We start from the raw sequence: 56757 nt of genomic DNA, 5'->3' as shown, positions 1-56757 counted from the left end.
ATTCCGGAAAGCCGCAGGCCCGTTGCGCAACTGGGCAGAAGGACCGAAGCATTGCTTGCTGCAGCCATTCCGCTTTTGGGGGTCGCTCCCGTCATTCAGCTGACGTTCCTCCTTGCGCCGGAAGGGTACCGGTTCCGGGGATTTTTGGACATTGCGACGGGGTTCCGTGCCGGACACAGTTTCCTTGCGCTCATGGCAGCTGCCCTCCTTCTGGCGGCAGTGCTCAGGTTCGGATTGAGCCGGTTTATCCAGGCCCTCCTCATCCTGGCGGCGTTCGGAGCCATCGCCTACGGCAGCCATTCCGCTACAATCGATGAAACTGCCGGGCTGATCGCCCATGGGGTCCATCTGACGGCACTTTCCGTCTGGGCGGGTATCCTGTTTCATGTTGCGGCAAAGCCCGATGCCATTCCAGACTGGCGCGGTTTCCTTAAATGGTTCACTCCAACTGCGGCGGGACTGATGGCCGTTATGATCGCAACAGGAGTTTTCCTTATGCTGCTCGTGATGAAAGCCGAAGATTATGCGAGCTCCTGGATCCTGCCTTATGGTCAGATGCTGCTGCTCAAGCATCTGAGCATCATTCCGCTCCTTGCAGCAGCAGCGATCAACGGGTTCATTGCAAAAAAGGACCATCCGCCTGCATGGTGGCTCAGGATGGAAAGCCTCATGCTCCTGTTCGTACTTTTCTTCACGTCTGTGATGAGCAAGCTGTCGCCGCCCCATGATATCGACTCGACGTTCCGGTCGGAAGGGGCAGCGCCTTTTGCGGAACGGTTATCGGGTCCGCCGGCTATGCCGATTGGTGCCCGCATGGATCCGTCTCCCGAAGGGGTTCTCTTCCTCGCGAATTCGATCCTGTTGCTGGCGCTGTTATTTATCGGGGGCAGGCGGGATCTGCCGAAGTGGCTCACCGCCTTATCGGGAATCGGCTTTATCGCTGCGGCTTATGCGGGCCTGATGCTGCTCACTTCCTTTTGACTCCATATACCCGGCGGACTATCGACCCTGCACGCGGCCGGCAAACAAACAGACCGCCCGCTCCCTTGATGGGGAACGGGCGGTCTATCTATTGATGCTATGATTGCCGGCCGGGTCATGCAGTGTGATTATTTTCCTTTTGCAAGCTTTTCCATCCTGCGGCGCTCTTCCTTCAGGGCTTTCAGGATTCCGATGGTCATAAGGATCATGACGAAGGAGAAGGGAAGCGCGGCGATGATGATTGTGTTCTGGATCGCCTGCAAGCCGCCTACATACAGCAGCAGGATGGCAATCGTAGACTGGGCGATGCCCCAGATCAGCTTCACGGTGTTCGGCGGCGTCAGCGAGCCGTTTGTCGACTGCATGCCGAGGACGAATGTCGCAGAGTCCGCGGAAGTGATGAAGAACGAAGCGATCAGAAGAATTGCGATAATCGACAGTACGATGGACATTGGCAGCTGGTCGAACATGTTAAAGAGGACCAGTTCCGTGGAGAAGCCGCTCAGGTCTGTGATGGAGTCATTGACGAATGCCGCCGTCGTGCCGAACGCGGCGAACCAGAATGACGCGAACACGGTTGGGATGATGATGACGCCAAGCAGGAATTCACGGACTGTACGCCCACGTGAGACGCGGGCGATGAACATCCCGACAAATGGTGCCCAGGAAATCCACCATGCCCAGTAGAAGATCGTCCAGCCGTCGACAAAGCTGCGGTTGTCATCCCCGAGCGGAGCGGTGCGGAAGCTCATCTGCAGCAGGTTCTGAAGGTACATGCCGAATGTCTCTGTAAAGAGATTCAGGATGAGCAGCGTCGGTCCGACGACAAGGATGATGATGAGCAGGAGAACAGCGAGCACCATGTTCGTATTGGACAGGTACTTGATTCCCTTGCTGAGTCCGGACCAGGCGGACGCGACGAACAGCACGGTCACCACCAAGATGATGATGAACTGCGACAGGAAGCCGATGTCGACTCCGAACAGATGGTTCAGGCCGGCGTTAATTTGGACAGCACCGAAGCCGAGGGAAGTCGCGACGCCGAATGCGGTCGCAAAGACGGCAAGTACGTCAACGACGGTTCCCCAGGGGCCGTTCATCTTATCACCGAAAATCGGCTTCAATGTTGAAGAAATTAACCCGGGTTCGTTTTTGCGGAACTGGAAAAAAGCGAGGGCCAGCGCGGTGATGCCATACATCGCCCATACAGGTGCGCCCCAGTGCAGATAGGAATAGGTAAGCCCTTCCTTTAGCGCAGCGTTGGTACCCGCTTCTTCTGTCGCAGGACTGATGACATAATGAGAGAGTGGCTCGGAAGCACCATAGAAGACGAGCCCGATGCCCATCCCGGCGGAAAACAGCATGGCAATCCATGTTGGCGTTGAAAAGTCCGGCCGGTCCGTGTCCTTGCCGAGCCGGATCCTGCCGTATGGGCTGACAGCTATGATGAGCGACAGCACGAGGAAGGCCGCCATCAGGAGCAGATAATACCATCCGAATGATGTGGAAACGAAGCTCTGGATGTTGCCGGTGAACGATTCATATTGCTTCGGCGCAATAACGCCGAAAACGACCGTCAGCGCAATCAGAGCCAATGTTATATAGAAGACTTTTGAGACTTTTTTCATGATTCCCCCTGTGAATTGGTTTGGCCTGACAATCAGCTTACCACCTTATCAAAGATTTTAACCGATAGCAAATCGGTTTTGTTTGAATATTTCCGCCACAGCATTGCTTTCTCAGTAAAAGACGGTGCCGTTTGGACCGGAAAGCAGGGACTTTCTGCATGGATTCCCTTTGATCGGTCTGATTGTCTGCGATTAAAGTTACCCAACTTAACCAGTTGATAAACAATTGCAAAATGGTTTCGGGAAAAATGATGATTCGGTCGGCCTTGTGGTTATGATATAGTCGAATCAGAATTCTGGAAAAAAGGGGGAAGTCATAATGAACCTGCTGCCGTTTATCAGTGTGCTGATCGGCGCCATTTTGTGGGGGACCACAGGAACTGCTCAGTCCTACCTTCCTGAGAACGTCCATCCGCTGACAGTCGGCGCACTCCGGCTTGCAGGCGGCGGACTGATCCTCCTGTTTTTCGCGGTTGCGATGCGCCGGTTGAACCTCGGGGAGTGGCCGTGGGGAGCTACGCTGGTCGCGGCTGTCGCGATGGCGCTGTTCCAGCCTTTTTTCTTCGGTTCCGTCCGCCTGACGGGCGTAGCGGTCGGCACGGTCACCGGTATCGGCAGCGCACCGGTCTTTGCCGGTCTCATTGAATGGATCATTCTGAAGCGCAGACCGTCCAGGAGATGGGCGATGGCCACGGTTCTCGCCGTTGCCGGATGCGCCCTGCTGCTATTGACGGGAGATCAAGTTACAGTCAACCCGATGGGGGTCCTGCTTGCGCTGGGAGCGGGCCTGACATTTGCCGCTTACTCCATGACAAGTAAGATCGTCCTGGAATTCGCGGATCCCTCCGCGGCGGTCGGCGTCGTGTTCACAATCAGCGCGCTGATCTTGTCTCCGTTTCTCTTCATTTATCCGCTGGATGGTCTCCGCTCCCAAGAAGGCATCTCGGTCATCGTCTATATCGCGGTTGCCGCGACTGCCGTGGCCTATGTGCTTTACTCAGCGGGACTGAAAGAGATCCCGGCGGCCACAGCCGTCACGCTGTCCCTCGCCGAGCCGCTCACGGCAGCCATTCTCGGCGTCGCCATAGTGGGCGAGGAGTTGAACTTTTTCGCATGGACGGGTGTCGGGTTCCTGCTGGGAGGACTGATCGTTCTGACCTTCGGTCGGCGCGGTTCCGATGAGGAGAAAACGCCGTACTTCCGGAAGATGATCCGGGCCAAGAAAGAATGATTCATTAAACGGGCAGCCGTCATGGACGGCTGCCCGTTTTCAGCGTTCTTCCCTTTTGTTGCCGCGGGGCTTCTGCTTTTTCGCGACGTCATTCTGTCCGATGACTCCCAGGTCATCAATGCTGATGTCATAGCCGTAGCCGTATTCCTCGCGATTTTTCGTGCTGCCGGGCTTGTTGTGCTCTTTTTTGTTTTTGCTCATGATGCACCTCCATTTTCAGAATGTCCGGGAACGGGGCGATTCATACAACGGTTGCGCCCGAAACGGAACGGCTCCGCTTTTATTCCTTAAGAAAATCTTCATCTTTCCCCTCCCAATTTCTTCAGTTTTCCGCGGTACAATGAAATCAACAAGAAAGGGGCGGCTCTGTATGGAACGGTTTCAGGTGCTGGTCGTCGACGATGACAAGGAAATCCGTGACGGCATTGAAATTTATTTGAAGAATGAAGGCTACAACGTGCTGAAAGCGGGCGACGGATCGGAAGCGCTCCGGCTGCTGGAGGACAACGAAGTGCATCTGATCATCCTCGACATCATGATGCCGGAAATGGACGGCATCCAAGCGACGTTCCGCATCCGGGATTCGCGGAATATCCCGATCATCATGCTGAGCGCGAAGTCCGAGGAGACCGACAAGATCCACGGGCTGTCGGTCGGGGCGGACGACTATGTCACGAAGCCGTTTCACCCGATGGAACTGATGGCGAGGGTAAAATCGCAGCTCCGCCGTTATGTCCGTCTTGGCACGTACGCCGACACGGGTGGAGAAATCCGCGTGGGCGGACTGACGCTGAACCCGGAGTCCAAAGAACTGCTGGTGGACGGTGAGCCGGCGAAGCTTACACCAATAGAGTTCCGCATCACCGAATTGCTCATGCAGAATGCGGGCCGTGTGTTTTCGATCAACGACATTTACGAGCGGGTGTGGAACGAACAGGCGTACAACGCCGACAACATCGTCGCTGTCCATATCCGGAAAATACGCGAGAAAATCGAGGCGGACCCGAAAAATCCGAGATACCTGAAGGTGGTGTGGGGCATTGGCTATAAAATCGAAAAGTGATATCTGGCTGTCCATGATTGCGCTGGCGATTGCGGCCGCAAGCCTCATCTACTGCTCGGGCTTTGTCGTGGACTTTTTCAACAGCAGGGGCGTGGATCCGGGGGAGACAATTGCGCGGCTGCGTGATGTGCTGAAAGGAAGTGCGCTCTGATGACTAAGAAAAAGTGGAAACAGGCCGTCTGGCTGATGCTTGCCGCATTCGGCCTGTTTTCCGTGATGGTGCTGATCGAAGCGGGACCGCGGATCATCGGGAAGTCATACACCGAGTCGGACGATTTCCGGAACAGTATGAGTTTCTTCTATGAACAGATCGGTCCTTATGTCCTGAATCCGGTCGAGCCGGAAGAGGCGAAGAAAAGCATCGGGGTCACGGAAGAGGAACTGGATGAACACCGGTACCGTTACGGAAACCTCGAAGATCAGCTGGCATCGATCAGGGACCAGTATGAAGGCCGGATCGGTGCGGAGAGCGACGAGGAAAAAGAAGTGCTTATTGCGGAACAGAACAAGAAACTTGAGGACATCCGGCAGAACTTCCTGGACGATGAACATGTCGCGGAAAAGGTCCGCGCCGAAAAGGGCCGGGTCATCGATGAGTATATGAAGACACTCAGGGAGAACCGGCCATCCTTCGAGAACCATGTGCGCCATGTCTATTACGAACTGACCGACACGGCTACGGGAAAGACGTATACAAACGGCAATATCCGGGAGAATGCTGCCTACAAACGGACTTTCAACGAGAAAGACGGCTACCTTCGGGCCTCGCAGATTGCGGGTGACCTGGACTACACGGGAGAGGCAAGCAGCCTGATTCCGGATGAAGTGAAAACCTTCGAGGGAACGGTGATTGTCCCGCAGTCCGTGCTGAACGAAGCGGCGGGCCGGGGGATCAGGGATGAGGTTTATCTGAATGATGATCAGCTCGCATGGGGGTATACCGTGTTCAAAGCTGAACAGCGGGCGTATATGGGCGTCTGGCTGGCCGGCATTCTGGCGCTTGGACTCCTGCTCACCGTGTTCAGGCTACAGCCTTCTGTTTGGACAGGGAACGCGCTGTCATCGAAGTTGGAGCGTTTCCCGATTGATATGGTGACGGTAGCGGCAGCAGTGGCATCGCTGATCGCCATCGCATTCGCGGAATACATGAAAGAAACCTTCATGAATTTTGTCCATCATACAGGGGGTTTCCTGTACTCGGAACTGTCCGTGAACGCCCTATTCTTTGTGCTTGCCCTTGGCGGAGCCGTGTTCCTGATCCTTCACGTGGTCCGGCGATTTGCAGACAGCGGACGGATCGGGCAGGATCTGGAGCGGGCTTACATCCGGAGGGCTGCCGATGATCTAAGAGCGTTCTTCCTGAACCGGAAACTCGGCACGCAGGTGCTGTTCCTGCTCATTGTGATTTTCCTCGCCGGCCTCGGGTTCGGGGGCGTCTTCCTGTCATTCATGATGGGATTCGGCGGTGGTGGAGTGGTGCTTGGAGCTATCTGGCTGTTTCTCTTCTTCACGGTCGCATTGCCGGTGATGTTCTTCATGATCCGGAGTACCGGTTATCTGAACCGGATCATTGATGCGACCGGACGGATGGCAGAGGGGCGTTTGACTGATGAAATTCCGGTAAAGGGAACCAGTGTGTTCGCAAGGCACGCATCAGACCTGAACCGCCTGCGGGAAGGCGTCCGGCTCTCGATGTCCGAACAGGCGCGCAGCGAGCGGCTCAAGACGGAACTGATCACCAATGTCAGCCACGACTTGCGCACGCCGCTGACGTCGATCATCACTTATACGGATCTGTTGAAGAACCCCGATCTGTCTGCCGGGGAGCGCGCGGAATACGTGGATGTCCTCGACCGCAAATCCCAGCGGCTGAAGACGCTGATCGATGATCTGTTTGACGTCTCCAAGATGGCGACCGGAAACGTCGAGCTGAACCGCCAGCGCGTCGACCTCGTGGAACTCGTGCGACAGGCGATTGCAGAGCACGGCGAGGAAATCGCTGCGTCACCGCTCGACTTCCGGGTAAGCATCGCTAATGGCCCGCTTCCGGCATCGGTCGACGGCCAGAAATGGTGGCGTGTGATCGACAACCTAATCCAGAACGCCCTCAAATATGCGATGCCGGGCACCCGGGTCTACGTCTCGCTGGACGAGATGGAAGGGGTGGCGCCGGAAGTTCGGTTTACTATTAAAAACGTCTCCCGGTACGAACTCGGCGACAACGCGGATGAACTGTTCGAACGATTTAAGCGCGGCGACGCCTCCCGCAATACCGAAGGGTCCGGCCTTGGCCTTGCCATCGCCCAGTCGATCGTCGATCTGCATGACGGAAGGATGTCAATCGAACTGGACGGTGATCTGTTCAAAGTGACCGTGGCGGTGCCAAGGGCTTAAGTGTTTGGGTTCCGAGAGCGGAATTGCAGAAATACTCGGCGAGAATTGCAACGAAAATTCGGGGATGCATTCCAATGAAAAGCGCTCCTGCAGATGGTTCTGCAGGAGCGCTTTTCTGATGCTCAAGTGGTGGGTATGTACGATCAGCCAATAAATTTCCTTAATAGCTTGTTGAATTTATCACGTTCTTCCCAGAAAAGACCATGGCCGCTGTAATGAAACGGAACAAGCTGTGAATGTTTGATTTGCTGATTGAGTTCATGAGCCTGTTCAAATGGAATCACTTTGTCGTGAACGCCATGGACGATCAGAGTAGGGACATGTATTTGGGGCAAATCTGAATAAAGTTTCTCATCTCTTAAGGTAATGATGATCGCTGCCGTCGACCAACCTGCTGCTTCCAGGCCCAATTGGAGAAACCATTCAGAGAAGGGTTCTGTAATGTATTGGAAGAAAAAGTTCTCTGTCACTTCCCGCATCATTTTGGGACGGTCATTTAACGCCTGGTCAAGGAATCTGGCTGCAGTTTCTGCAGAAAATCCTATAGGCGCAGCAGCGTCAATCAGCACAAGGTTGGATACACCGTAACCATGATGTCGGGACATGTATCGTATGGCAATGGCTCCACCTGTAGAGTGACCGACAAGAGTGAAATCATCTAATTGAAGTACATCAACTACTGCACGAACATCATCCGCCAACCGGTCAAAACTGTACCCGCTTATTGGCTTATCAGACTTTCCAAAACCTCTCCAGTCAATTCCGATACAGCGGTAACCCATATTCGGAAGGACATTAAATTGATATTCAAACTGTTTATGGCTCAAAGGCCAGCCATGTAAAAACACGATCGTCTTACTGCTCTCGGGATTGATATCTTCTACATATAATTTCACGCCTGGCTCTACGGTTACATAGTAACCCACAGCGATTCCCCCCTAAAATAGGCATTCCAAATAAGATATTCATTTAGGGGGATAAGGTGAATGCCTATTCCACAGCCTTATGGCGGCTATTCATTTCTTAAGGCGTCGGGTGGCAGGATTGTCGGGCAAGCGCATCAGAATCGGAGCATGCTAACCGTACTGTAGACTAGGCATTCCCCAAAATAATAGCGCTCCTGCAACTCGTTTATGCAGGAGCGCCTCTTTTATTTAGATATCCAGTTCTTCCGCCCGACGGATGACGACGAGTTTTTGGGGATAGCGCAGCCGGAAAAGTGCCAGCAGTTTAGGCTTGTCTTTGTGCTCAAAGGCATGGTTCCATTTGAACATCTTTCGGAAGATGGTCCATGTCGGACGGTAATGAGCGGTCTCGATGCCGGCTTTCTGGCGGGCGAATCGCTTGATAATGCGCATAATCCGTACCCGGTAGGGCGTGTCAAGGAACACAATCACCTCCGCTTCCCGGAAACAGGGCAGGATCCAGTCATGCGGGTGTGTGCCCTCCGTGATCCAGGCATCTCCGGAAACGATTGAATTAAGCAGTTTGTCGCGGTCTTCGGGGTTTCTCCGGACATCACCGCCCGCCCGGCGTTCCCAGGCCACATTATCTATTTCGTAGTAGGGGATTCCGAGTTTCTCTGATAGTTCCCTCGCCATTGTTGTCTTCCCGCTTCCCACTGCGCCGATGATATGGATTTTACATGCCATGGCTGTGCCTCCAGTCAATCAGTCATTCTCTGAATGAACAAAAAATCCTCTTGCCGGGGCAAGAGGATTACCCATAGATCATCACGGCTCCAATCATAAGAATCGCCAGGTCGGCGGCCATATGGATAATCCAGGACGGCAGGATAGTTCCGTTCGGACCATTCGCCAGCTGGAAAATCACCCCGCCTGCCCACAGTCCGGCTACGGCCAGCAGCAGGATCGGGAGGTCAAACCAGGGCAGGAAGATGGCAACGTGATAAACAGCAAACAGCAGTGGCGGGACGGTGAGGGCAAGCCCTGGACGTCTCCTGAACTGCGCCGGAAGCACGCCACGGAAAAAGAATTCCTCAACGAGCGAGTTGCCAAAGAGGATATAGAGTGCGATGAACGGATAAACCGCACCCGTCACGCCGACGCGTCCGGCCAGATCTTCGGTGAGTGCCTCCGCATCGATAAAACGGCTGAGCAGAAGATATGCGACGAAGATTACCGCCATCATACCGGCTCCCGCCCAAAGTGCAATCCGGATCCGACGCCGATCGGTCTCCCTGAAAGCCATAAACTGCCGGACTTCACCCCGGAAAACGAGGAGGGGAATGACTAGGAAGAGCAGGATCTTCGCCAGTGTTTTCCATACGTATGATACCGCGAGCCCTTGCTCGATCCAGAGCAATAACATAATTCCCGCCAGTGCAATGAACAGTCCCCGCTTCATTGGTCGGCCTCCTTCTATTCTGATAGACGGAAAAAGATCGGGCTAGTTGCGGAATGGGTTGACGGTCTGAAGAAGGGCGGGCAGGTCGGCGGAAAACTCCCTCAGGTAGACGATGAACATGAAGAAGAGCCAGACAAGTGCCGGCACAGCGAGGCTCTTGAGGGTGTCGGGCCATCCCGGAGCGGGCTTTTTGCGGAGCAGCCGGTCGGCAAGGAATCCGAGAAGAGCCGCCGCCACACCGTAGCCGAGTGCGACCAGACCGAACGCGACATGCAGCACGCCGGAAATCATGAGCTCGGCACCCGGCTTCCGGAATCCGTGCGAAAGTCGTGCCGCAAGAAAGTCCGCAAGCAAGGATGCCGGCACGCCGAACAATAGAATGACCGGAAAGCTGTACATCAGGTAGAGCGGGACGGACAGCGTCAAGGCATTCCAGAAGCCCCCGGGTGTTGTACCGCCGAACGGGTCCGGAACAATGATGCCGAGGAGGATGGCGAATACAGCGCCTGTCAGGGAGGCGGCGGTAATTTTCCTGCGGAGCGGTCCGCTTGTGGCCGTCATTCCGCTTCCTCGATGGTCAGGCCGTCGTCATCAAATACGGCATGTGCCCATTGCTTCCCATCTTCAAGCTCGACGGGCTTTGTCTGTCTGGCCCCAATTCCGGTCCCGTCCGTGCTGACAGACAGGGCGAAGGCGGTCGTTTCTTTCCACTCGCCCTGCTGGATATCGAACCAGATGACCTCACCGTCTTCAAATGGGCTGCCGTCCGCATTCACCACGCTTTCATCCTGCACCTTCTCGCCGTTTTCGTAGCGGATCAGCTGTACGTGGCGGTACTGGCCGCCTGTCTGCATTTCCACCGAGAGGCCGCTGCCGTGGTCTGCGGCGGTTTTTTCCGCTCCGCAGCCGGAGAGCAGCATCAAAATAAAAATGGAAGCCACAAGCATCAGGTTTCTCATCGATGTTCCCTCCCCTCGCCATAACGAATCGAGATTTCCATTAATAGGACGGACGGTCCCTTTGAGGGTTGCGGTTACCGGCACGTCTCCCGGGGTAAGAGAAATAGACCAGACCCCGGAAGGAAGGGTTGCTATGTTCAAGAAAAAATGGCTCGACATCCCGACCGGCTACCGGCGGCTGCTGTTTCTCAGCCTATTGGTCTTCCTCCTTGTCGGGGTTGGGATTATCGGGTTCATGCATTATGAGAGTCTGACATTCTTCGACTCACTTTGGATGACGATCATCTCAGTCATGACAATCGGTTATGGTGACATGTATCCGGTGACCGATGAGGGGCGGCGCTTTGCGTTGCTTATTGTGCCGTTCGGCGCGGGAGTCGTCACGTACGGGCTCGGGACCGCGGCATCCTATCTGATCGAAAAACAACTGTCGGAGAAAGTGTGGGATAAGCAGATGGACCATGAAATCGACAAGCTGGAAGATCACATCATCGTGTGCGGATTCGGCCGTGTCGCCCAGCAGGTGTATCGGGAACTGCATGGTATGAAAGAGGAAATGAAGGTCCTGTACATACATGATAATGAAGACGAACTCCTGGAAGTGGTCGACCAGGGGACGCTCCGGCTGATCGGTGATCCGACCGACCGGGACATTCTTGAAAAGGCACGGACGGACAAGGCGAGCGGCCTGATCGCCGCTCTGGATACGGATGCGGACAATGTATTCATCACTCTGACGGCAAAAGGAATGAACGAAAACATTGAAATCGCCGCGCGGGCCGAGAAGGAAGGTTCCGAGGAAGTGCTGAAACGGGCGGGCGCCACCCGGGTCATCAATCCATCAAGCATCGGTGGCAGGGAGCTTGCGCTTTCCGTCGTCAGCCCTTCCGGAATCGACTTTATCAATAACCTGATGAGAGCCGAGAAAAAGGAGTTTGTCGTAGGTGAAGTGGTCCTTGGAGAAAACTGTCCGCTTGCCGGCCAGTCTGTTGAGTCATCAAATCTCAGACGCGAATACGGGATTACGCTGCTTGCGATCGGCCGGGAAAAAGACGTTCTCAGCAATCCGGATCCCGATGAGCGAATGCGGGCCGGGGACAAGCTGATTGTCGCGGGCAACCAGGAAAGCATCGCCTCGCTTGATGGAAAAGTGAACGGGACAATAGACTGAAACACGATAGCTCTGTATTTATTAACCGGGTCCTTTTAGCCATTTTGGGCGTTACATGTTTAAAAGGCTGTTTGAAAAAGGAATAGTCTACCACTATTTCCCGTCTCCCGATGGTGGTTTGTTTAGTTTCCGTAAATTTGGAGTTCTTTTGCAGGGATTTAACTGGGAATCAAGAAGAGAATAATAACAAGTCAGGCGATTGCTGCAGTCAGGGGAGACTGGGTAACAATCCGATTGGCCGCCCGGCGCCTGCCGGGCATCCAATTGGGGCATCCGGCGTGTCGCCGGTCAGGACGGTAATCCGTCCGCAAATAAATCCATGAACTGACAGGCCAACAGCCGGGTCAGCCGGGGGAAGGAGCGGAAACCATGACTAGACACGAAAATTATCCGAATGCACGTGACTATGACCCGCAGCGCGGGGATCGAAATGAAGGCGAACTGCCGCTTGCCGATCCGTCCGAATCCAACTCGACGGATACGTTCCGTGAAAATGAAGAAGAGGACGTCGGCAAGGACGAGCCATCCGCATTCGAGGGAGATGAAGGCCTCGATAAAGGCTATAACGATACCGCTCCAAATGAACGGTATCCGGGAAAACAGTAAACCAAAACCGCTGACCCATCACGGGCAGCGGTTTTGTGTGTTTCATTTGAAAAATCCTGCGGTTGGGCGACAATGGATACAGTACCCTGAAGGAGGAATTCAGATGGCAACGATTGAACAGATGAAATTCGCACGCGGTTACACACTTGGTCAGCTGTCACAGTTGGAAGGGGCCGACTGGGACAAGCTTCATCCCGGCTTCAGCAACAACATCCGCTGGAACGCGGGCCATATCTTCGTTTCCCTTGAGAACTTTACGAAGATGATTGCCCCGGACTACGAGAGTGCCCACCCGGAATGGAATGGCCTCTTCAACACCGGTACCAGCCCGGACGGCTGGGGAGAAGGTGTTCCGTCCAATGAAGAGATTTTGTCTGCGCTTAAAGAGCAGACGGACCGCATTGCAGGGGTACTTGAGGGTCAGCTCGACGGCCAGCTCGGCCGCCCGCTCGAGATTGCCGGACATCATATGGATACCGGAGAAAAACTCCTGCAATTCACCGTCTGGCACGAAGGCGTCCACGGCGGCATCCTGAACGCCATGGTGCATCTGGCGAAGTCATAATCGGATAGTCGAAAAAGCCGCTTCCTGCAGGGAGCGGCTTTTGTATGTAGCGGGGTATTGAGACATTCGGAGGAGGAATCGGGACATTGGCATCGGGTATCGTGACACTCAAGCTGTGAATCGCGCCACTCGCCGGGGCAATCCCGCCACTCACTCTCCGCGTCCTCCGCCCCGCTTTTTCATCCACAAAATCACGAGCGCGCCGGCGATGCCGATTACGGCGATGATGATGACCATCATCCACCGGAAAGGAAGCGCGGGGAGGACGATGTTCAGGAAAAGGATGACGGCGATCAGCAAGATGACCGCCACCGGGATCAAAGAGGAATTCTGTTTGTTGTTCATTTACATGCACCTGCTTTCCGCGGCACGCCAAAGGCATCCGCGGCTTTTCTTATTCTGCGAGGCCGTTCTGGTATGCGTAGACCGCGGCCTGCGTGCGGTCGTCGACGCCAAGCTTGGAGAGGATGTTCGAGACATGCGTCTTGACGGTCTTGAGGGCGATAAAAAGCTCGTCTGAAATATCCTGGTTCGTCTTGCCTTTCGCAATGAGGAGCAAAATCTCCATTTCACGTGCCGTGAGCCCGTCATGCGGTGCACGCTCAGTGCCGCGCATGCGCTGCATCATCTTCGTCGTCACCTCGGGCTCGAGCACCGTCCGGCCGCCGAGCGTGTCACGGATCGCGTCGGCAATGCGTGATGCCTTCGAGGTCTTCAGGATGTAGCTGGACGCGCCGGCCTCGAGTGCCGGATAGACCTTGTCGTCATCGAGAAAACTCGTGACGACCATGATCTTCGCCTCGGGCCATTCTTTCATGATGGCGGCGGTCGCCTCGGCGCCGTTCATCTCCGGCATCACCATGTCCATCAGGATGATGTCCGGCCGAAGCCGGAGTGCAAGCTCGACCGCCTCGCGCCCGTTCGAGGCTTCACCGACCACTTCCATGTCTGGCTGGACCTGAAGATACGCGGATACGCCGATCCGCACCATTTCGTGATCATCCGCAAGCAATACCCGAATCATCTCGATTCCTCCGTTTCTTCCGGTTGGCCGTCCGCCTTCTCCTCTTTGTGGGGAAGAGGGGCGGTCTCCGCTTCTTTTTCCGGCTGGCCGTCTTCTTCGGGACGCGTCACCGGAAGTTTCACTTCAACAATCGTCCCCTGCGACGGCACCGAAACGATCTTGCACGTGCCGCCGATCTCGATGGCGCGCTCACGCACGTTTCGCAGGCCGTAGGAGCCGGTTTTGCCGTCCCCGTCACGGAATCCGACTCCATTATCCTGAACGCGGAAGATGGCCAGGCCGTCCCGTTCGACGAACAGCACGTCGAGCTCGGTCGCCTTCGCATGGCGAAGTGTGTTCGAGAGCGTTTCCTGGGCGATCCGGAACAGGTGGTCCTCTGCGCCCTTGGACAGCGGAACGTCCTCGATCCGACCCCGGATTGTGAAGTGGACCTTTTCATCCAATTCGTGCAGGAGGCTGCGTAGTCCTTCCGACAGGGTCTTGTCGTTGAGTGGTGCGGGGCGGAGGTGGAGCAGCAGCGCCCGCATCTCGACCTGGGCCTGCTGGACGGTTTTCTCGACCTGTCCGAGTGTCCGGGACGTCGCTCCTGTCTCTGCACGCTCCTTTTCTGCCATCGCGGATAACAGCATCGAAGCAGCGAAAAGCTGCTGGGAGACCGAGTCGTGGAGTTCGCGGGCAAGCCGCTGGCGTTCCTGGACGAGCCGCTCCTGGACCATCTGTTCCTGGTTTTCCGCACGTTTGTCGGAGATCTCTTTCAGCCGCTCCCGCTGGGTGGTGAGCAGGCCTTCCACTTCACCGACTGCGCGCTCGGTCGGTCGGGGGAGCTTGCGCTGCTTCTTGGCCGGCGCCGTCTCAAGCAGGCCGTATAGGCGCTGCTCGACCGCGCGGATGTTCGAGCGGACCAGGCCGGATGCCCAGAAAGCGATCAGCCAGCCGGCAGCAAGCGAACCGGCAGCGATCCAGATGGCGGCAGGCAGGCCGAACCGCTGTTCTTCAATGAGGAACAACCAATCTTTGTCCGGCATGCCAAGCAGAAGGTAGAGAATCCCCGCGGAAACAGCGAGGAAAAGGCCGGAAAGTGTGATGCCGCGTGTGAGTAAATGTCTCATTTCCGCATCACCTCCACGTCACCGAACCAGGTGGCCACTGTGATGATCAGCTCGGACGCCGGACGTTCCTCCGCGCCGTAGCCATCCTTCATGTGAAGCTGTTCGTTGAAAAGGCGGTTCTGGTGACGGCCGAACAGCCGGGAGTCGCCGAGAAGTGTCGTGTAATGCACGCGGACGGGAATTTCGTATGGCACATCGACCCGGACCTTGCCGATGCCCTGGCGGATGGAAATCAGAGAGGTTCCTTTAGGAAGCACGGTTTCCGTCACGTCGACATGGATGTCGCCGAAAACCCCCTGGATATGGACGTCTTCCCATTCGTAGGAGCTGAACGGGGTCGACTGTACGGAAAACAGCCGGTTTTTCAGGATGCCGTTCGGCGTTTCTGACCGTGCTTCCCGGAGCGGGCGGATGATTTCCTCTGCCGGCACGCCTTTCCAGAGGCTCATGAAAATGTAGACGAGCACGCCGAAGACAAGCAGCCGCAGGCTCCACAGGGACAGCACAGCGATTCCGAGAAAGAACACACCCGTCCAGAGAAGCCATTTATTGCGTTGGCGAAAACCGAAATAGGACAGCGCGCCGCCGATGATGACAAAGATGAAACTGCCGTCATGGAAAAAAGCCGCCTCGACAAACACGAGCAGCACAAACGCAATGAGGATAAAGCGGATCTGATCGGACGACACATGCATGGCGCGGACCTCCTTTCGGGCGGAATAAATACCAAACGGGAGCGGGCATCCGCCCGTCTCGCTAATCTAAGGCTAATGTTAAGGGAAGGGGGAGATCCCCCTTCCCATCTTACAGAATCTTGATGGCGATGTCCCCGTCAGACCGTTTCTTTATCGGCTTTGCCGGCGTTTTCCGCCTGCTCGATGATGGCAAGCGCATCCAGCCGGCGCTCCATCGTATCATGGCTGTGTTCTTTCTCGACCTTATCGCCGAGCTGCTCGACGTAAGCCTTCATTTCTGTGTAAGGAGCCATCCCGCTGCTTTCATCCTGGATCACCTGGTCCATTTTGCGGTGCGCACGCGTCACATTTTCCTTACCCATCAGCTGGAGCTGGCGCACTTTCATGTCCTTGATCTTGTGCTTCATCTCTTCATACTTGCGCTCGAGGCCGATCAGTTCGGCATCCGTTTCGGCAAGTGTGCGGTCAAGTTCGTCGACGCGGTTGCCGTAGGCGCGGATTTCGTCCCGGGCAAAGGCGACCAGGTCTTCAACGCCCGCTTTCTCGGCAATTTCCAGTTGGCTTTTGCGCTTTTCAAGCATGACAGCTGCTTCTTTCCGTTCTTTCTCAAGTTCTTCTTTCAGCTTCGCCTGGCGGTCCAGCAGCTTGCCTGTCGCTTCGGTCTGCTTTTCCGCCTGGCGGAGGTATTCATTCAGAAGGGAGACGGGGTTCTTTTCTTCCTTTTTGTCCAGCAGCTCATGAAGATCGGCCTGGACGCTGTACTTGATGCGGTTGAACAGTGTGTTCATAGCGTTTTCCTCCTTGTTGGGAACTTATTTCGTGATGTTCTTCCATTCGCGCTCGAAGTTGTCGAACGGGTCGCCGTCTTTTTCGAACAGGACCGCTTCACGGCCATTCCACTTCTGGTACACGTACCAGAGTGCCGCGATGGCGAGCAGGCCGACGAATGCCGGAATGTTGCCGACGGCGGTCAAGAGGCCGATGATGCCGACCGCTGCCCAGCAAAAGCGCGCGAAGCCGGACGTGCTCCTCTTGTAGTAGTGGTAGCCGGCATACATGATGGCGGCAGAGATGGCGAGACCGATGATCGCGCCGAGGTTGGCAAGGATGGTGATCCCTGCGACGATTCCGATGGTGATCAGCAGAAATTTCTTCAAGGTTTCCGCCTCCTTTCGTTGTTAACCTTATTGTAGTCAGGAACTCAGGTTTTCCGAACGGGCTGCATGTTGATTTCCGTCTAGGTCTTGAGGCTGATTTTCGCTCGGACCGGACACATCGAATGATATGGACGATGACAACGTTTTCATGATACGATTCTTTTAAGAATAGTCTTTCTATTGTGATAAAGGGGGAGAGAGAATGAGAGAAGTCGTAATCGTGGAAGGCGTGCGCACGGCAGTCGGCCGGCGCAAGGGCGCGCTTTCCGGGACCCGTCCGGATGAGCTGGCGGCGGTTGTGTTGGATGAAGTGGTGAAACGTGCGGGTGTCGGGAAGGAACAGGTGGAAGATGTGATCCTCGGCTGCGTGACGCAGTCAGGCGAACAGGGCGGCAACATCGCCAGGACCTCGGCTCTGATTGCCGGATTCCCGATCGAGGTGCCGGGTGTCACGATCGACCGCCAGTGCGGGTCGAGCCAGCAGGCGGTTCACTTTGGCTCCCAGGCGATTGCCGCGGGAGACATGGATATCGTCATTGCGGGCGGCGTCGAAAGCATGACGCGTGAGCCGATGTTCTCGAATGTCGGAGACGCCAGGCCGAGCGAAAAGCTGACGTCGCAGTACGAAATCATCAACCAGGGCCTGTCCGCGGAACGCATCGCGGAAAAGTGGGGAATGAGCCGTACTGAACTTGATGAATACAGCGCGAAAAGCCATGAGCGCGCGTTAGCGGCAATCGGAGAAGGCCGGTTCAAAGATGAGATTGTTTCCGTGGAGACAGCGGACGGCACTGTGTTCGACACGGATGAAGGTCCACGCGAGGGCTCGACACCAGATGTGCTCGGAGGGCTCAAGACCGTATTCAAGGAAGACGGCGTCATCACGGCGGGCAACGCCAGCCAGATGAGCGACGGCGCATCCGCGGTATTACTCATGTCCCGAGAAAAGGCTGACGAGCTCGGACTCAAGCCGAAGGCCAGGATCGTCGCGCGTTCCGTTGTCGGATCCGATCCGACACTGATGCTGACGGGACCGATCGCAGCGACGGAGAAAGTATTGAAGAAAGCAGGACTGGAGATCAGGGACATGGATACGTATGAGGTGAATGAAGCATTCGCTCCTGTTCCGCTTGCATGGCTCAAGGAAACCGGTGCAGATCCGGAAAAGCTGAACGTTGACGGCGGTGCCATCGCACTCGGCCACCCGCTCGGCGCCACGGGAACAAAACTGCTCGTCACACTCATGAACCGCCTGGAGCGCACTAACGGAAGATACGGACTGCTCGCCATCTGCGAGGGTATGGGCATGGCCAACGCCACGGTGATTGAGCGGTTGGATTAAGTCATCACTAATATTACCGAATGAGCATTCAGTCAGATTGGGGGAATTGAGATGGACATGAAGAACGTAAAGGCGATTGTCACCGGCGGGGCATCGGGCCTCGGCGGCGCGACTGCAAAACGGATCGTCGATGCAGGCGGCAAAGTCGCGATTTTTGATCTGAACGAAGAAAAAGGTGCCGCGTACGCGGCTGAACTGGGTAAGGGCAGCGCCTTCTTTTATCAGACGGATGTTGCCGACGGGGAAGGCGTCTCGGCAAACGTGGCGGCGGCAAAAGAAGCGATGGGCGGACTCAACACCGTTGTCAACTGCGCCGGCATCGGCACGCCGGGCAAGCTGATCGGCAGAAAAGGCGTCCATCCGCTGGAGCAGTTCGAGCAGGTGATCCGCGTCAACCTGACCGGCACGTTCAACGTGATCCGCCTCGCAGCGGACGCCATGACGGACAATGAACAGGGAGAGGACGGCGAACGAGGCGTCATCATCAATACCGCTTCCGTTGCAGCTTTTGAAGGGCAGATCGGCCAGGTCGCCTACAGCGCATCGAAGGGTGGCGTCGCGGGTATGACGCTCCCGATCGCCCGCGAACTTGCGGCATACGGCATCCGCGTCATCACGATTGCCCCCGGGCTGATCAATACGCCGATGTTCGACGGCCTGCCGGACAGCGCCCGCACGGCATTGGAGCAGACCGTTCCGTTCCCGAAACGTCTCGGCCAGCCGGAAGAATATGCTCAGCTTGTCGAATCCATCGTGACAAACCGCATGCTGAACGGCACCGTCATCCGCCTGGACGGCGCCATCCGGATGCAGCCGAAGTAAAGGGGAGCGGGATTGGTAGGAGCGGACGCGAAATTGGGTGTTGCGGTCACGAAATCTCGAGTTGCCGGCGCGAATCCGGTTGCCGGCGCGAATTGACGAGTTGCCGGCGCGAAACCGGCAGTTGCCGCCGTGAAATTCGGTGCTGCCGCCGCGAATCCAATCCGCCGCCCGAACCCGCCATACACAAAGAAGGGAGTGGTCGCCATGCCGCGTTACCGCTGGGAGACCGAAGAGCATGATCTGTTCCGGGAAACGCTCCGGAAATTTCTCGAAAAAGAAGCCGTGCCGCATTATGAACAATGGGAAGAGGACCGGCTGATTCCGAAATCGTTTTGGAAAAAGCTCGGGGAGATGGGGTTCCTCTGCCCGCAGGTGGAGGAAAAGTACGGCGGACTGGGACTTGATTTCAGTTTCGGTGTCGTGATTGAAGAGGAGATGGAGCGTGTCGGTGCCGGACTCACCGGTGTCGGGCTGCACAATGACATCGTCGTGCCATACATCGAATCGTACGCAACCGATGAGCAGAAAAAGCGTTTCCTTCCGGGCTGTGTGACGGGTGATGTTATTACAGCGATTGCAATGACCGAGCCCGGGACCGGATCGGACCTTGCCAACATCAAGACGACCGCGATCAAAGACGGCGACCATTATGTCGTGAACGGCCAGAAGACGTTCATCACGAACGGGATCAATACGAACCTGGCGCTGGTTGCGGTCAAGACTGACCCGAAAGTGGAGCCGAAACACCGCGGTGTAAGCCTGCTATTGATTGAAGAGGGAACACCAGGATTTACGAAGGGCCGCAAGCTCGACAAGGTCGGCATGTATTCACAGGATACGGCGGAGCTTTATTTTGAGGACTGCCGTGTCCCCGCTTCTAATCTGATCGGCGAAGAGGGCAAGGGCTTCCATTACATGATGGAAAAGCTTCAGCAGGAGCGGCTCACGGTGGCGATCGGCGCCCAGACCGCGATGGAGGATATGCTCGAAATCACCATCGACTATGTAAAGTCCCGTGAGGCGTTCGGCCGGCCGGTCGCCGCGTTCCAGAACACCCAGTTCAAGCTGGCGGAGCTCGCGACGGAAGCAGAGCTCGGCAAGGCATTCCTCGAGTCGCTGATCGCCGACCATCTTGAAGGCAAAGACATCGTAACGAAGGTGTCGATGGCGAAATACTGGATCACCGAGACCGCACGAAAGGCCGCGGCCGAGTGCATGCAGCTCCACGGCGGCTACGGCTATATGGAAGAATACAAGATCGCCCGCTGGTACCGCGACATTCCGGTCATGTCGATCTACGCCGGCACGAACGAGATCATGAAAACGATCATCGCGAAAAACATGGGGCTGTCGGGAGGAAAGAAGGCATGACCAGTATGAAGGAAAGCAGCAATCGGAATGCCGTTCGCCCTCCCGGCGGCGGATTTCTCGAAGGCATAAAGGTGCTCGACGTCACATATTATCTCCCGGGACCGTATTCGAGTTACCGCCTTGCCGAAATGGGCGCAGACGTCACAAAAGTCGAGCCGCCCGGCGGTGAGCCTGCCCGGCGCCTTGCCGGGGGGCTGATCCACGAAATGAAAAACGCTGGCAAGACGATCCTCGAGCTTGACTTGAAGTCAGATGAAGGCCGCGCATGGATGAAGGACTTGGTCCGGGAAACCGACGTCCTGATCGAATCGTTCCGCCCTGGCACGCTGGAGCGGCTCGGCTTCGGTGAGGACGAGCTGTTCTCGCTGAATCCCGGACTCATCTATTGCTCGATGACCGGCTACGGGCTTGAGGGCGAGTTCGCCAAAGCCGGCAGCCATGACCTCAATTATCTGGCACTGTCCGGTGTGCTGTCGCAGCTTACCGATGAATCCGGCCGGCCGGTCCAGCCGAAAAACACGCTGGCCGACTTTGCCGGCGGGCATTTTGTCGCAGAAGCCGTGCTTGCAGCACTTGTCCGGAAAATGAAGTCCGGGGAAGGCGCCCGCCTGGACGTGTCGATCACCGACGGGCTCACGCACTGGCAGAGTGTCCATAAGGCGTTCGAAGAAGCCGGCCTGTCGGACCGGGGAGTGCCCGATCTTGACGGCTCCCGCGCCCGCTACGCCATCTATCCGACCGCGGATGGCCGATACGTCGCGCTCGGCGCGCTCGAGGACAAGTTCTGGCACGCCTTCTGTGACTTCGCAGGCCATCCGGAGTGGAAAAAGCGCGACGACGTCCATGAAGACGTCGCCCGCTACTTCGGGTCGGAACCGCTCAGCCACTGGCTCGACATCTCGCTCCGGACCGACTTCTGCCTGACTCCGGTTCTGCGTCCGGGCGAAATCGATGAACACCCGCACTGGAAGAAGGGCTGAGCAGGACGTAATCTTCAAACCCGTGGGCCTAATCTTCAAACTCAAGCGTGTAGTCTTCAAACTCAAGCACCTAATCTTCAAACTCACATCCGATAGCCGCCGACCATGCTATGCAGCACCACCCCAACCAGACCTTCACCATCGCCAATCCGCCATAAAAAAGGAGATGGATTCAAATGATGAAGACACCGCTGCTATTGAAGACGTTCGTGGACCGCGCCGAGCGCTACTTCCCGGACAAGGAGATCATTTCAAAGACAGCCACACAGACGCACCGCATTCCGTACCGCGAATTCGCGAAGCGTACCCGGAAGCTCGCTTCTCTCCTGACCGCGCTCGGCATGGAGCGGGGGACGAAGGTCGGGTCATTCGCCTGGAACACGCACCGCCATCTCGAGGCGTACTTCGGTGTGCCGTGCGCAGGGGCGATCCTGCATATGATCAACATCCGGCTGTCGCCGGAGCATATCGTCTATGTCATCAACCATGCGGAAGACGAAATCCTGCTTGTGGATGACGACCTGTTCCCGCTGATCGAAAAACTCGCGCCGCAGCTGAAGACGGTCAAGCACATCATCGTCATGTCCGACTCGGACAAGCTGCCGGACACCGCTCTCGAAAACGTCCATTCCTACGAGGCGCTTATCGCAGAAGCGGCGGACGACTTCGAGTTCCCGGATGACCTGGATGAAAACTCGCCGGCCGGCATGTGCTACACAAGTGCCACGACCGGCAATCCGAAGGGCGTCGTCTATTCGCACCGCGGGCTCGTCCTGCACAGCTACGCGCTGGGACTTGCGGACGGCATGGGGCTGTCGGAGCGCGACATCACCCTGTCAGTCGTCCCGATGTTTCATGCTAATGCATGGGGCCTGCCGTTTGCCGGTGTCTTCTTCGGCATCACACAGGTGCTGCCGGGGCCGGGCGGATTTAACCCGGAAGTCCTGCTCGATCTGATCGAGCAGGAAAAGGTCACACTCACTGCGGGTGTGCCGACCATCTGGCTCGGCGTGCTGAAGACGCTCGAGCAGAAGCCGCGTGACATCAGCTCGCTGCGCGCCATCGTGTGCGGCGGCTCGGCATCGCCGAAGGGCCTGATCAAGGCGTTCGAGGAAAAGTACGGCATCCCGTTCATCGTCGGCTACGGCATGACCGAAACGTCGCCGCTCGTCAGCTTGTCGAACTACACTACTTCGGTGGAAGACCGTTCCACCGAAGAAAAGCTCGACCTCCGCGCTTCGCAGGGCATGACGATCCCGGGCATCGACACCCGCGTCATCAACGAGCAGGGCGAAGTGCCGTGGGATGGCAAGACGATGGGCGAGCTGACCGTCCGCGGCCCGTGGATTGCCAGTGAGTACTATAAGGATGAGCGCACAGAAGACGCCTTCCGCGACGGCTGGCTCTACACCGGTGACATCGCCGTTATGACGCCGGAAGGCTACATCAAGATCACCGACCGGACCAAGGACCTGATCAAGTCCGGCGGCGAATGGATCTCCTCGGTCGACCTCGAGAACGCCCTCATGACGCATAAAGATGTTTTCGAGGCTGCCGTCATCGCTGTCCCGCACGAAAAGTGGCTTGAGCGCCCACTTGCGTGTGTGGTCCTGAAAGACGGCATCGAGCGGAGTGATGAGAAAAAGCAGGAACTCCTCGACTACCTGGAAGGCCAATTCGCCAAATGGTGGGTCCCGGACAACGTCGTCTTCCTGGATGAAATCCCGAAAACATCCGTCGGCAAATTCCTCAAGGCGAAACTGCGGGAGCAGATGGGGCAGACGGTATAAGAAACCATTCATAAATATACAGTTAAAGCCGGGCGATGCCCGGTTTTTCCATTTCTTGAAGGTGCAATCAAATAGAGGAAAATAAGTTTTATTATCTGTAGATTTTGTATTGACCACCTACTCCTATTAACTTATATTTATACATATTCAAATTTCGAAAGTCTTCGACATCTAGGAGTGACACCATGGCCAACATCTCAGAATCCGTCTCACGCAAAAAGCGGTTTAAATTCGAAGTTCCCCATCCGTTTGCCATCTTGTTCGCAGTTATACTGCTGACGGCGCTCAGTACTTATCTGATCCCGGCAGGTGAATATGAGCGGACGACTAACGAAGAGGGGCAGACCCTGGTCGTGGAAGGCTCCTATCAGCAGATTGAGTCCAACCCGGCCGGTTTTATGGATATTTTCAAGGCGATCCATGCCGGTCTCGCAACCAGCGCCGGCATCGTATTTTTTATTTTCATCGTCGGCGGGGCGTTTAACGTCTTCAAGGAAACCAAAGCGATCGAAGGCGCATTCGGCTCCGTCTCCGGCAAGCTCGAGGGCCGGGAGATGCTGATGATTCCGGTGTTCATGATGTTCTTCGCCATCGGGGGCGCGACGATCGGCATGTTCGAAGAGGCGCTGCCGTTTATCCTGATCCTGGTGCCGCTTGCAATGATGATGGGCTTTGACTCCATGACCGGTGCTGCAGTTGTCATGGTCGGAGTCGCCACCGGATTCACCGCTGCGTTCATGAACCCGTTCACGGTCGGTGTTGCACAGGGCATCGCCGAACTCCCGACCTTCTCGGGAATGGTTCCGCGGATCTTCTTCTGGTTCGCCTACGTGACGGTATCGATTCTCTTCGTAATGCGCTACGCTGCCAAGGTGAAGAAGAATCCGGAGCTTAGCGTGACATTTGAAGAAGACAAAAAACGTAATGTGGACAAGGCGGCCGCGCTTGAGATGAAGCTGTCCCGCAGGCAGGGCGTCACGCTTCTGATCCTGCTCGCCACATTCATTGCCCTTGCTTACGGCGTCATCAAGTACGGCTGGTATATCCAAGAGATCTCCGCGCTGTTCGTCATCATGGCGATTGCGATCGGAATCGTGAACCGCATGGGGGTCAACGGGACGACAATGGCGTTCGTCCGCGGATGCGAAGAGCTGCTCGTCGGCGCCCTCGTAGTCGGATTCGCGTATGGTGCCGTCACGCTGCTTGAAAACAGCAGCACGATCGACACGATCCTCTATGGGATCTCCGGCCTCGTTTCGGAGCTTCCGACCGCGCTTGCCGCGGGTGCTATGTTTGTCGTTCAGGCGTTCATGAACCTCATCGTTGCTTCCGGCAGCGGCCAGGCCGCACTGACGATGCCGCTTATGACGCCACTCGGCGACCTGATCGGCGTCAGCCGCCAGACCGTGGTCCTCGCTTTCCAGATGGGTGACGGCATCACGAACATCTTCTCGCCGACAAACGGGCTGCTGTTCGCGGCACTCGCCATGGCCGGTATTTCCCTTACGAAATGGTTCAAGTGGATGGCTCCGCTGTTTGTCATCCAATTCATCATGGCGATCATCATCGTCACGATCGCCCATCTGTTCATCTGGCCGGCTTGATTGGAATACCTGGGGCGGCGTTTGCCGCCCCTTTAAATGATGAGGAGGATAAACATGAATCAAACATTATATGAGCGTTTCAGCCAACTTCAGGAAGAACTCGTCGCGATCCGTCGCGACCTCCATATGCATCCGGAAGTCGGACACACCGAGGAGCGGACACCGGCGTTTGTCGCCGAGTATCTCCGGAACCTCGGCATCGAGGTCCGCACGGGCGTCGGCGGCCGCGGGGTCGTCGGGACACTGAAGGGCGGCAAGCCCGGCAAAACAGTCGCCCTGCGCGCGGACTTTGACGCGCTGCCGATCCAGGACGAAAAGGATGTTCCGTATAAATCGACCGTGCCGGGCGTCATGCACGCCTGCGGCCACGATCTCCATACGGCCACGTTGCTCGGTGTGGCCAAAGTGCTTTCCGAAGTCCGTGATGAACTTACCGGCACGGTCGTCTTTCTCCATCAGCACGCGGAAGAAACGACACCGGGCGGCGCGGACTTCATGATCCAGGATGGCTGCCTGGACGGGGTCGATGTGCTTTACGGAGCACATGTCATGTCCGACCAGCCGCTCGGCACCGTAAGGGTGATGGAAGGCTACGCGTCTTCGGCCCAGGATGATTTTGAGATCACCATTTACGGCAAGGGCGGGCACGGAGCGGCGCCACACACGACGATCGACCCGCTCGTGACCGCAAGCCAGCTCGTCGTTAACTTCCAGCAGATCCTCAGCCGCAGAGTGAATCCGATGCGCTCGGGCGTCATCACCGTAGGCTCGTTCCAGAGCGGTGAGGCCACGAATGTCATTCCGGACAAGGCAGTCCTGAAAGGTACCGTCCGCACCTATGATCCCGAGGTGCGCGACCTGATCGAGGAAGCGATGGAACGTCTGACACGCACTACCTGCGAAGGCAATGGTGCAACTTATGAATTCGGATATGTGCGGGACTGCCCGTCGATCCAGAATGATACAAATGAAACGGCGCGCATCGCCAAGGTGGCGTCGTCCCTCTTCGGCAGCGACCAAGTCCGGTACGGCGAGCCGATGTCCGGCAGCGAGGATTTCGCCTACTACACCCAGCACGTGAAAGCCTCCTATTTCATTATCGGCGGAGGCAATCCGGAAATCGGCGCAGACTACCCGCACCATCATCCGAAGTTCAACGTCGATGAGCGCTCGATCCAATACATCGGCAAAACCTTCATTGGAGCGGTCCTCGATTTTCTTGGGGATACGGCAGAGCAGGAAAATACGGCAATCCATGCATGAGGAATCGGGCTTCGGCCCGATTTTTTCATTTGTGCAAGGTGCATCATGCCTGAAGTGCGCAGCGAGTAAGTTGAAATTAGGATTCATCCGGCAGATTCGTAGAGGCGCAACCGCCGGGCGCAGTGATACAATCACAGAAAAGGGGGGATCGCCATGCCTGCTGATATTTCTGGAAAGGATGCGGTGTCGCGCGCGCTGACTGTCTATAATGATGGCTTTGCGCTGGTCAAGGAAACGAGGAAGCTGCCGGAGTTCCCGGCGGACGGGGTGCTGCGTTATCTGGATGTGGCGCAGCGGATCGAGACGGAGTCGATCCTCGTCGAGGGTCTGGACATCCGGGAGATGAACTATGAATACGATCTCGTGGACAAGAATAAATTGCTGGAGAAGTATATCGGGCGGGAGCTCACCATCGTCGATCCGGAATCCGGCAAGCGTTCGCGCTACCGGCTTTTGAGTGTCGCGAATGGCATGGTCGTCGAAGACCTGGAAACGGGCGAGATTGTCCTCGATCCGAAAGGACAGGTCCGCCTGCCGGAGCTGCCGGGCGGCCTGATTTTGACTCCTGCCCTTGTCTGGCATGCGTCGCGGACCACGTCAGATGAAGTCCGGGTAAGCTACCTGACACAGGGGATGTCGTGGGAGACGGATTACGTCATTGCGCTCCCTGCGGAAACAGACGGCAAGGAGACATTCAGCCTGACCGGCTGGATGACGCTCCGGAACGAGTCGGGGATGACGTATGAGGATGCGGTATTGCGGGTGCTGGCAGGGGAGGTCCACCGCGCGGAAGAACCGGACCGGTTCATCCTATACAGTGCAGTCGAGGAAAGGGGCATGCCGGAACACGAATCATTTGCCGACTACCATCTCTATACGATCCCGGGAACAGTCACCATCAAGGACCGCCAGCAAAAGCAGGTCCGGCTGATCGGCGCAGAGGGGGCGGCGGGACGCACCATTTATGAAATCGGACCGTACGACCGCAACCCGGCAATCTACTTTGAGTTCGGCAACACCGAAGCGGCCGGCCTCGGCTTCCCGCTGCCGCAGGGCACCGTGAAGTTCTACCGGAACAACCGGACAGACGGCACGGCGGAGTTTGTCGGTGAAGACCGGATCGGGCATACCGCCAAGGGGGAGCGCGTCAGGCTCCAGCTCGGGCAGGCCTTCGACATCACCGTGGATTCCGGTCTCACATCGTCGCGGAAAGAAGGACGCTATGATCTGGAATCCTATATGTATGCCATCCGCAATGCGAAGGACGTTCCCGTGACGGTCATCATCCGGCACCCGGTCCATGAGCGCCACTGGGACATTGCAGAGTCTGACCACCCGGCGGAGCGGGAGTTCGGTGACGTCCTGATCCCCGTCACGGTTCCCGCGGGCAAAGAGGAGACCGTCCGTTTTACGCTCCGGATCGACCGGTCGATCACGATTGCCGGGGAAGAGGAATAAAAGGGAACCTTCAATGGGCCTTTGCGTCTTTATGAACTCCGGGAGTGCGTCCCGCCCCTGCCAGCAGGCCGTCCGGCGGGAGCGGCGTACGGCACGTCTTCCCAAAAACGGGGTTCTCTAGTAAACTGACTTAAGGCAAAAATTTGGAGGAAACAGATGGGAAATTGGATTACCGACATCATGGAACAGTTCGGGTATGCCGGAGTATTCGTTCTAATTATGGTGGAAAATGTATTCCCGCCGATTCCGTCCGAGGTGATCCTGACGTTTGGCGGGTTCATGACGACGGCCAGCTCGCTCACGAAAATCGGGGTGATCGCGGCATCGACGGCGGGATCCGTCGCAGGCGCCATCATTCTGTACTACATCGGGCGGCTTCTGGATGTGGAGCGGCTCGGGAAAATCGTGGACCGCTGGGGCCGGGTGCTCCGCCTGACGCGTGAAGATATCCATAAAGCGGATGCGTGGTTCGACAAATACGGACCGTGGACGGTGTTTTTCTGCCGCCTCGTCCCGCTGATCCGGAGCCTGATTTCGCTTCCTGCGGGGATGTCGAATATGAACATTTGGCTGTTCCTCCTCCTCACAACGCTCGGAAGTCTGATCTGGAACACCGTTCTCGTATCACTCGGAGCGGCCGTGGGAGACAACTGGGAAAGCATCGTTCATTACATGGACATTTACTCGAACATCGCTTATGCATTGATCGCCGTCCTGGGGATTGCTGCAATCATCTGGTACATCAACTTCAGAAGAAAGCGGGCTTAATAAAGTATGGATTGGTTTGACCTGTTAAAAGCCATTATTCTGGGGTTTGTCGAAGGGATGACGGAGTTTGCGCCGGTTTCCTCGACGGGCCACCTGATCATTGTCGACGACATGTGGTTAAAAACGGAAGAGTTCCTCGGGAAGTATCCGGCGAACACGTTCAAGATCGTCATCCAGCTCGGCTCGATCCTGGCTGTCGTCATCGTATTCTGGAAGCGCCTGTTCAGCCTGATCGGGCTGTACCAGGTGGAAACGCGTGAGGGCGGAGGCACCGGATTCAACCTGATGCACGTCATCATCGGCATGCTGCCGGCGGTCGTGCTCGGTTTTGCCTTCAAGGACTTTATCGATGACCATCTGTTCGGCGTCGAAACCGTCATCTGGGCGCTTGTCGCGGGGGCGATCCTCATGATCGCGGCCGACAAGTTCGGTCCAAAGACCCCGCGTGTCACGTCGCTTGACCAGCTGACGTACAAGCAGGCCTTCTCGATCGGCCTTGTCCAGTGCCTCTCGCTCTGGCCCGGCTTCTCGCGCTCCGGCGCAACCATCTCCGGAGGTGTCCTGTTCGGCCTCAGCCACAAAACGGCCGCCGATTTCACCTTCATCATGGCGGTTCCGATCATGGCCGGCGCGAGTCTCGTCTCCGTCGTCAAGAACATGGACATGATGTCGATGGACTATCTGTCCTTCTACGTGGTAGGCTTCATCAGCGCGTTCCTGTTCTCGCTCCTGTCGATCAAGTTCTTCCTGAAACTCATCGACCGCATCAAACTCACCCCATTCGCCATCTACCGCATCGTACTCGCTGCGTTGCTGGCGTGGATTGTGTGGATGTAACGGATTAAAAACCCCGCCCAACGGCGGGGTTTTTTAGTATCCATAAGGATAGCCGAATGGAGGATATCCATACGGAGGATACACATACGGAGGATAATAGAATGGCGGGTAGAAGAATGGATACCCCGGATAAAATCCTCTGCCTGGTCTATAGCGGCGGTAGTAATCACGATCCCGATAATCACGACGCCTGTAATCTTCCCGGTGATACCTGGTCATTTGTCACTCTCCTTTTTCACCGTAACCTATTCAAAGCCGGCAGGAGGGCATGGGCGTTTGCCCAGGCACGCACTGACCCGGTTAGGCGGTGGTTCTTGTGAGCGTAAGGCTGGTATCGAGACATTCAGGCGGCGAATCGAGACATTCATGGGAGGTATTGAGACATTCAGGAGCGGTATTGGGACATTCACGAGCAGTATCGAGACATTCACGACTCAAAGAGGTCGAGTTGGTGGTAGTCGATTTCATAATAAGTTGATCGGGCCTTCCCGTCTCTCATGAGTGGGAGCCGATTAAGCACACGTACCCCGGTTCTCCTTGAGCACTGAAATATCATACAGAATTGTTTTACCGTAATCGTTTTGCTGCGCAGCAGAAACCAGGTCAACAAGGTTTTTACATATGGATCGATCATATTCAGTTCACACGGGCGGCACGACCAGGTCATTTCAGAAGTCTTATCAAGAAGGTAGCCGCAATCGCATCTGGGTCCCCAGTCAAACTTCTCCGGATCAAATCCATACTTTCCGAACAGTGGAAACGGAATGTACGGCGAATGACTCGAGCGGATTGTGTTGGCCAGCATTTCCACTTCACGGCGGCTCATCACCGGATCGAATTGCAGGGATTGCGCAATGAATCTGCGCAGCTCGCGGAGTTTGATGACCGGGAGTCCTTGTGGAATGGTTTCAATGATCGGGTTGGTCGTGAAGACGACAGAGCCGCCTACCGGGATGGAGAATCCGCGCATCAAGAGCCAGGTTTCCAGGCTTGCCCGCTGGTCCTCGAACTGGGCGGCAGGACAGTCCATGGACTGAATGATTTTATTGTCCTCAACTTTCTCAAGTTGCGCAGGATTTCGGACAAAGCGTAAGCGGCCGGCAATTTGTTTGGTTTCGAAAATCAGGGCGATGGCAGGCGTCAGCACAAGTGTATCAATTTGGATGGTTACACCCGGTATGATCTGCAGTCTGATATCTGACAGCACCATACTGTCGTTCGGTAGTCCTGAAGAGCGGACCACTTCTAATACCCGCTCCTCGCCCGCCAATCCGGCGCGGCGATTTTTCTGTTGCAGCTTCAGCTCATTTCGCTTCGGATTCCAGTCGGGTAACATCTCCAACAGCCGTTCATGTCCATACACGATCCAGGATGTCGTTGTGATTTCCTCCACCCTCCCGTCGGATTTCCACCCACCATACCATGGAAGTTTGAAGCTGGAAAGAGACCGCAAAACCGCTAAGCACCGAGGGGTTGTCCGTTTTTCAATTATGCAATCTCAAGCAGTTCAAAATTCAATTTTGCCCCTGTAAAATGAGTGGTTGGACCTATGCATTCCAGCGCGCCAACCTATTTCGACCTACGAAACACTTCGCCGCTTCATTCCATCGCATTACACAGCGTCCACTCCGTTTGGCATCCCTTTTCCCAACGATTCGACAGCGTCCTATACCTATATGACTGAATATTAAAACAGTCATTGAGCAACCCCATAAACCTTGCTATGCTTGCGTTGAACATACTGAAGGGGAGTGGAGATAGATGAAGAAGTGGGTTGGCGTGACGGCGGCAATCGCCATGGCAGCAGGAATCGCCCTGCCGGCAGCACCGGGGGATGCGCTGGCGAAGGAAGAGTCGCACCATGAGTTTTCGATCAAGGGCTTCACAGATTACGAGGAGTTGACGAAAGCACTGCAGCAGATCGAGAAGACGAGCAAGGGGCTGGTGTCCGTGGATGTGGCGGGCCAGTCGAACCAGGGACGTGACATCTACACGGTGCGCGTGGGCTCCGGTGACAAAGTCGTTCTGATCCAGAGCGAAATCCACGGAAACGAGAAGACAGGCACAGATGCAATCCTGAATCTCCTGAAGACGGTATCCGGCAGCTCGCCATACGCACAGCAGCTTCGTGAAGAAATCACGTTCGTCTTCATGCCGATGATGAACCCGGATGCGTCGGAAGGGGACAAGCGCCGCAATACGATGACGTGGGCTGAAGTGGTCGAGGATTTCCCGCAGCTCAGCGATGCACAGCCATCCTGGAACTACCTGGACGACCGCATCCAGCAGGAATATGACTACAGCAAAAATCCGGGCTTTGACGTGAACCGTGACTTCAACCCGGACCTCGAATATGTGCCGCAGCCGGAGGACTTCCCGGGAAGCTCGAGCGATCCGGGCTGGTTCATCACGCCGGAATCGCAGACATCCCGTGATGTGTACAAATCGCTCGTCGGGGAGTTCGGCAAGGTTGATGTCTTTATCGATCTTCATCATCAGGGGGTCTACTACGTGGAAGGCACATCCGACGAAGTGACACTGTCGCTGTCCGCACAGTTTGTTCCGGATCCGTCTAGCCCTGAAGGCTCGGATTATGCGCAGTACGCGGATAAGTACAACTATGACTTCTCGCGCCAGCTAAACGTTGCTGCCTACGACGCGCTTCAGGCCAAGGGCAATTCGATCTTCAACAACATCACGCTTTACTCGCAGGGGCTTGACCTACCGGGAACGGCACTTGGTTCTTACGCCCTGAACGGTAGCGGCACCGTCCTGTTCGAAGTGACCGGCCAGACGCAGTCGTTCGGCCAGAAAAAGCGCGGCCAGCTTGTGAAGGCAGTTGAAACCGGCCTTCTCGGCATCGTGAATGCGGTCGCAGACGACTCTGTACATGACCTTAATCCGGAAGATTACGAAGACATCCCGCTGACAGCTTACCGCCCGGCGGAATAAACCGAGTTGAGAGAAGCCCGGAAGTTACCGGGCTTCTCTTTTCATTCAGACCGGCCAACCGGAGAGGAAATAAGCCCCATCTTTTCTTCCCAAAAGTGTTGGTAAAGACCCACTGGACAGGCATGGAAACCCTTCCATTGCCATATGGAAGCGGTTACTTTTGGGGTGTACGATAGAGTCAGATAATCGAAAAGGGAGTGGGGACATGAAGAAGATGATGATCTCTTTGGCTGCCGCGGGGGCGCTCATGTTGAGTGCGGCACCGTTGCAGGCGGACGCAGTAGGGAACGGACCGAATTACGGGGGAAATGAAACGATCAACACGTCCATTCTCCATACGTACAGCGAGCTGGCGTCGTACCTGCAGAAGCAGGAGGCCAAGCAGCAGGACATGGAGCTCGAGGTGATCGGCCAGTCGGTCAAGGGCCGCGACCTGTACCTCGTGAAGTACATGAAGAACCCGGAAAACCCGACGATCCTTTTCCTGACGCAACAGCACGGCAACGAGCAGCTGACGACGGAAGGTGCGCTTGAGTTCATCAAGCACCTCGGCACGGGCAAGATGAAGGGCGTGACGGACAACGTCAACATCCTCATCGTGCCGATGCTGAATCCGGACGGGGCAATGGGGGATGTCGACTTTTCGCTGGATGACTATGTCGCTTCCGGTGACCGCCACCTGACGCGCTACAATGCGCTCGGCGTCGACCTGAACCGTGACCACGTCACGAAGATCCAGCCGGAAACACAGGCGCTGCACAACAATGTCATGTCGAAGTATGACATCGATTATATGATCGACCTTCATCATCAGGGTGCGCGGAGTGAGCGGGACGGTGAACTCGTATCCGGTTCGATCCTCTATCCGACAACACCAAACGTGGACCCTGAGGTGCTCGAGGGCTCGAAGAAGCTGGGAGCGGTCGTCTTTGACGCAGTCGACTCCACGGGCTGGGGCCACCTCGGCAAGTATGTCGGCGGTACAGCGGAAACCATCTCCCGTAATGGCATCGCGGTCGAATATGGCATCTCCACACTTCTTTTTGAAATGCGCGGCATGTCCGATCACGAATACGAGCCGTACGTCCTCGGTCAGAAGAGCAATGGCTACCTGATCAAGCAGACAATCAAGACACTCGATTCGACAGTCAGGGCGATTGCCGACGGCTCAATTGAAACCAAGGATACGTCGTTCTGGGACACGCTCGCTGAGCAGACGACCCGTCAATCCGAAGAAGACGAATAAGAGGAAGCCCCTGCCGGAGCGGCAGGGGTTTTTGCGTGCGTACGGAAATGGTGGTGTTCGGGTGAACGTGAAGTAAGCAACGGCAACCCGTAACAGTGATTTTTATGTCTTCTCCCGATTGTAAAGGTTCACCCAATTTACCCAATTAGAACTTATTGAATGCGCCTTCAATTCTGCTGCAGTCCACGCTATACTGGGCAAAGCGTAATTTTCTGAACGCTAAAATGACTGAATATTATTTGTCATCTAAGAAAGGAGAAAACATGGAAACGACCAAGAAAAAAGGGTTCGTCCAGAAATTCCTCGATACGATCGAAACGGTCGGGAACAAGCTGCCCCATCCGGTCACGCTGTTTGCCGGGCTGGCGCTTCTCGTGCTCGTCCTTTCCGCAATCGTCTCGTCCTTCGGCATCTCGGTAGAGCACCCGGGCAAAGAAGGGGAGATCATCGAGGTCAAGAACCTCCTCAATAAAGAGGGAATCCATTACATATTCACGAGCATGACCGCTAACTTCATCGGCTTTGCGCCGCTGGGTGTCGTGCTCCTCACAATGCTCGGCATCGGGGTCGCGGAACATTCCGGCCTCATCTCTGCGCTTCTGCGCGGCTTCGTCATGTCGGTGCCGAAGCGGCTCATCACACTCGGCCTCGTATTCGCGGGGGTCATGTCGTCCGTCGCATCCGATGCCGGCTACGTCGTACTGCCGCCGCTCGGCGCGGTCATCTTCGCTGCGCTCGGGCGGCATCCGCTCGCGGGTCTTGCCGCTGCGTTCGCCGGTGTGTCCGGCGGATTCAGCGCGAACCTGCTCCTGTCGGGTACGGACGCGCTCCTCGGTGAGCTGACGATCCTCGGCGCGGCGATCTATGACCCGGCGTACGCCGAAGGCATGAACATCGCCATGAACTACTACTTCATCATCATCTCCACCTTTGTCCTGACGCTGGTCGGCGCATGGGTTACGGAGAAAATCGTCGAGCCCCGACTCGGCGAATACAAGGGTGAATACCGCGAAAGCATGGAAAAGCTCACAGCTGTTGAGAAAAAGGGCCTTGTCTGGGCAACTGTCTCTGTGGTGGTCGCAGCGGCTCTCATGGCGCTGCTCGTCCTGATCCCTGGTGCTCCGCTCCGCGGGGATGAGGCGGATATGCCGATCATCCGCTCGCCGTTCATGAGTTCACTCGTACCAATCATCGCAATCCTGTTCTTTATCCCGGGGCTCGTCTACGGGAAAGTGACGAAAGTCATCCGCAATGACAAAGACGTCGCCGAAATGATGGGCAAGACGATGTCGGCAATGGGGATGTTCATCGTCCTCAGCTTCACCGCCGCCCAGTTCGTCGCCTACTTCTCCGAATCCGGAATGGGCCTCGTCCTCGGCGTCTATGGCGCTGAATTCCTTCAGAGCATCAAGCTCGACGGCATTCCGCTCGTCCTGCTGTTTATCGCGATTGCCGCGTTCATCAACCTGTTCATCGGTTCCGCTTCCGCGAAGTGGGCCATGATGGCGCCGATCTTCGTGCCGATTATGATGCAGCTCGGTTATTCACCTGAGCTCACGCAGATGGCATACCGTATCGCGGACTCCTCGACGAACATCATCTCGCCGCTCATGACGTACTTTGCGATCATCATCGCATTCGCACAGAAGTATGATAAGAAAATGGGGATCGGGACACTCGTCTCCACGATGTTCCCTTACTCCATGGCCTTCCTGTTCGTCTGGTCGGCCGTCCTGGTCATCTGGATGCTTCTCGGCCTCCCGCTAGGACCGGATGCGCCGATTCACTATAACGGAAACTGATCATAGGGAAACCCCCTCGCTTCGGCGAGGGGGTTTTTGTGTGCGGTGAGATGGGTTTGAAGATTAGGTGCCTGAGTTTGAAGATTAGTGCCGTGAGTTTGAAGATTAGTGCCCCGGGCTTGAAGATTAGGCTCTCTCCCCGCTTTCCCGATCCTCAGCTGGCCCCCAGATTCCTTGAAATACGGGCACCGGCTTCTTTTACTTTCTCCGACAGGTAAGCGAGCCGCTCTTCGGTCAGGTCATAGCTGATGAAGCCGATGGAGACGGCGCCGACGAGGGTGCCGAGCCCATCCCTGACAGCGACGGCAACTGAAGAGGTGCCGGGTGTACGTTCACCGTGGCTTTCGGCATATCCGGCCTGCCGGATGGCCGCAAGCCCGGCATGGAAAGCCTGCTGCTCGTCGCGGGGGACGAGTTGGCCGATGATTTCCGCAGCTTCTTCAGGCGGCATATCCGCGAGCATGGCCTTGTTGGCCGCCCCGATATGGAGCGGGATTCGGATGCCGAGCGGGTCATTGATCCGGATCGGATTGTCATCGCTGTCAATGCGCTCCATCACAATCGCCTCATGGCCCGATGGCCGGCTCAGATACACGCTCTCCTTTACCTCGCGGGAGAGACGCTCGAGTTCCGGCCGGATCTTGGTGATGTAATCCATCGAGTCATACAGGCGGAGACCGTATTCCAGCCAGACCGGGCCGAGCCGGTACAGTTTGGTCTGCGGATCCTGCTCAACCATCCGCTGCTTTTCCATCCCTTTCAGGATCCTGTGCATCGTGCCGAGCGCGAGTCCGCTTTTCTTGGAAAGGTCCGAGATCGACATTCCCCCATTTTCCGCCTCCGATAATAGTCCTATAATGCTCATTGCCCGTTCCAGTGCCTGCATTGCAACTTCTCCTTTGATGGCGAACCGATTTTAACGTGTTATGTATGCCAGTTGACTTCTCTTTGTATAGAAGAAAGATATTCCTGAAATGAAGGTTCAAAGTATATTGACAGTATAGCACGAATTGACTATATTAATCATAACAACTTTCCGTTTAATGAAAATACTTTCCGTTCAACGGAAAAAGGAGCTTGATCAATATGGTTTATCTGTCATCCATGCATGAGCCGCTCCGACGCGTGATCGTCAAGCGGCCGCAGGAAGCATTCAAAAGCCAGAAGCATCTTGATGAAAACTGGAAGCGCTTTAACTACGCCGAGGTCCCTGATTACGGGGAAGCGCTCCGGGAATATGAGGCGTTCCTCGATATCCTGAAAGAGCATGTCGAAGAGATCGACTTTCTTCCGGAGGCAGAGGAGACGGGCCTCGATTCGCTTTATGCGCACGACCCGGTGAAGTTCACGCCGGCCGGCGCGATCATCCTGAAATCTGGCAAGGCCCTCCGCCAGCCGGAAGCACAGGTCTATAAGAAGTTTCTCGAAGAAAAAGGCATCCCTGTAATCGGAGAACTGGAGGGAGACGCGGTTTCCGACGGCGGAGACATCGTCTGGCTCGACAACCGGACGATTGCGGTCGGCAGGGGTTACCGGACAAATGATGAAGCCATCAGGCAGCTGAGGGAAATGACAGCACCTTTCGTAGACGAGTTCATCGAAGTGCAGCTGCCTCATGACAGCGGGGAGGCGGAGTGCCTGCACCTCATGTCCTTCCTGAGCATCGTCGACAAGGATCTGGCCGTCGTCCATTCCCCGCTCATGCCGGTATTCCTTCGTCAGCGCCTCATTGGAAACGGGGTCCGGCTGGTCGAAGTGCCTCAGGACGAATACGACAATCTCGGTTGCAACGTCCTCGCGCTGGCACCGCGCAAAGTGGTCATTCCGGCGGGCAATCCCGTGACGAAAGCGGGCCTCGAGGAAGCCGGTGCAACCGTGTATGAATACAAAGGCGATGAAATCTCTTATAAAGGAACCGGCGGGCCGACTTGCCTGACCTGCCCGGTGGTGAGAACGACATGACTCTGGCATACGAACAAAAACAGATGAACAAGGGGGAACAGCCGATGGGACGCCGATGGAGCACACCTGAAGCACGCCGCGCGCTTCTCTGTGAATTGGTCAGCTGGGACAGCCGGACGCTGACGGAAGGAGAGCGGCTGTTTGCACAGCGGCTAGAGACGAAACTCCGCGAAATGCCTCACTTCCAGCAGCATCCGGAACGGGTCGCTCTTCACGATGCGGGCCTTGGCCGCCAGACGGTGACGGCACTTTACAAGCATCCGGATGCGACGGATACGATCGTGCTGATCAGCCATTTTGACACGGTCCAGACCGAGGAATACGGGGCCCTCCAGGCGCTTTCGACTTTGCCGGAGGAACTGACGGCCAAGCTCCACGACGTCAAGGACACGCTCCACGCGGAAGCGCGCGCCGACCTGGAGTCGGGTGAGTACCTGTTCGGCAGAGGCACGATGGACATGAAGGCGGGCCTGACCGCCCATCTTTCGCTGCTTGAGCAGGCAATCGACGAAGATTGGCCGGTCAACCTTCTTCTCCTGACCGTACCGGATGAGGAAGTGAACTCCGCGGGAATGAGGATTGCGGTAGGCGCCTTGCTTGAAATCGCCGAGAAGGAAGGGCTCACATTCAGCCTGTTCCTGAACGGGGAGCCGTCCTTCACGCAGGAACCGGGCGACACAAAGGAGTATATCTACTCCGGAACGATTGGCAAGATCATGCCGGCTGCCCTGTTCTATGGAAAGGAAACCCATGTCGGGGAACCGCTCCAGGGCCTGACCGCAAACTATATCGCTTCCTATATGACGCAGCAGATGGAATTCAGCGACCTGTTCGAGGAGAGCGTGTATGGCGAGAAGACACCGCTCCCGGTTTCGTTGTACCAGCGGGACCTGAAGGACCAGTACTCCACCCAGACACCGTACCGCGCGGCCGCGCTCTATAATGTCTTCCTATTCAAACGCACGGCGGCGGACGTCATGGAGACATTCGAAAAGGTTGCCGGGGAAGCTGCATCCGCGTGCAACTCGGCCTATAGGGCACTGTGCCGCCGCAACGGCGTAAGCGGCGTCGGTGACGTGAAGGTGTACCGCTACGAGCAGATCCTGACTCATGCGGAAGACAAACTTGGCGCGGAAGAGGTCCGCAAGCTGAAGGAAAAAGCAATTGCCCTGGCCGGTCCGGACGAGCGGGCGCAGAGCTTCGCCGTCGCCGACCGGCTCATGATCGAATGCCAGGAGCTGTCACCGGCGATTGTCCTCCTGTACGCGCCGCCATACTACCCGGCGGTCAATTCCACGGAGGACCAGCTGATCCGGGATGCGGTCTCGCTCATGCAGGACACCGCACGGACGCTCGGCACCGAACTGGAGCAGGTCCACTACTTCAACGGCATCTGTGACCTGAGCTATGTGAACTACCGTGACGGCAACGCGGGCTGGACCGCCTACGAACGCAACACCCCGGTCTGGGGGGACACGTACAGCATCCCGTTTGAAGACATGCGGAAACTGAACGCTCCCGTATTGAACGTCGGACCGCTGGGCCGCGACGCCCATCAGCGCACGGAACGCCTCCACACCGACAGCGCCTTCCGCCGTCTGCCGATCATGCTGGAGACGCTGATCCGAAAGCTGTTTATTGAAAGAAGTGAACATGCCGCAACCCAATACAACCAATCATCCTGAAAGGAAGATCTCCATGTCCCGATTCCAGAACGTCATCGTCAAAGCGCCCGCCAGAAGCTATGTGGACGGGCTGACAACCTCCGACCTCGGCAAGCCGGACTATGAGAAGGTCGTCGAACAGCACAAAGCCTACGTCGAAGCGCTGAAAAGCTGCGGAGTCGAAGCAACCGAACTTCAGGCAGACGAGCAGTACCCCGACTCCGTATTCGTCGAGGACCCTGCTGTCCTGACGCCGGAATTCGCCGTGATCGCCAATCCGGGCGCGGAATCCCGAAATGGGGAAAAGGATGCGATCGAAGAGGCCCTGAAGAACTTCTACGACAAGTTCTACCATATCGAAGCGCCGGGTTATCTCGACGGCGGCGATGTGCTCCAGGCAGACGACCACTTTTACATCGGCCTGTCCGAGCGCACCAATGAAGAAGGCGCCCGCCAGCTCAAAGAGATCGTAGAGAAAGAAGGATACAAGGCGGATATCCTTCCGCTCAAGGAATTCTTCCATCTGAAGACGGGAATTGCCTACCTCGGCAACAACAACATGGTCGTCGCCGGAGAGTTCATCGACCACCCGGCATTTGCAGACTACAACCGGATCGTCATCAGCAAGGAAGACGAATACTCCGCCAACTGCATCAAGGTCAACGACACCGTCATCATCCCGTCCGGCTACCCGGAAACGAAGCGCAAGATCGAAGAAGCAGGTTACCGGACCCTGGAACTCGACATGAGCGAAGTCCAAAAGCAGGACGGGGGACTCAGCTGTCTGTCGCTGAGGTTTTGATTAAGAGAAATGGGGAGGAACCGACCGCCGTCGCGCGTCCGGGTCCTCCCATTTCCGATAGTGATAGTGACTGAAAATTGCCACCATTAGCCATTGCTGTAAGCGGATTCACAACAAAACAGGCGGTTTCCGGCTGAAGGGGTACGGAATCGCCGGACAGGGGGAAATGATGAACGATCCACAAACGCTGCTGCCTCCACAGGAACTGAACCGCTCCATGAAGAGCCGGCACTTGCTGATGCTGAGCCTGGGCGGTGTCATCGGGACGGGGCTGTTTCTGAACGCCGGTTATACGATCAACCAGGCCGGTCCGGGAGGCGCCATTCTCGGTTATCTCGTCGGAGGGCTCATCCTGTACATGGTCATGACCTGCCTCGGAGAACTGGCGACTCATATGCCGGTCACCGGATCCTTTCAGACGTACGCCACAAAATTCATCAGTCCTTCCGCCGGATTCTCGCTTGGCTGGATGTACTTTGTCGGATCAGCCGCGACCGCGGGCGTCGAGTTTACCGCAGCCGGGATCCTCATGCAGCACTGGTATCCGGATGTGCCGGTCTGGATCTGGTGCGCGGTCTTCATGCTGCTTCTGTTCGGGCTGAATGCACTCTCGACACGGGGCTTCGCGGAGGCGGAGTTCTGGTTCGCCGGCATCAAGGTGCTTGCGGTCATCGCGTTTATCATCATCGGCGCGCTGGCCATCTTCGGAGCGGTGCCGCTCGCCGACCGGCCGACACCGGGGCTGTCCAACCTTGCGCCGACCGGCCTGTTCCCGGCGGGGATCGCCATCGTCTTTGTGACGATGATGAACGTCATCTTCTCCTATCAGGGCTCAGAACTGGTCGGGGTTGCGGCCGGGGAGACGGAAAACCCGGAAAAGAACATCCCGCGCGCAATCCGCACGATCCTGGTCCGCATCATCCTATTCTACATCGCATCCATCGTCATTTTGTCTTCGATCTTCCCGGCGTCCGAACTCGGCTTGCTTGAAAGCCCGTTCGTCACGCTCATGACCATCGCCGGCGTGCCGTTCGCCGCGGACATCATGAACTTCATCATCCTGACGGCCATCCTGTCCGTCGGCAACTCGTGCCTCTATGCATCAACGCGCCTGCTCTGGTCGATGTCAGGCGAAGGCATGGCACCGGGCTTGTTCCGCAAGCTGACCAAGCGCAAAGTCCCGCTGAACGCGCTGCTCTTCACGATGGTCTTCTCGCTCCTGTCGCTCCTGACTAGCTTCATGGAAGCCGACGCCGTCTTTGTCCTGCTGATGTCGATCGCCGGCATCTCTGTCACGATCTCCTGGATGGGCATCGCCGCCAGCCAGTTCATGTTCCGCAGAAAATATGTGCGTGACGGCGGCCGTATCGAGGACCTGAAATTCAAGGCACCGCTCTATCCGTTCCTGCCGCTGTTCTGCATCGCCTTCTGCCTGCTCATCCTCGGATTCCTGTTCGTCGATCCGACCCAGCGCATCGGCCTCATCTACGGCGTCGGCTTCTTCATCGCCTGCATGGTTTTCTACAAGGTCAAGGAAATGCGTGGGAAGAAAGTCGTGCCCGAACCGCCGGCGACGGTAGAATGATAGCGTGAGTGTGCTAATCTTCAAACTCGGGGCGGTAATCTTCAAACTCAGGACACGAATCTTCAAACCCGTCTAAATACGCTAATATGAATGCCCCGCCAGCCGGGGCATTTTTCAATTTTGACATGCAAAAACGCCTCAAAATTCAAAGATGCCGAGTTGTCTTCCGGCGGACACCCGGTTATGGTATGGTTCGGAAAAAGGAAGGGGCGGATCGGTTGGGAAACGAGTCGATGAAGATTCTTAAAGGGAAGGCGCATGAACGGCTGCTCGTCCGTGTGGGCAGCCGCCACCGGTCTTACGCAGAGATCAAGGGGAAAATGAATTCCATCCAGGCCGGAATTGCGGGAGAAGAAAAGGTTTTGAATTATATCCGGCGATTGGAACTCCCTTGGCCCGTACTTTGGGACGTCAGCCTGGAAGTCACGCCGGGGCAATACGTCCAGCTCGATGTCCTGATCCTTCTGCCCTCGGGAGCGGTTATTTACGAAGCCAAGAACATGGCCGGAAGGCTCCGGTTTGAGGAACACCCCAAGAGGCTGGACAAGGTGGACGAACATGGAAGCATCACTGACCGCTACGACTGTCCCATGCTGCAGTTGCAGGACGAAATCGCCAACCTGCAGGTCTGGTTTCACTTGCACGGTATACCATTCAGGGCAGATGGCGCTGTCATCATGACGGGAAGCGCGATCATCGAGAAACCTCCAGCCAATGGACGCATCTTCAGCCTCCGTGAAATCCGCAAACATCTGGCCGGAAGAGGGAAAGAGAGGGGAATGAGCGAGCGGGAGCTCTGGGAACTTGCCGCCTACATTCGCCGCCATAACAGACCTTATATCGCTTTCCCGCTGATCGGGCGGTTCGGCATCCCTGCCGAAGAGGTTGAGTGGGCCCCGCTCTGTGAGCCATGCGATGGCCGTCTTGCACGCAAAAGCGAACGGACCTGGTATTGCCCGGCCTGCAACTGGAAGACCGCCGACCCCTTCGCCCGCACATTGGAAGACTGGTTCACCCTAAGGAGCCGGACGCTCGTGAACAGACAGGTCCGGGAGCTATTCGGCATGAAAAGCCCGGGCGCCGCCTCCCGCCTGCTTCAATTCTATCCACTGAAAAAAGAAGGAAAGGGCCGGGCGACCTGTTATGTCTGGGACTACACAATGCCCCTGACGCGCCGGCCGTATTAGGAAAGGAGGTTCGCCGCAGCGAACCCCCTTGTCCTTTTAGTGAGTTTGAAATAAAGCAGGCCGAGTTTGAAGATTAGGGCCCTCCTTCATCACCTGTGTGCGAAAAATGGTCTCGTATTCCGTAGGGGAATACGAGACCATGATTAGGCCTTTTTTACAAATTCAGATTTCAGTTGCATGGCACCAAATCCATCGATCTTGCAATCAATATTGTGATCACCGTCAACGATACGAATCCCTTTTACTTTCGTACCGATTTTGAGGACTGATGAACTGCCCTTCACTTTTAAATCTTTAATGACGGTCACCGTATCTCCATCTTTCAAAATATTTCCGTGGACGTCTTTTACAACGTTTTCCTCACTTTTTTCTACATCTTCATGTGTCCACTCATTTGCACATTCAGGACATACGAATACATTACGGTCCTCGTAAGTATACTCCGACTGGCATTTGGGGCAATTCGGCAAAACAGCCATGATCGTTTATCCTCCTTAACACATGTTGAAAATTAAGATAAATGTCTGCAGCACCAACTACAACATTCTATATGATTAGCCCGAAATAGCAAATTAGACCTACAAAGAAAAGGGTTTCGCCATCCCCGGCGGAACCCTTTTCTCATTCATATCTCAATAACTTCTCCCGCTTCCGCCAGCCGCGCACTCCCGCCGAATGCCTCCTGCGCCGCGGACAAGATCAGCTGTACATCGCCGTCCTGGGGCAGGTGCGTCAACAAAAGCCGCTTCGCACCGGCCAAACGCGCAAGCTCGCCGGCCTCGCTGCCCGCCATGTGCCCTGGCGACTTGCCCTTGTATTCCTCATACAGATTCGCCTCGCTCACGAGCAGATCCGCCCCCGACGCGAACTCCGCGAGCGGCGCGTGGAATTCGGTATCCGCTGTGAACACGGCTGCCTTGCCATCGGCCTCAAACCGCGCCGCCAGGCAGTACACCGGGTGCACCGTCTCGGCAAACGTCACCGAAAATGGCCCGATCTCATACGTCTCGCCCGGCGCCACCGCATGGCCCTCGGCAACTTCCTTATACGTCAGCTTCGAGAACCCGTCCGCATCCCGGTCATGACCGTAAAACGTCAGCTTCCGGAGCGGCCGTCCCGTGTAGTACGCAATCAGATGATGATATTGGAGGCTCCCAACATCCGCCACATGATCCGCGTGATAATGGCTGATCACGACCGCATCAATCTCATCAAGCGACACGTATTTCTGCACCTGCGCCAGCACCCCGCTCCCGCAGTCGAACAGCACCCGGAACCCCTCATGCTCGATCAGGAACGACGACGTCGCCGACTCCGCCTTTGGATAACCGCCCCAGATCCCGACAGGAATCACTTTCATCCAAAACCCCTCCTTTAAAAACTCGTTACCAACAGTGTACCACCGGCACGGACGGTGAACCCTTTTGGGGAAGAAAAGCCGTGCGCCGCACGCTCTGTGCTGCCTGCAGGCCGTGAGACCCTCCGCCCTTGACGCCGAAATCCTTCCCAATCATAGTTGTAGGTAGAAAGAGAAGGAGGCGGACGGCATGGCAGAACGGATCCTGATTGTGGAGGACGAGGAGAATATCGCGCGGGTGCTGCAACTCGAGCTGGAGTTTGAGGGCTACGAGGCCGGGGTGGCGCATGCGGGTGACGAGGGGCTCATCAAGTTCCGCGGGGGCGGATGGGATCTCGTACTGCTCGATCTGATGCTTCCGGGTTTGTCCGGGCTTGATGTGCTGCGCCGCATCCGTGCGAGTGACAAGGCGGTACCGGTCATTTTGCTGACGGCAAAGAATGAGGTGGAGGACAAGGTGGCGGGTCTCGATCTCGGGGCGAACGACTACGTCACGAAGCCATTCGAGATCGAGGAGCTTCTGGCGCGCATCCGGGCAACACTGCGTGTAGCGAAGGCGCTGGCAGCACCGAAAGAGGAGACGCCTGAACACATCCATTCGTTCGCCGGACTCACCATGAACGAAGAGACGCGCGACGTTACCCGTGACGGGCGTTCCATCGACCTGACCCCGCGCGAATACGACCTGTTGCTGTATTTACTGAAACATCCGAACCGTGTGTTCGAGCGTGAGCAACTGTTGGATGCGGTGTGGGGCTTTGACTACTACGGTGATACGAACGTCGTGGATGTCTATGTCCGATACGTACGCAAGAAGATCGGCGAGGGGCTCATCCATACGGTCCGCGGCGTCGGTTACGTGCTGAAGGAAGCGCCGAAATGAAGCTGAAGACGAGGATTCACGTATTCACGACGCTCCTCATGTTCTTCATTCTGGCCGGTCTCAGCATCGGCATTTACTTCCTGTTCGAGAAAATGATGTACGAACGGCAGGCGGATCAGCTGATGGCAAGAAGCGAGGAGCTGACCTCGGCGCTGCAGGAAACCGCTGCCCAGAACAGGAACATGGTCATCCGGGCCTACATGCCGCCGGACGGCGCGCTGCTGATCGTCGGAACGGATGGGCGGGTCATCACAGAGGTTTACAGCGACAAGCGGCTGCGCGGCTTCGGAACTGACCCGGACGGCAACGGACCATACACGATCACTGATGTGGAAGGTGTACCTGCCGTGACAGTTGCCATGCCGTTTATCGGCACAGGCGGTGAAGTGGCCGAACTCCGCATCACCCAACTGGCGGATGATATCGCAGGTCAGCTGTCCACCCTCCGGCTGATCCTGATCGGCCTCACTGCCGCAGCGATGATCCCGGTCATCGCCTCGAGCGTCGCCCTCGGACGCATCGTCACCAGGCCAATCAATGAACTGACCGGCACGATGAGGGACAACCGTGAAAAGGGGACCTATGAAAAGATCGACGAAACCCGCGGCAAGGACGAGCTGCACGAAATGACCCTTGCCTACAACGACATGATGGACCAGCTTGGCCGGAACTATGAAAAGCAGGAACGGTTCGTCTCCGACGCCTCCCATGAGCTGAAGACGCCGATCACTGTCATTGAAAGCTACTCCAGATTGCTGAAGCGCCGCGGGTTTGATGACCGGAACATCGCGAATGAAGCCGTCGATGCCATTTTGTCGCAGGCCGTCCGTATGAAAGACCTGACGGCCCAGCTCCTGGACCTCGCGCGATCCGATCAGTCGGCTGCCTATAACTTCAGGCAGGCCGATATCCGCGGCATCTCCGAAGAGACGGTCCGCCCGATGCGCCAGGCTTACGGCCAGGAATTTGCCATCGAGGGACCGGACAAGCTTCTTGCCGAAACCGACCCGGACAAGCTGCGGCAACTGCTTTTTATCCTGCTGGACAATGCACGAAAGTACAGTGACGGCGCGGTCAGGCTCATACTGGAAGAAAAAGAAGGCCTCATTGAACTTTCCGTCGCCGACCACGGCCCGGGCATTCCGGAGGCGGACCTTCCGCATCTGTTCGACCGCTTTTACCGGGTCGACAGCGACCGGAACCGGAAAACAGGCGGCACCGGCCTTGGCCTCGCACTGGCCAAGGAAATCGCGGACGGACTCGGGGCGGAACTAAGTGTGGAAAGCGTCGTCGGCATTGGTACGGTATTCAGAATCAGCTTCCCGTCAAATCGGCAATCATGAACCCTAAAAGGAGAGATGAACATGATTAAATCGATGTACCCGTATCTCGTCACGAACGGCAACGGACAGGAAGCGGTCCGCTTCTATGAAAAGGCACTCCAGGCGGAAGTGCTTGATGTAAAGACCTTCGGTGACATGCCGTCACAGCCGGGTGAAGAGTTGCCGGAAGAAATGAAGGACCGGGTGCTGAATGCCCATCTGAAAGTCGGCAGCACCGACTTCATGATTTCCGATACAAACCCCGGCGACCCGCATACCGTCGGCGATCACCTGTCAATCGCCCTTTCCCTGACCGACCCGGATAGGACCCGTGACGTATTCGGCCTTCTGTCGGAAGGCGGCGAAGTGATCATGGAGGTTCAGGAAACGTTCTGGAGTCCCGCCTACGGCCAGGTCAAGGATCGTTTCGGCATCCTCTGGCAGATCAACACCGTGACGGAATAAACGTCAGGCTTCTCAGCGTTTTTTAATTTTCACCTTCTATAATGAGAGAAAAGGAGGGAGCCGTTCAGCATGGATAACCGAAAATGGCTATGGCCCGCGGCAATCGGCGCAGCCGCACTGATCGTGATTGTCGTGGCCTTCATTGCAACCCGCGGTGGCGGGGAGGCGATGGCAGCGGACGATGTCGAGCAAAAGCTGATGAATATGTACGGCGGAGAAGTGCGGGAAATCGTGCGGGACGGCGACCTCTATCGGGTCACGCTCGAGCGTATCGACGGCGTCTTCGAAGCAGTCGTCGACAGCGACGGTGGCGCAATCATTTCACTGGAGAGTAAGAAAAGTGTCGAACCGATTCCGGAAGCGGACATGAAAGCGGAAATCACGGAGCAATACGGATCCGAACCGTCGGCGCTTACTCTGGAGGGCAATGTCTACAAGGCAACCGTCGAAGACGAAACCCGAACGACTGAAGCAGAGTACGATGCGGTCACCGGAGAGCAGATAAAGGAATCCGTGAAGGAAAAAGAACCGGCCGAACCACAGGACCAGAAAGAAGCACCTAAGCAGTCCGTCCGGATCACTCCGAGTGAGGCAGCGGCCATCGCTGTCAAAGAAATCCCGGGTGAAGCGGATGACGACATTGACTTCGAGGAAACCCAGGACGGCGGCTACTACATGGTCCAGGTCGAAACAGCAGATGACCGGGAAGCCGACATCCAGATCCACGCCATCACCGGAGAGATCCTGACCATAGCTTGGGACGACTAAAATAAACGAACCACTAGGGCCGGGCGATCCCCGGCCCTTCTTACATAGGAGAAGGGGGAACCTACATGAACACAGAACTGACACGATTCCGGGTGAAGCCCGGAATGTCAAAGATGGTGGATGAATGGCTGGCGTTTCTGAATGAGCATTTGGAGGATGTGCTCGTCACGCTGGAGGGCGAGAAAATGTATGTGGAGACCATTTTCCGCGAGACCCACGGCGGAGAAGAGTATTTGTACTGGTTCTCAGTCCAAGGCGAGGGCGGACAGGCGGTCGAGGAGTCGGACCACTGGATCGACAAGAAGCACCTGGAGTATTGGGATGCGTGCATCGACCGGAATTTCCACCCAGTCGACCTGAAGCCGGAAGTCGTGATGATCCCTGAAAAGATCCGCAAGGCAATGAATTAATTCATTCTCATCAATCTCTAATCTTCTCCTCAGTGTCCCTTAATCCGGCACGGATATGATAAAGACAACAACAAACGAGGAGGAAATTAAAATGAAAAAACGTTGGTTTATTGCACCGGTCGCAGCAGGGGTTCTGACAATCGGAGGCATGGCGGCTTTTGCAGAAGACACAGGGAAACTCGCGCCGGTCGAAACGGCTGCGGCGAAAGTAAAGCAGGTTGCATCGGATTGGATTTCGGAGGATGAGGCACAGTCGATCGCGCTAGAAGCGGCTGGCGGCGGGGAAGTCCGCGAGATGGAACTGGATCGTGACGATCAAGAGTATGAGTTCGAAATCCGCGGCGAGTCAGGCGAAGTAGAGGTCAAGATTGATGCGAAATCCGGGAAGGTCTTGAAGACCGAACAGGATGACCAGGATGATGACCAAGACGACCGTGATGACGACGACCGCCAAGCGGCACCGGACAACCTGATTTCGGAGAATGAAGCGATCAAGATCGCAAAAGGCAAGGCCGGCTCTGGAGCTGAAGTCATTGAAGCTGAACTCGATGAAGACGACGGCCGCTGGAACTATGAAGTGGAACTCCGTGATGACAAGTTCGAATACGAGGTCGACATTGACGCAGAAAACGGCAACATCATCGACTTTGAAAAAGACGAAGACTGATAAAATTGAGTGACCGCTGCCGGTTTGGGCAACGGTCACTTTTTCGTGTAGGAAATATATATTTTTAAAGGGAAAATACTTGAAGGGATTCCATTATGATAGGTCGAATTCAATAGCTCAAACCGGGAAGATTGCCCTACCGACTTTTTAGCGGACGTGCGCATCGCCGGTCTCTATCAACCCATTACCGGATGGAAAGGAAGCGTACGCATGAACCCGCTTAACCGTAAAAAAAGAGGAAATCCGATCAGAAAGACTATCGCCACTGCAGGCATTGCAGCGGCACTTGTATTCAGCACCATTCCGTTTGGAGCAGCTCCGGCCCGGACATTTGCGGAACAACCTGAAAGCGCCTTGCAGCTGACGGCAAATGTACGCGACGAGGGAGATCATTACAAACTTGATTTGAGCCTTGCAGGACCGGCGAATGACAATGAAGGATCTGCACAAGCAGTTGTTTTTTATGCTCCTTTTCTCTCGGACAAGTGGCAAGAACATGGGACGGTGACCACGACGATCGAGCCATCTTCGATTGCAATGTCCCAGTTAACGGAATTAGAAAGTGAACTGAAGCCGATTAGAGACAAGGTTGGAGACGTCATCGGACAGCTGGAAATGAAGCTTGCATCGGACATTGAGGATACCGGCAACATGAAAGTTTCAGATGTGATAGCAGTCGAAGGAATGCCGGCCATCGAAGCGGCTGTCACACAACTTGAAGACCCCAATGAAAAACTCGCATCCCTTCCGGTATTTGAGGGAGATGTAGAGATATCTTTTGATGAGGAGATATCGGGAGCGTTCATTGCTAATTTTATGGAAGACTCGAAAGGATCGGATGATTTTATAGGCCTGTACACCCACTTGGAAAGCGAGATTGAGAAGGTTGTTTTGGATTCCGTTGAAGGAGTTCGGTCGAGCATGGAAGGCCTTGCCGTGAGTGAAAAAGAACAGCAGGATCCGGAAGAGGCTGCTGCACCTATCACAGATTCCAACCTTCTGATTGATGAGATTATCTCTGAAATCATTGAGCCCGGAAAAGCCGAGCTGAACAAGCTGATTGAAGAATTCCGTACTGGTATTGAAGAGAAAGATTCAAAATGGACAACCAGCCTTGAAGGATTGCCGAAGGTGAACTCAATACATGCCGAGACAACCTTGAGGATAGAAAAGCCTGTCCGAGCCGATAATACGGTGATCATCCAGGCGGCACTGACAAATGTTAAGCCAAATGAACAAGAATTGAAGCATTCGGAGATAAAGGCCGAAGCAGACTTTGGAGAAGAATCTGATCCGGTGAAAATTCCTAAAGGGCCATCCAGCATCTACTTGTTCGGAGGCGATCAGTTTGCTTTTGGCGAAGGATTGGTCGGGGCGACCGTCTTTGCAAGGTCAGAAGGAGGCGACCATATCGGCCACGCGGTTGTTGAGCCGCCATTTGTTTATTTTGCAGACGAGATCATTATTGAAAACAACGGCTTCTTTGGAATGGAGCTGCAAAGGCCTTTGGAGCCAGGGGAAGTCATTGAGTTTTACCAGCAAACAGAAGACGGACAAAGAAGTGAGTCCGTGTATGTAGAAGTCCTTCCGGCTCCGGATGGCGGGGATTTTGAACCGACGCTCGAACTGCCTGTGGTCGATGATATCTACGATATTGACTATGTCGTTACGGGAACAGCCGGTCCGGGTAATTTGGTCGCAGCAGTTACCGAAGAGGATCTGGTCGGTATTGCTGAGGTAATGGAAGATGGCTCTTTCCTGATGGAGTTGGAAGCGCCTCTGGAGGCAGGAACGGAAGTCGGCTTTATCCAGGTGAATGAAGCGGAAGAGTACAGTGACTTCACTTTCAAAACGGTTCTGAAGGCAGAAATGTCACTCGACGCGCCGACAGTGGACCCGATCGATGACGACGACCTTGGCATTACCGGTGCTGCAGGCGCAGGCAATGTTGTTCTCGCAGGAGTCGGAGAGGAACTGATCGGTGTTGCGGATGTGGATGAAGATGGCCGTTTTGTCATTGAACTTGCAGAACCTCTTCAGGCAGGAACGGTAGTGGAACTGCTCCAAGTTTCTGAAGACGGCCAGTATAGTGACACTGTACAAGTGACTGTTCAGAAAGCCGGAGATGCGGTCGTGCAGAAGCCTACAGTCCAACGGATTACCGATAAAGACCGGACAGTGACGGGCAAAGGTCTGCCGGGTCATACCGTTCTTGGGTATTTGGATAACGAGGAAATCGGTAAAGCGGAAGTAGATGAAGACGGCAAGTTCAGCATGAAGCTGGAAAATCCGTTTACTGCGGGCACTGTGCTCGAATTCCGCCAGGCGAATGCGGATGGCAAGTTGAGCGAGCCGGTTCAAGTGACCGTTGAAAAAGCAGAAACTTCCGGTACAGGCTCGGACCACAAGGCAGAGTCCGGTACGAAGGGGACGAGCGGTACAAGCGGCAGCAGTTCCGGCCAAAAGCTTCCGAAGACCGCTACAGCGACCGGTGCATTGGGACTGGCAGGAGGCGGCGTGCTCCTCGCAGGCCTGCTGATGAGACGTTTTTCACGCAAGGGAAGAAACGTGCAGTAATGCTTTCGGAAGATACCCGGCATTAGAAGGGAGAAGGACAGATGAAATGGATCAGCAACATCCTGATCGTCATCGGCGCGGCAGCGCTTTTGTTTGCAGGCTGGTCCTATTTCAGTCACTCAAAAGCACAGGAGCAGTCACTCGTGGAAGCGAAGGAACGGCTTGAACAAAACCAATCAACAGAAGCAAACGGGAGCGCAATGGATTTCGCTGCTTCAACGGGGGAGGCGATCGGTATTCTCCAAGTGCCGAAACTGGGCAAGGAATTGCCGATCGTGGAAGGGACGGATCCGGATGCTCTTATGAAGGGCGTGGGCCACTTGTCGGAATCGGTTTTCCCCGGGCAGGGTGAACAGATTCTGCTGGCAGGGCACCGCGATACGGTGTTCAAAAGGTTTGCGGAGCTTGAGATCGGTGATACTTTCATCGTCCAGATGCCTTACGGCGGGCACGAATATGTGATCCGTGACACTGAGATTGTCGATGCGGATGACACGACCGTCATCCGGAGCATGGGCGAGGAAGTCCTCGTTGTCTCGACATGCTACCCGTTTGATGCACTGGGTGCCGCTCCGGAACGATTCGTCTTTTACGCTTACCCGGCAAACTGATGGTTCAATGCGCAGAACCCTCCATCCGATTCTGGATGGAGGGTTCTTTTTGCATAAAAAAGATCCGCCGACAACCGGGCGGATCAAAAACCTGCATTCTCTAAAAGGGGGAAATAGAGAAGTGGGGCTGGTCATAGGATACCCGGTCCGTCGGATTTTAATCATAAAGAAGCAAATTTCCTGATGGTTTTCGTCCCGCCCGGGGGAGAAGGGGTTCCGCACGTCTTTCCATAAAAAAATTCCCGCCGACATCGCCGGCGGGCCAGGACCTGCTTTCTCTAAAGGGGGAAATAGAGAAGTGGGGTTGGAAATAGTGTACCCGGTTAATAGGAAAAGTAATCGTACAATTATCCTTTTTGGGCAAGTTTATGGTCAATCGACAGAACCGAACGGTCGGCGAGCACAAAGTACAGGGAAGCTGCAAGCAGGATCAGATCCAGTTCGTAGCCCGCCATCTGTCCATCGCCCAGGAAGCCGAGCGAAAGCTTTGCGGTAAAGATGGCACCGACCATGATGATGGCGAAAAGAATGCCGACAATTTTTGTTCCGATCCCAAGAATCATGGCCAAACCGCCCAAAAGCTCAATAGTGGCAACGACATATGCCATGAATCCCGGGATGCCGAGGCTGTCAAAGTATCCTGCAGTATTGGCAATGCCCCCCTGGAACTTAACCAGTCCGTGAATGAAGAAAGTAAAACCGAGGATGACCCTCAAAATGACTTTTGCGATATCGTTCTTGTTCATATCTAAACAACTCTCCTTTTGTTTTTAAGTTACTTAATATAACTGTGTATTGAAGTGTAATCTATTCCTCTTTGCTTGGCAAGCCTTTGGATAAAAGAAAGAGAAGTGGCAACATTACTTCTTTTTATCGAACACAAAAAATGCCCGCCGACATCGCCGGCGGGCCAGGACCTGCATTCTCTAAAAGGGGGAAATAGAGAAGTGGGGTTGCTCATATGGTACCCGTTTGTCTGAGAGTTATTCATGTTTATTCAAATTTTCCGGAGTTTTCCGGTAAACTGATGGAAAAGGGAGGACTGCGCGATGGAGTTTACGGTGTTTTTGGTGGAGGACGACGAAGCGATTTTCCGGTCGCTGTCTGAAAAGCTCGGGCAGTGGGGCTTGACGGTCACCGGGCCCGACGATTTCCACGGTGTGATGGAATCGTTCCGGGCGGCCGGTCCGCATCTCGTGATTCTCGACATCGGACTGCCTGCATTTGACGGATACCACTGGTGCCGGGAAATCCGATCGGAATCGAACGTGCCGATCGTCTTTTTATCGTCGCGCGACCACCCGATGGATCAGGTAATGGCTATGTCGATGGGCGGGGACGACTTTATCCAGAAGCCGTTTAATTCGGATGTTCTCCTGGCCAAGCTCCAGGCGATCCTCCGGCGCACATATGCCTATGCAGAAGAAAAGCCGGACATTGTGGAGTGGAACGGAGCGGTGCTTGACCTGAAGCGGGGCATCATCCGCTCCGGCGGCACCGACGTGGAGCTGACGAAGAACGAATTCTTCATCCTCGCCGTTCTCGTGGAGTCACGCAATGAAATCGTGACGCGCGATGAGCTCATACGGAAGCTCTGGGACGACGAGCGGTTCGTGAATGATAATACCCTGACGGTGAACATCAACCGGCTGCGGAATAAGCTTGAGGAAATCGGCCTTGGAGAGAAGATCGTGACGAAAAAGGGCATGGGATATGTGGCGGTGGAGGAATAGAGTGGGGATGAGCGGGCGAAGAGGCCCGGTTTCGTCATTCGGGGTCTGGATTTCGTCATTCGATGTCCCGATTTCATCATTCGCGACTACAATTTCGTCATTCGTCACCATCAGGCAGCTGAATGACGAAACTTTTCCGTCCAATGACGAAATTAAATGGTTGAATGACGAAATCAACCCAGATTCGCGGACCGGTTCCGCAATATCGAAGGAGGCAAGCCCATCATGTTCATTCCTTATCTGAAATCCCGTCTTCCATGGATCCTGTTTTTCCTGGCTGCACTCCTTCTCGCGGACCTGATCATCATCCTTGATGAAGGGATTGAGATCGAAGCGGCTTCCGTCCTGTATATGAACTTCCTCCTGATCGCCGTATTTGCTCTGTTTATTTTCTGGCGATGGCGGCGGGAAACGGTGTTTCTGCGGGAGATGTCACGGCTTTCCGATGAATCGCTCCGGGAGTGGGAGGAGCTTCTGCCGGAGCGGCCGTCCGGCTTGGAACGAACGACGGCAGAGCTGCTCACCACGGCCTCCCGCGCGCACCGCGAGGAGCTGGCGAAGCTCGCGGATGCCCAATACTTGGAGGCGGATTACCTGGCGGCGTGGGTGCACGAGGCGAAAGCGCCGATGACAGCGATGAAGCTGATTCTGGATGAGCACCGGGCGGATCCGGCCATGCGCCGGATCGCCGCTGAGTGGCTTCGCCTCCATCTGCTGATTGACCGGCAGCTGTACATTTCGCGTATGCCGACGCTGGCTGCCGATTTCCTGCCGGAGACGGCAAGCGTGCGCTCGCTCACCGCACCCGAAATCCGTGAACTCGCGGCCTGGTGCTTGGAAAAGGACGTCGCGGTCGAACTGGAGGGGGACGACCTCCCTGTCCGGACGGACGTGAAATGGGCACGCTTCATCATCCGCCAGATATTGACGAACGCGGTGAAGTATAGCCCGGTCGGCGGCGCGATCACCATCACAGCCGACCGTTCCACTGATGGCAATATCCGGGTGCAAATTGAAGACGAAGGCCCGGGCATCCCGTTGCACGACCTCCCGCGAATTTTCGAGAAGGGCTTCACGGGCGGGACGGGCCGCATCCACAACGCTGCGACGGGGCTCGGCCTGTACCTGGCCGACACAGTCGCCTTGAGGCTCGGTATCCGGCTGTCCGCCGTTTCTGAACAAGGACGGGGCACCGTTTTGACGCTGACGTTTCCAAAGGAAAATGAATTTGACCGGATCATGGGCGGGTGAAAGGACCCTGCGCCCGGCTCAAACGATTTCTTCGCGCACTTCCAGGATGGATTGCCTGGTCGAATCCACAATGATCCCCGACGTAATTTCAGCGAGACGGAGGACTGTATCCAGCCGCGTGTTATTCAGTGAATCGGCGGGAAAGTAGGGATCAAGATGGTTCACGACGCCCTTGAAGTGACAGTCGCCCACACCGGGCAGCGGATTCTGGATGGCATATCCGGGGATGAGCGGGCCATCATTAAACAGGATCGAACCGATCTGATGGGTGTCCCCCAGGCAGGCGTCGATGCTGACGATCAGCGGATCGGTATATCGGCCACGGATCTCCCCGAGCACCTTTTTCAGGTTCAGCGCATGGACGGGCTCCTCGATGGTTCCATAGACGGGATGCGGAAACTGCTGATCTTTGAGCATCTTCCCGACAAAGGGGCCATACGAATCCCCGGTTGAGCGGTCCGACCCGATACATAGGAAGACGATGTCACCACTGTGTGACCGGTGCAGAAGAGCAAGCTCCGAGGCAATATCGGCCAGCATATCCGCTTCCGGAGAATGCGCGGCATAGCGGTATGAAAATCTGCTTTCGGCAGTTTGGATCGTTTTTCTTCTTTGGATAAAAGGAAACATGGCACAGCCTCCTTCTGATCTGAGAAAACGTCTTATTGCACGAACATACAATGATCATCTATACCCAATTAGTTCGATAGTAGCGGAACGGAACCCTTTTTTCGGAAACGCTCCCCGCGCCTTCGCTCAATCGCCTTTGTAAAAGTGCTAAGATAGATTAAAGACTTTTATTGACAAGGCAGAGGGGCACCAAGATGAAGACACCGGAGAATAAGAAAAAATGGAATCAGCTTTTTGAAGCGTTGCTGTGCGGGCTGGCAGGCGGGGCCATCTTTTCATGGATCGGCCTGCCGCTCGCATGGATGCTTGGCCCGCTGACGGCGGTGATCCTGTGGAATCTGCTGACGAAGCGGACATTGTATTGGCCCAAAAACTTTAAAAATGGGGGCCAGATGCTGCTCGGCTACAGCATGGGCCTGTCGTTCACCGCCCAAAGCGCGTCGCAGATTGCAGGCCAGCTGCCGTCCATGACGGTGAGCACCGTGCTCATGGTCATCGTCGGTCTGGGAATCGCCTACCTTGCCTCCAAGCTTACCGGCATCAATGCGCCGAGCGCGGTCATGGGAACGACGCCCGGCGGCTTGTCCCAGATGACGATGCTGAGCGAAGAGATCAGGGGCGCAGACCCGACAATCGTGACTTTCATGCAGACGATCCGGATGCTCGCCGTCACGTTCATGGTACCGATGCTGGCAACGTATGCTTTTGCGGGCGGATCGGACAGCGGGATCCCTGCATCCTCAGCAGTGGTGGAGCAGGCAGTACCCGGCAGCATGATGCACTTGCTGATGACCGTGGTTGCTGTTTTGACCGGCACGGCACTGGCACTGCGCCTGAGGTTCCCGACCCCCTGGATTCTCGGCCCGCTGATCACGGCGGCGATTCTGACGGTAAGCGGATTTCCCGCGCCTCATCTGCCTCCATTGCTGATGGTGGCCGCTCAGCTTCTGATGGGGGTCTATCTCGGTCTCAGCATCAGGCTGGACATGCTCAAGGACTGGAAAAAGCTGCTGCCATTTTCCCTTGTTTCGGGATCGCTCATGGTCGGGTTTGCACTTTTGCTCGCCTACATCCTTCACTTGATCCATCCGATGTCCATGGCGACCGCATTCCTGTGCATCGCGCCGGGCGGCCTTCCGGAGATGGGGGTGACTGCCCACGAAATACGGGCGGATGTGTCCATGGTTGCGGCCTACCAGCTGTTCCGTGTATTTTTTATCCTGTTCCTGGTCCCGCTGTTTCTCAGATTCGCGTTCGGCAGACGGGACACAGCAGGAAAAACGGCGGAATCCGTATGATTTCGGATGCACGTCCGCGGCCGTGAACACCGTCGCGCCGCGGCCCGTTGTACCAAATTCTGTTTGATCACCGCCTGTTCTCCAAGGAGAGCGGGCGGTGTTTTTTTGCCTGAAATCCATTCATACTTTTTCCCCCTGTCTTAATACCCGCCACGGGAAAGATAAATAGTTACATGGTTAGATTAAAAATATTCTGACTATATGTATACTGAATTTCATAGAGGAGAGTGCTTAATTAGTTGGTTAGTTATATTTACTAACCAACTTGTATGTGCTTTCTTTTAAATCGATTCACGAAAGGGGTCAGAAGTGTGAAGAGGTTTTGGTACAGTGTGCTTTCCATCTTGCTTGTGCTGTCCTTGCTGCCGCAGGCTGTCCTGGGGGAAAGTCAGGATGAAGC

The 56757-nt window shown here is 55.8% G+C and carries 57 protein-coding genes (2 of these 57 only partly in view); 38 read left to right on the top strand and 19 right to left on the bottom strand.

All coding sequences use genetic code 11. The features are described 5' to 3' along the window. Positions 1-981, top strand: partial view of a copper resistance D family protein gene (locus DZC51_RS06780; protein ID WP_157294619.1) — the 3' portion only. Its footprint begins 81 nt before the window's first position; only the last 981 of its 1062 coding nucleotides appear in the window; the start codon falls outside the window, past its left edge; its stop codon occupies positions 979-981. Between the two features lie 128 nt (positions 982-1109). On the opposite strand, the gene DZC51_RS06775 is transcribed toward DZC51_RS06780, so the two are convergent. Then, positions 1110-2609: a BCCT family transporter gene (locus tag DZC51_RS06775; RefSeq protein WP_157294618.1), complete on the bottom strand. Its 1500-nt coding sequence runs from the start codon at positions 2607-2609 to the stop codon at positions 1110-1112. A 319-nt stretch (positions 2610-2928) separates the two neighbouring features. Here DZC51_RS06775 and DZC51_RS06770 point away from each other — a divergent pair, with 319 nt between their 5' ends. Next, complete coding sequence (locus tag DZC51_RS06770; RefSeq protein ID WP_157294617.1) at positions 2929-3840, top strand: DMT family transporter; 912 nt, start codon at positions 2929-2931, stop codon at positions 3838-3840. 39 nt (positions 3841-3879) lie between these two features. Here DZC51_RS06770 and DZC51_RS16210 read toward each other — a convergent pair whose 3' ends face one another. Beyond that, positions 3880-4041, bottom strand: coding sequence for a hypothetical protein (locus DZC51_RS16210; RefSeq protein WP_198304075.1), 162 nt, complete (start codon positions 4039-4041; stop codon positions 3880-3882). A gap of 169 nt (positions 4042-4210) precedes the next feature. Here DZC51_RS16210 and DZC51_RS06765 point away from each other — a divergent pair, with 169 nt between their 5' ends. Genes DZC51_RS06765 through DZC51_RS06755 form a run of 3 tightly spaced genes read left to right on the top strand, consistent with a single transcriptional unit; the run spans position 4211 to position 7297 of the window. Beyond that, complete coding sequence (locus DZC51_RS06765) at positions 4211-4903, top strand: response regulator transcription factor (protein WP_157294616.1); 693 nt, start codon at positions 4211-4213, stop codon at positions 4901-4903. Further along, positions 4881-5054, top strand: a complete 174-nt coding sequence (locus DZC51_RS06760; protein ID WP_157294615.1) for a hypothetical protein — start codon at positions 4881-4883, stop codon at positions 5052-5054. Before DZC51_RS06765 ends, DZC51_RS06760 begins: the two co-directional genes overlap by 23 nt. Further along, entirely contained in the window at positions 5054-7297 is a 2244-nt protein-coding gene (locus DZC51_RS06755; protein ID WP_157294614.1) for a sensor histidine kinase, read from the top strand. Before DZC51_RS06760 ends, DZC51_RS06755 begins: the two co-directional genes overlap by 1 nt. Positions 7298-7440: 143 nt before the next feature. On the opposite strand, the gene DZC51_RS06750 is transcribed toward DZC51_RS06755, so the two are convergent. From DZC51_RS06750 to DZC51_RS06730, 5 genes are all read right to left on the bottom strand, one after another. Continuing rightward, the gene (locus DZC51_RS06750; protein WP_157294613.1) at positions 7441-8223 is read right to left on the bottom strand and encodes an alpha/beta fold hydrolase; all 783 of its coding nucleotides are present in this window, start codon (positions 8221-8223) and stop codon (positions 7441-7443) included. Positions 8224-8451: 228 nt separating this feature from the next. Beyond that, positions 8452-8949 carry an AAA family ATPase gene (locus DZC51_RS06745; RefSeq protein WP_157294612.1) on the bottom strand — a complete coding sequence of 166 codons (498 nt, stop codon included), beginning with the start codon at positions 8947-8949 and terminating at the stop codon, positions 8452-8454. Positions 8950-9016: 67 nt separating this feature from the next. Beyond that, entirely contained in the window at positions 9017-9664 is a 648-nt protein-coding gene (locus DZC51_RS06740) for a CPBP family intramembrane glutamic endopeptidase (protein WP_157294611.1), read from the bottom strand. Positions 9665-9706: 42 nt separating this feature from the next. Continuing rightward, positions 9707-10225 (bottom strand): hypothetical protein, encoded by a 519-nt coding sequence (locus DZC51_RS06735; protein WP_157294610.1) that lies wholly within the window; start codon positions 10223-10225, stop codon positions 9707-9709. Beyond that, a complete protein-coding gene (locus DZC51_RS06730) occupies positions 10222-10623 on the bottom strand; it encodes a hypothetical protein (protein WP_157294609.1) in 402 nt (133 codons plus the stop codon). The genes DZC51_RS06735 and DZC51_RS06730 overlap by 4 nt, the downstream gene beginning before the upstream one ends. A gap of 133 nt (positions 10624-10756) precedes the next feature. On the opposite strand from DZC51_RS06730, the gene DZC51_RS06725 reads away from it, so the two are divergent. The 3 genes from DZC51_RS06725 to DZC51_RS06715 all read left to right on the top strand — a co-directional run bounded on the left by DZC51_RS06725 (position 10757) and on the right by DZC51_RS06715 (position 12965). Then, on the top strand, positions 10757-11794 hold the full coding sequence (locus tag DZC51_RS06725) for a potassium channel family protein (protein ID WP_157294608.1): 1038 nt from the start codon (positions 10757-10759) through the stop codon (positions 11792-11794). A gap of 369 nt (positions 11795-12163) precedes the next feature. Further along, positions 12164-12400 (top strand): hypothetical protein, encoded by a 237-nt coding sequence (locus tag DZC51_RS06720; protein ID WP_157294607.1) that lies wholly within the window; start codon positions 12164-12166, stop codon positions 12398-12400. A gap of 103 nt (positions 12401-12503) precedes the next feature. Further along, positions 12504-12965: a DinB family protein gene (locus tag DZC51_RS06715; protein ID WP_157294606.1), complete on the top strand. Its 462-nt coding sequence runs from the start codon at positions 12504-12506 to the stop codon at positions 12963-12965. A gap of 150 nt (positions 12966-13115) precedes the next feature. Here the strand turns inward: DZC51_RS06715 and DZC51_RS06710 are convergent, their stop codons facing one another. The 6 genes from DZC51_RS06710 to DZC51_RS06685 form a co-directional block, all read right to left on the bottom strand. Then, a complete protein-coding gene (locus DZC51_RS06710) occupies positions 13116-13310 on the bottom strand; it encodes a hypothetical protein (protein ID WP_157294605.1) in 195 nt (64 codons plus the stop codon). A 49-nt stretch (positions 13311-13359) separates the two neighbouring features. Then, the gene (locus DZC51_RS06705) at positions 13360-13989 is read right to left on the bottom strand and encodes a response regulator (protein ID WP_157294604.1); all 630 of its coding nucleotides are present in this window, start codon (positions 13987-13989) and stop codon (positions 13360-13362) included. Further along, entirely contained in the window at positions 13986-15098 is a 1113-nt protein-coding gene (locus tag DZC51_RS06700; RefSeq protein WP_157294603.1) for a sensor histidine kinase, read from the bottom strand. The genes DZC51_RS06705 and DZC51_RS06700 overlap by 4 nt, the downstream gene beginning before the upstream one ends. Continuing rightward, a complete protein-coding gene (gene liaF, locus DZC51_RS06695) occupies positions 15095-15793 on the bottom strand; it encodes a cell wall-active antibiotics response protein LiaF (protein ID WP_157294602.1) in 699 nt (232 codons plus the stop codon). Before liaF ends, DZC51_RS06700 begins: the two co-directional genes overlap by 4 nt. Before the next feature lie 137 nt (positions 15794-15930). Then, a complete protein-coding gene (locus DZC51_RS06690) occupies positions 15931-16581 on the bottom strand; it encodes a PspA/IM30 family protein (protein WP_157294601.1) in 651 nt (216 codons plus the stop codon). A 24-nt stretch (positions 16582-16605) separates the two neighbouring features. After that, positions 16606-16950, bottom strand: coding sequence for a lmo0954 family membrane protein (locus DZC51_RS06685; protein ID WP_157294600.1), 345 nt, complete (start codon positions 16948-16950; stop codon positions 16606-16608). 202 nt (positions 16951-17152) lie between these two features. Here DZC51_RS06685 and DZC51_RS06680 point away from each other — a divergent pair, with 202 nt between their 5' ends. From DZC51_RS06680 to DZC51_RS06635, 10 genes are all read left to right on the top strand, one after another. Continuing rightward, a complete protein-coding gene (locus DZC51_RS06680; RefSeq protein WP_157294599.1) occupies positions 17153-18292 on the top strand; it encodes a thiolase family protein in 1140 nt (379 codons plus the stop codon). 51 nt (positions 18293-18343) lie between these two features. Continuing rightward, the gene (locus tag DZC51_RS06675) at positions 18344-19114 is read left to right on the top strand and encodes a 3-hydroxyacyl-CoA dehydrogenase (RefSeq protein ID WP_157294598.1); all 771 of its coding nucleotides are present in this window, start codon (positions 18344-18346) and stop codon (positions 19112-19114) included. Between the two features lie 204 nt (positions 19115-19318). Beyond that, entirely contained in the window at positions 19319-20485 is a 1167-nt protein-coding gene (locus tag DZC51_RS06670) for an acyl-CoA dehydrogenase family protein (protein ID WP_157294597.1), read from the top strand. Next, positions 20482-21465: a CaiB/BaiF CoA transferase family protein gene (locus DZC51_RS06665; protein ID WP_157294596.1), complete on the top strand. Its 984-nt coding sequence runs from the start codon at positions 20482-20484 to the stop codon at positions 21463-21465. The genes DZC51_RS06670 and DZC51_RS06665 overlap by 4 nt, the downstream gene beginning before the upstream one ends. Before the next feature lie 176 nt (positions 21466-21641). Next, entirely contained in the window at positions 21642-23255 is a 1614-nt protein-coding gene (locus DZC51_RS06660) for a long-chain fatty acid--CoA ligase (RefSeq protein WP_157294595.1), read from the top strand. Positions 23256-23440: 185 nt separating this feature from the next. Continuing rightward, positions 23441-24859, top strand: a complete 1419-nt coding sequence (locus tag DZC51_RS06655; RefSeq protein ID WP_157294594.1) for a YfcC family protein — start codon at positions 23441-23443, stop codon at positions 24857-24859. Between the two features lie 54 nt (positions 24860-24913). Next, on the top strand, positions 24914-26122 hold the full coding sequence (locus DZC51_RS06650) for a M20 metallopeptidase family protein (protein WP_157294593.1): 1209 nt from the start codon (positions 24914-24916) through the stop codon (positions 26120-26122). A gap of 153 nt (positions 26123-26275) precedes the next feature. Further along, positions 26276-27580 carry a DUF4139 domain-containing protein gene (locus DZC51_RS06645; RefSeq protein WP_157294592.1) on the top strand — a complete coding sequence of 435 codons (1305 nt, stop codon included), beginning with the start codon at positions 26276-26278 and terminating at the stop codon, positions 27578-27580. 156 nt (positions 27581-27736) lie between these two features. After that, positions 27737-28348, top strand: a complete 612-nt coding sequence (locus DZC51_RS06640; RefSeq protein ID WP_157294591.1) for a DedA family protein — start codon at positions 27737-27739, stop codon at positions 28346-28348. Between the two features lie 6 nt (positions 28349-28354). Next, on the top strand, positions 28355-29185 hold the full coding sequence (locus tag DZC51_RS06635) for an undecaprenyl-diphosphate phosphatase (protein ID WP_157294590.1): 831 nt from the start codon (positions 28355-28357) through the stop codon (positions 29183-29185). A gap of 427 nt (positions 29186-29612) precedes the next feature. On the opposite strand, the gene DZC51_RS06630 is transcribed toward DZC51_RS06635, so the two are convergent. Next, positions 29613-30578: a nuclease-related domain-containing protein gene (locus DZC51_RS06630; RefSeq protein WP_157294589.1), complete on the bottom strand. Its 966-nt coding sequence runs from the start codon at positions 30576-30578 to the stop codon at positions 29613-29615. Positions 30579-30946: 368 nt separating this feature from the next. Here DZC51_RS06630 and DZC51_RS06625 point away from each other — a divergent pair, with 368 nt between their 5' ends. The 3 genes from DZC51_RS06625 to DZC51_RS06615 all read left to right on the top strand — a co-directional run bounded on the left by DZC51_RS06625 (position 30947) and on the right by DZC51_RS06615 (position 35185). Further along, positions 30947-32137, top strand: coding sequence for a M14 family zinc carboxypeptidase (locus DZC51_RS06625; protein WP_157294588.1), 1191 nt, complete (start codon positions 30947-30949; stop codon positions 32135-32137). A gap of 205 nt (positions 32138-32342) precedes the next feature. Next, positions 32343-33383 (top strand): M14 family zinc carboxypeptidase, encoded by a 1041-nt coding sequence (locus DZC51_RS06620; protein ID WP_157294587.1) that lies wholly within the window; start codon positions 32343-32345, stop codon positions 33381-33383. Between the two features lie 263 nt (positions 33384-33646). Further along, positions 33647-35185: an AbgT family transporter gene (locus tag DZC51_RS06615; protein WP_157294586.1), complete on the top strand. Its 1539-nt coding sequence runs from the start codon at positions 33647-33649 to the stop codon at positions 35183-35185. A 154-nt stretch (positions 35186-35339) separates the two neighbouring features. On the opposite strand, the gene DZC51_RS06610 is transcribed toward DZC51_RS06615, so the two are convergent. Beyond that, complete coding sequence (locus DZC51_RS06610; protein WP_157294585.1) at positions 35340-36071, bottom strand: IclR family transcriptional regulator; 732 nt, start codon at positions 36069-36071, stop codon at positions 35340-35342. A gap of 200 nt (positions 36072-36271) precedes the next feature. On the opposite strand from DZC51_RS06610, the gene DZC51_RS06605 reads away from it, so the two are divergent. The 5 genes from DZC51_RS06605 to DZC51_RS06585 all read left to right on the top strand — a co-directional run bounded on the left by DZC51_RS06605 (position 36272) and on the right by DZC51_RS06585 (position 42385). After that, on the top strand, positions 36272-37147 hold the full coding sequence (locus tag DZC51_RS06605) for a dimethylarginine dimethylaminohydrolase family protein (protein ID WP_157294584.1): 876 nt from the start codon (positions 36272-36274) through the stop codon (positions 37145-37147). Continuing rightward, positions 37144-38832, top strand: coding sequence for a M20/M25/M40 family metallo-hydrolase (locus DZC51_RS06600; protein ID WP_370513678.1), 1689 nt, complete (start codon positions 37144-37146; stop codon positions 38830-38832). Before DZC51_RS06605 ends, DZC51_RS06600 begins: the two co-directional genes overlap by 4 nt. A 13-nt stretch (positions 38833-38845) precedes the next feature. Beyond that, the gene (locus tag DZC51_RS06595) at positions 38846-39613 is read left to right on the top strand and encodes a dimethylarginine dimethylaminohydrolase family protein (protein WP_157294583.1); all 768 of its coding nucleotides are present in this window, start codon (positions 38846-38848) and stop codon (positions 39611-39613) included. Between the two features lie 169 nt (positions 39614-39782). Further along, positions 39783-41198: an amino acid permease gene (locus DZC51_RS06590; RefSeq protein WP_157294582.1), complete on the top strand. Its 1416-nt coding sequence runs from the start codon at positions 39783-39785 to the stop codon at positions 41196-41198. A 233-nt stretch (positions 41199-41431) separates the two neighbouring features. Further along, positions 41432-42385, top strand: a complete 954-nt coding sequence (locus tag DZC51_RS06585) for a nuclease-related domain-containing protein (RefSeq protein WP_157294581.1) — start codon at positions 41432-41434, stop codon at positions 42383-42385. A 143-nt stretch (positions 42386-42528) separates the two neighbouring features. On the opposite strand, the gene DZC51_RS06580 is transcribed toward DZC51_RS06585, so the two are convergent. Continuing rightward, entirely contained in the window at positions 42529-42864 is a 336-nt protein-coding gene (locus DZC51_RS06580; RefSeq protein ID WP_157294580.1) for a zinc ribbon domain-containing protein YjdM, read from the bottom strand. A gap of 146 nt (positions 42865-43010) precedes the next feature. Further along, entirely contained in the window at positions 43011-43745 is a 735-nt protein-coding gene (locus DZC51_RS06575) for an MBL fold metallo-hydrolase (RefSeq protein ID WP_157294579.1), read from the bottom strand. Between the two features lie 187 nt (positions 43746-43932). Here DZC51_RS06575 and DZC51_RS06570 point away from each other — a divergent pair, with 187 nt between their 5' ends. The 8 genes from DZC51_RS06570 to DZC51_RS06535 all read left to right on the top strand — a co-directional run bounded on the left by DZC51_RS06570 (position 43933) and on the right by DZC51_RS06535 (position 51445). After that, positions 43933-44625, top strand: coding sequence for a response regulator transcription factor (locus DZC51_RS06570; RefSeq protein ID WP_157294578.1), 693 nt, complete (start codon positions 43933-43935; stop codon positions 44623-44625). Continuing rightward, positions 44622-45968, top strand: coding sequence for a sensor histidine kinase (locus tag DZC51_RS06565; RefSeq protein ID WP_157294577.1), 1347 nt, complete (start codon positions 44622-44624; stop codon positions 45966-45968). Before DZC51_RS06570 ends, DZC51_RS06565 begins: the two co-directional genes overlap by 4 nt. A 21-nt stretch (positions 45969-45989) precedes the next feature. Further along, on the top strand, positions 45990-46412 hold the full coding sequence (locus DZC51_RS06560; RefSeq protein ID WP_157294576.1) for a VOC family protein: 423 nt from the start codon (positions 45990-45992) through the stop codon (positions 46410-46412). A 69-nt stretch (positions 46413-46481) separates the two neighbouring features. Continuing rightward, the gene (locus tag DZC51_RS06555; RefSeq protein WP_157294575.1) at positions 46482-47180 is read left to right on the top strand and encodes a PepSY domain-containing protein; all 699 of its coding nucleotides are present in this window, start codon (positions 46482-46484) and stop codon (positions 47178-47180) included. A 65-nt stretch (positions 47181-47245) separates the two neighbouring features. After that, positions 47246-47590 carry a DUF6176 family protein gene (locus DZC51_RS06550; RefSeq protein WP_157294574.1) on the top strand — a complete coding sequence of 115 codons (345 nt, stop codon included), beginning with the start codon at positions 47246-47248 and terminating at the stop codon, positions 47588-47590. Between the two features lie 91 nt (positions 47591-47681). Beyond that, entirely contained in the window at positions 47682-48257 is a 576-nt protein-coding gene (locus DZC51_RS06545; protein WP_198304074.1) for a PepSY domain-containing protein, read from the top strand. A 210-nt stretch (positions 48258-48467) separates the two neighbouring features. Further along, positions 48468-50834, top strand: coding sequence for an Ig-like domain-containing protein (locus DZC51_RS06540; RefSeq protein WP_157294572.1), 2367 nt, complete (start codon positions 48468-48470; stop codon positions 50832-50834). A 41-nt stretch (positions 50835-50875) separates the two neighbouring features. Then, positions 50876-51445 (top strand): class D sortase, encoded by a 570-nt coding sequence (locus tag DZC51_RS06535; protein WP_157294571.1) that lies wholly within the window; start codon positions 50876-50878, stop codon positions 51443-51445. Positions 51446-51792: 347 nt separating this feature from the next. Here the strand turns inward: DZC51_RS06535 and DZC51_RS06530 are convergent, their stop codons facing one another. Further along, positions 51793-52191 (bottom strand): DoxX family protein, encoded by a 399-nt coding sequence (locus DZC51_RS06530; RefSeq protein ID WP_157294570.1) that lies wholly within the window; start codon positions 52189-52191, stop codon positions 51793-51795. Positions 52192-52494: 303 nt separating this feature from the next. On the opposite strand from DZC51_RS06530, the gene DZC51_RS06525 reads away from it, so the two are divergent. Together DZC51_RS06525 and DZC51_RS06520 are read left to right on the top strand one after the other, a co-directional pair. Further along, on the top strand, positions 52495-53178 hold the full coding sequence (locus DZC51_RS06525; RefSeq protein ID WP_157294569.1) for a response regulator transcription factor: 684 nt from the start codon (positions 52495-52497) through the stop codon (positions 53176-53178). 225 nt (positions 53179-53403) lie between these two features. Beyond that, a complete protein-coding gene (locus DZC51_RS06520; RefSeq protein ID WP_157294568.1) occupies positions 53404-54429 on the top strand; it encodes a sensor histidine kinase in 1026 nt (341 codons plus the stop codon). A gap of 18 nt (positions 54430-54447) precedes the next feature. Here DZC51_RS06520 and yyaC read toward each other — a convergent pair whose 3' ends face one another. Continuing rightward, positions 54448-55059 (bottom strand): spore protease YyaC, encoded by a 612-nt coding sequence (gene yyaC, locus DZC51_RS06515; protein WP_232524078.1) that lies wholly within the window; start codon positions 55057-55059, stop codon positions 54448-54450. A gap of 194 nt (positions 55060-55253) precedes the next feature. Between yyaC and DZC51_RS06510 the strand changes: the two genes are divergently transcribed. Further along, the gene (locus DZC51_RS06510) at positions 55254-56357 is read left to right on the top strand and encodes an AbrB family transcriptional regulator (protein ID WP_157294567.1); all 1104 of its coding nucleotides are present in this window, start codon (positions 55254-55256) and stop codon (positions 56355-56357) included. A gap of 311 nt (positions 56358-56668) precedes the next feature. Beyond that, a protein-coding gene (locus DZC51_RS06505) for an NEW3 domain-containing protein (protein WP_157294566.1) crosses the window boundary here: on the top strand, positions 56669-56757 show its 5' portion. It continues 2410 nt past the right edge of the window; only the first 89 of its 2499 coding nucleotides appear in the window; its start codon is at positions 56669-56671; its stop codon lies off the right edge, out of view.

Origin of the sequence: Bhargavaea sp. CC-171006 (genome assembly GCF_009761675.1) — a bacterium.
Classification (GTDB): Bacteria; Bacillota; Bacilli; order Bacillales_A; family Planococcaceae; genus Bhargavaea; species Bhargavaea changchunensis.
Note: the sequence above shows the minus strand (reverse complement) of the source record. Positions and strands in the feature narration are given on the sequence as shown.

Bases quoted from the DNA above. Each gene is read 5' to 3' on its own strand.
- DZC51_RS06775 (WP_157294618.1), bottom strand. From the start codon at position 2,609: ATGAAAAAAGTCTCAAAAGTCTTCTATATAACATTGGCTCTGATTGCG.
- DZC51_RS06770 (WP_157294617.1), top strand. From the start codon at position 2,929: ATGAACCTGCTGCCGTTTATCAGTGTGCTGATCGGCGCCATTTTGTGG.
- DZC51_RS16210 (WP_198304075.1), bottom strand. From the start codon at position 4,041: ATGAGCAAAAACAAAAAAGAGCACAACAAGCCCGGCAGCACGAAAAAT.
- DZC51_RS06765 (WP_157294616.1), top strand. From the start codon at position 4,211: ATGGAACGGTTTCAGGTGCTGGTCGTCGACGATGACAAGGAAATCCGT.
- DZC51_RS06755 (WP_157294614.1), top strand. From the start codon at position 5,054: ATGACTAAGAAAAAGTGGAAACAGGCCGTCTGGCTGATGCTTGCCGCA.
- DZC51_RS06745 (WP_157294612.1), bottom strand. From the start codon at position 8,949: ATGGCATGTAAAATCCATATCATCGGCGCAGTGGGAAGCGGGAAGACA.
- DZC51_RS06740 (WP_157294611.1), bottom strand. From the start codon at position 9,664: ATGAAGCGGGGACTGTTCATTGCACTGGCGGGAATTATGTTATTGCTC.
- DZC51_RS06735 (WP_157294610.1), bottom strand. From the start codon at position 10,225: ATGACGGCCACAAGCGGACCGCTCCGCAGGAAAATTACCGCCGCCTCC.
- DZC51_RS06730 (WP_157294609.1), bottom strand. From the start codon at position 10,623: ATGAGAAACCTGATGCTTGTGGCTTCCATTTTTATTTTGATGCTGCTC.
- DZC51_RS06725 (WP_157294608.1), top strand. From the start codon at position 10,757: ATGTTCAAGAAAAAATGGCTCGACATCCCGACCGGCTACCGGCGGCTG.
- DZC51_RS06720 (WP_157294607.1), top strand. From the start codon at position 12,164: ATGACTAGACACGAAAATTATCCGAATGCACGTGACTATGACCCGCAG.
- DZC51_RS06715 (WP_157294606.1), top strand. From the start codon at position 12,504: ATGGCAACGATTGAACAGATGAAATTCGCACGCGGTTACACACTTGGT.
- DZC51_RS06710 (WP_157294605.1), bottom strand. From the start codon at position 13,310: ATGAACAACAAACAGAATTCCTCTTTGATCCCGGTGGCGGTCATCTTG.
- DZC51_RS06705 (WP_157294604.1), bottom strand. From the start codon at position 13,989: ATGATTCGGGTATTGCTTGCGGATGATCACGAAATGGTGCGGATCGGC.
- DZC51_RS06700 (WP_157294603.1), bottom strand. From the start codon at position 15,098: ATGAGACATTTACTCACACGCGGCATCACACTTTCCGGCCTTTTCCTC.
- liaF (WP_157294602.1), bottom strand. From the start codon at position 15,793: ATGCATGTGTCGTCCGATCAGATCCGCTTTATCCTCATTGCGTTTGTG.
- DZC51_RS06690 (WP_157294601.1), bottom strand. From the start codon at position 16,581: ATGAACACACTGTTCAACCGCATCAAGTACAGCGTCCAGGCCGATCTT.
- DZC51_RS06680 (WP_157294599.1), top strand. From the start codon at position 17,153: ATGAGAGAAGTCGTAATCGTGGAAGGCGTGCGCACGGCAGTCGGCCGG.
- DZC51_RS06675 (WP_157294598.1), top strand. From the start codon at position 18,344: ATGGACATGAAGAACGTAAAGGCGATTGTCACCGGCGGGGCATCGGGC.
- DZC51_RS06670 (WP_157294597.1), top strand. From the start codon at position 19,319: ATGCCGCGTTACCGCTGGGAGACCGAAGAGCATGATCTGTTCCGGGAA.
- DZC51_RS06665 (WP_157294596.1), top strand. From the start codon at position 20,482: ATGACCAGTATGAAGGAAAGCAGCAATCGGAATGCCGTTCGCCCTCCC.
- DZC51_RS06660 (WP_157294595.1), top strand. From the start codon at position 21,642: ATGATGAAGACACCGCTGCTATTGAAGACGTTCGTGGACCGCGCCGAG.
- DZC51_RS06655 (WP_157294594.1), top strand. From the start codon at position 23,441: ATGGCCAACATCTCAGAATCCGTCTCACGCAAAAAGCGGTTTAAATTC.
- DZC51_RS06650 (WP_157294593.1), top strand. From the start codon at position 24,914: ATGAATCAAACATTATATGAGCGTTTCAGCCAACTTCAGGAAGAACTC.
- DZC51_RS06645 (WP_157294592.1), top strand. From the start codon at position 26,276: ATGCCTGCTGATATTTCTGGAAAGGATGCGGTGTCGCGCGCGCTGACT.
- DZC51_RS06640 (WP_157294591.1), top strand. From the start codon at position 27,737: ATGGGAAATTGGATTACCGACATCATGGAACAGTTCGGGTATGCCGGA.
- DZC51_RS06635 (WP_157294590.1), top strand. From the start codon at position 28,355: ATGGATTGGTTTGACCTGTTAAAAGCCATTATTCTGGGGTTTGTCGAA.
- DZC51_RS06625 (WP_157294588.1), top strand. From the start codon at position 30,947: ATGAAGAAGTGGGTTGGCGTGACGGCGGCAATCGCCATGGCAGCAGGA.
- DZC51_RS06620 (WP_157294587.1), top strand. From the start codon at position 32,343: ATGAAGAAGATGATGATCTCTTTGGCTGCCGCGGGGGCGCTCATGTTG.
- DZC51_RS06615 (WP_157294586.1), top strand. From the start codon at position 33,647: ATGGAAACGACCAAGAAAAAAGGGTTCGTCCAGAAATTCCTCGATACG.
- DZC51_RS06610 (WP_157294585.1), bottom strand. From the start codon at position 36,071: ATGCAGGCACTGGAACGGGCAATGAGCATTATAGGACTATTATCGGAG.
- DZC51_RS06605 (WP_157294584.1), top strand. From the start codon at position 36,272: ATGGTTTATCTGTCATCCATGCATGAGCCGCTCCGACGCGTGATCGTC.
- DZC51_RS06600 (WP_370513678.1), top strand. From the start codon at position 37,144: ATGACTCTGGCATACGAACAAAAACAGATGAACAAGGGGGAACAGCCG.
- DZC51_RS06595 (WP_157294583.1), top strand. From the start codon at position 38,846: ATGTCCCGATTCCAGAACGTCATCGTCAAAGCGCCCGCCAGAAGCTAT.
- DZC51_RS06590 (WP_157294582.1), top strand. From the start codon at position 39,783: ATGAACGATCCACAAACGCTGCTGCCTCCACAGGAACTGAACCGCTCC.
- DZC51_RS06585 (WP_157294581.1), top strand. From the start codon at position 41,432: ATGAAGATTCTTAAAGGGAAGGCGCATGAACGGCTGCTCGTCCGTGTG.
- DZC51_RS06580 (WP_157294580.1), bottom strand. From the start codon at position 42,864: ATGGCTGTTTTGCCGAATTGCCCCAAATGCCAGTCGGAGTATACTTAC.
- DZC51_RS06575 (WP_157294579.1), bottom strand. From the start codon at position 43,745: ATGAAAGTGATTCCTGTCGGGATCTGGGGCGGTTATCCAAAGGCGGAG.
- DZC51_RS06570 (WP_157294578.1), top strand. From the start codon at position 43,933: ATGGCAGAACGGATCCTGATTGTGGAGGACGAGGAGAATATCGCGCGG.
- DZC51_RS06565 (WP_157294577.1), top strand. From the start codon at position 44,622: ATGAAGCTGAAGACGAGGATTCACGTATTCACGACGCTCCTCATGTTC.
- DZC51_RS06560 (WP_157294576.1), top strand. From the start codon at position 45,990: ATGATTAAATCGATGTACCCGTATCTCGTCACGAACGGCAACGGACAG.
- DZC51_RS06555 (WP_157294575.1), top strand. From the start codon at position 46,482: ATGGATAACCGAAAATGGCTATGGCCCGCGGCAATCGGCGCAGCCGCA.
- DZC51_RS06550 (WP_157294574.1), top strand. From the start codon at position 47,246: ATGAACACAGAACTGACACGATTCCGGGTGAAGCCCGGAATGTCAAAG.
- DZC51_RS06545 (WP_198304074.1), top strand. From the start codon at position 47,682: ATGAAAAAACGTTGGTTTATTGCACCGGTCGCAGCAGGGGTTCTGACA.
- DZC51_RS06540 (WP_157294572.1), top strand. From the start codon at position 48,468: ATGAACCCGCTTAACCGTAAAAAAAGAGGAAATCCGATCAGAAAGACT.
- DZC51_RS06535 (WP_157294571.1), top strand. From the start codon at position 50,876: ATGAAATGGATCAGCAACATCCTGATCGTCATCGGCGCGGCAGCGCTT.
- DZC51_RS06530 (WP_157294570.1), bottom strand. From the start codon at position 52,191: ATGAACAAGAACGATATCGCAAAAGTCATTTTGAGGGTCATCCTCGGT.
- DZC51_RS06525 (WP_157294569.1), top strand. From the start codon at position 52,495: ATGGAGTTTACGGTGTTTTTGGTGGAGGACGACGAAGCGATTTTCCGG.
- DZC51_RS06520 (WP_157294568.1), top strand. From the start codon at position 53,404: ATGTTCATTCCTTATCTGAAATCCCGTCTTCCATGGATCCTGTTTTTC.
- yyaC (WP_232524078.1), bottom strand. From the start codon at position 55,059: ATGTTTCCTTTTATCCAAAGAAGAAAAACGATCCAAACTGCCGAAAGC.
- DZC51_RS06510 (WP_157294567.1), top strand. From the start codon at position 55,254: ATGAAGACACCGGAGAATAAGAAAAAATGGAATCAGCTTTTTGAAGCG.